Source organism: Pseudomonas sp. 50_B (assembly GCF_017491625.1).
GTDB lineage: Bacteria > Pseudomonadota > Gammaproteobacteria > Pseudomonadales > Pseudomonadaceae > Aquipseudomonas > Aquipseudomonas danubii.
Window position 1 is genome coordinate 4,983 of sequence record NZ_JAFGYX010000019.1, and the last position, 57,671, is coordinate 62,653.

The following is a 57,671-nucleotide window of genomic DNA, read 5'->3' on the forward strand; positions in this document are numbered from 1 at the left end:
TGACGGTATAGGCGAAGGTTTCTGTGCCGTTGCCATTGCCGCGCAGGGCTTTGAAGTCGGCATCCGCAGTGTTCAGCGTGTAGGTGTAGGAACCGTTGGCATTGAGCACCAGGGTGCCGTAGGTGCCCGTAAAGGTTCCGGCTGTCACCGGCCCGCTGGGCACTCGGTCTGCCCCTTGAGTGTCGTTGGTTAGCACGTTGCCCGTCAGGGTCAGCTGGCTTTCCGAGGCAGTAGTCGGATTGCTGTCGTTGACCGCAGTCGGCAGGTCGTCCACCACATTCACATCCAGAGTTCCGGTGGCACTGCTGCCATCCACATCCGTAGCCACCACATTGAACTGTTCGCTGAGGCCGTTGGCACCGTTGGCGCTCGGGTGGGCATCATTGTCCAGCAGGGTGTAGCTGTAGCTGATGACTCCGGTTCCGGCGTTGTAGCCGGTGATAGTCAGGGTGTTGCCCAAGGCGGTGGTGACGCTTTGCGGGAACCCCGCCGCAACGCCGCCGCTGACCACATTGATGCCGCCCACGGTCAGGGTTTGCAGGCCGTCCAGCGCGGTCACGGTAAACGTGCCGCTCTGGGTTAACGCAGGGGTATCCGGGCTGCTGCCGTCGCTGAGGTTTTTCTCATAGACCGTCAACTCGCCACCGTTGACGTTAAGACCGTTCAAGGTCACCGGGTCATCGTTGTTATGGATCTGCAGCACCAGGTTCGCTGTGCTCGGGTCGCCATCGGAGTCAGTGACGGTATAGGCGAAGGTTTCTGTGCCGTTGCCATTGCCGCGCAGGGCTTTGAAGTCGGCATCCGCAGTATTCAGCGTGTAGGTGTAGGAACCGTTGGCATTGAGCACCAGGGTGCCGTAGGTGCCAGTAAAGGTTCCGGCTGTCACCGGCCCGCTGGGCACTCGGTCTGCCCCTTGAGTGTCGTTGGTTAGCACGTTGCCGGTCAGGGTCAGCTGGCTTTCCGAAGCGGTCCCGGGATTGCTGTCGTTGACCGCCGTGGGCAGGTCGTCCACCACGTTGACGTCCAGAGAGCCGCTGGCGGTGCTGCCGTCCACATCAGTGGCCAGCACACTGAAATGTTCGCTGAGGCTATTGACGCCATTGGCCGTCGGATGGGCATCGTTGCCATTGAGGGTATAGCTGTAGCTGACTACCCCGGTGCCTGCGTCATAACCGGTAACGGTCAAGGTGTTGCCCAGGCCGGTGGCGATGGATTGCGGAAAACCCGCCACCACCCCGCCGCTGATCACGCTGATGCCGCCCACGTTCAGGCTCTGCAGACCATCAAGGGCCGTTACAGTAAACGTGCCGCTCTGGGTCAACGCAGGGGTATCCGGGCCGCTGCCAGTGGTCAGGTTCTTCTCGTAAACGGTGAGTTCGCCACCATTGACCTCCAGGCCGTTCAAGGTCACCGAATCGTCATTGTTGTGCACCTGCAGCACCAGATTGGCCGTACTGGGGTCGCCATCGGCGTCGGTCAGGGTGTAGGTGAAGGTGTCGGTAGCATTGCCGCCCCCGCCCAGCGCGAGGAACGCAGGGTCGGTGGGATGCAAGGTATAGGTGTACGAACCATCCGCTGCCAGCACCAGGGTGCCATAGGTTCCGGTGAAGGTGCCGGCCGTGATCGGCCCGGAAGCGACCCGGTCGGCGCCCTGCACGTCGTTGCCCAGCACATTGCCAGTCAGGCTCAACAGGCTTTCCGAGGCGGTCCCGGGATTGCTGTCGTTGACCGCCGTGGGCAGGTCGTCCACCACGTTCACATCCAGTGAGGCGCTGGCACTGCTGCCATCCACGTCAGTGGCCACTACATCGAACTGCTCGCCAAGGCTATTGGCACCATTGGCGTTCGGATGGGCATCGTTGCCATTGAGGGTGTAGCTGTAGCTGACCACCCCGGTGGCCGCGTTGAAACCGGTGATGGTCAGGGTATTGCCCAGGCCAGTGGTGACGCTTTGCGGAAAGCCCGCCGGTACGCCGCCGCTGACCACGGTGATACCGCCGACAGTCAAGGTTTGCAGGCCGTCCAGGGCGGTCACCGTGAAGGTGCCGCTCTGGGTCAGGGCCGGGGTATCCGGGCCGCTGCCGGTGGTCAGGTTCTTCTCATAGACAGTGAGCTCGCCTCCCTCGACCTCCAAGCCCCGCAGCAGCACCGGGTCGTCATTGTTGTTCACCTGCAGCACCAGGTTGGCGGTGCTGGCGTCGCCATCGGCATCAGTCAGGGTATAGGCGAAGGTTTCAGTGCCGCTGCCGCCGCCCTTGAGCGCCAGGAAGGCCGGATCGCTGGTGTTCACGCTATAGGTGTAACTACCGTCCGCCGCCAGCACCAGGGTGCCGAAGGTGCCATTGAAGGTGCCGGCAGTAACAGGTCCGGCCGCCACCCGATCAGCGCCCTGCACATCATTGGTCAGCACATTGCCGCTCAGGGTCAGTTGGCTTTCCGAGGCGGTGCCTGCGTTGTTGTCATTGACTGCCGTCGGCACATCGTCGGTGATATTGACGTCAAGGGTGTTGCTGGCCGAGTCGCCATTGCTGTCGATGGCAACCACGCTGAACTGCTCGCTCAGGCTGTTGGTGCCATCCGCCGCAGAGTGCAGATCATTGCCATTGAGGGTGTAGCTGTAGCTGACCACCCCGGTGGCCGCGTTGAAGCCGGTGATGGTCAGGGTATTGCCCAGGCCGGTGGCAATGGATTGTGGAAAAGCCGCCGCCACGCCGCCGCTGACCACATTGATGCCACCGACATTCAGACTGAACAGCCCATCCGGGGCCGAGACTGTGAAAGTGCCACTCTGGGTCAGGGCCGCCGGATTGCTTGCCGAGCCCTGCTCCAGGTTGGCTTCATTGACCGTGAGTTCACCGCCCTCCACCGCAAGCCCACTCAGGCTCACCGGGTTGTTGGGGGTTGCACCATTGATCGGCAGCAGGCCATCGATGCGCTCAGGGACAAATTCGGGGATGCCATTGAAGCCCGCTGTCGGAAAGCCGATCACCGGCTCGACCCGGCCCCCGACTTCCTCCAGCAGAACAAAGCTGTGACCGCCGCCCTCGGCACCCGGCGCGCCACCGGTACCGGTGGGGCCCGCCGCAGTGGCTTCGGCGGTTTGGGTTGGGTCATCACCGGCGGCAATGGCTTGTTGCAGTTGTTCGACATCGCTCAGTTGCGCATCGCTGGGTGCCAGCACTTGCGGGGTATCGACCTGAGTGGCCTGCTGGTCAAGCAACTGCGCCGTCAGTTGCTGGCTGCTGTCACGGCCCAGGGTCAGATCCTGGCCATTTTGCAGATGCACTGCCACCGCACCTTCGGCTCCAGTGACCAACTGCTCACCGACAAACAGCCGGTCCCCCTCCACCAGGAGACGACGGGCGCCATCCGCGCCTACCGCGTAAACCTGCCCGATCACCTTGGTCACAATGCCGATTAACGTTGCCATGTGCACTCCTCCGATGCCGAGAACAATCGGCATCCGCTTGCTAGCGGCAGCGCAGACAGCGTTAACCCGTGGTTGAACAGACCCTGTGCCTGGCCGCTCCGCCCCCATGGCGAAGCGCGCCAGTCTTGATGTCCCGCCCTCCCTTGCTACCAGTCGGACGGCTGATACCGCAGGGCGCCGGACAAAACAGCCTCATCCGTGCCTTCGGATCGCTCACCAACTACATTGTGCGAAACAGGTCAAAAGGCGAAATCGCCAAAAAAATGCCGCCATATCCTGTTCCGTACCTTCTTCCTTGTAACCACTTCCCCGCCCTGAACTACCTGAAATTTGAACGTCCCCAGAAACTTCAGGAAATGCCTCAACGCCTGAAAATTCCGGGCTTGCGATTGGAACAATGTCTTGCTTTGACAAACATGCATAAGTTTTTTTTGGCATAAAACTTATGATTTTTTTTTCTTAGCTATCCTTCTGGATGTTCTTAGCTCTGTTGTAAACAAGATGAGACGGTTAAGTCTCAATTTTTTAGTCATATTTTTGACGAAAACACTGTTTCACTGGATCAGGGAGAGACACCCATGCGCGTTTTCACCCCCCTCAGCGGTGCAATTCTTTTGGCCTCAATCTGCGTCAGCCCGGCTCAGGCCATGTCTTTGACTGAAGCCATCCAGAGCACTCTGGACAATCACCCTGAACTTCGCGCCAGCCAGAACAACCGGCTGTCTGCCGATGAGGATGTGAAGGTGGCCAAGGGTGGCTTCTATCCCAGCCTGGACCTCAATGCCGGCTACGGCCGTGGCTACAGCGACAACAGCACCACCCGCGGCTATGGGGTGGCACGCGGTACCGGCAACCACAACACCGAGACCCTGAATTACACCCAGTCGGAATTGCGCCTGCGGCAGATGCTCTTCGACGGCTTCAACGCGGCCAATGAAGTGGGCCGCACCCAGTCGGTGGTCAACTCCCGGGCCTACTTCACCCGCGGCACCGCCGAAAGCCTCGCCCTGCGCACCATCGAGGTGTACCTGGAAGTGCTCAAGCGCCGTGAACTCTTGACCCTGGCCAAGAACAACCTGCAGGCCCACCTGCGGGTCAACGACCAGATCGGCCTGCGCAGCCAGCAAGGCGTGGGCAGTACCGCCGACCTCGACCAGTCCAAGGCCCGGCGTGCCCTGGCGGAGAACAACTACGACACCGCTCAGGTCGACCTGGCCGATGCCGAGGCCAACTTCTACAGCGCAGTCGGACGCTTGCCCGACGAGCTGGAAAGCCTGCCGTCGATCCGCGGCGAAATCCCGCAGAACCTCAACGACGCCAAGCAGAGCATGCTGCTGAACAACCCCTACCTGAAGTCCGCCCAGGCTGACATCCAGGCGGCAGAGAGTCAGTACGAAGTGGCCAAGTCGCCCTTCTATCCACGCTTCGACGCCGAGGCCGCAGTCAACGCCAACGACAATGTGCAGGGCGACCTGGGCCACGACAACGAATGGCGGGTCGGGGTGATCATGAACTACAACCTGTTCCGCGGCGGCAGTGACAAGGCCCGCCTGCAGTCCAACGCGCACAAGATCAACCAGGCCATGGACATCCGCAACAACGCCCTGCGCATGCTCAACGAAAACATCACCCTGGCCTGGAACGCCATGCTCAACGCCAAGAAACAGACCCCCACCGCCCGGGAATATGCGGAAACCACCACCCGGGTGCGGGCCGCTTATCAGGACCAGTTCGGCCTCGGCCAACGCACCCTGCTCGACGTTCTGGACAGTGAAAACGAGCTGTACAACGCCAACCGCCGCTACACCGAAGTGCGCTACACCGAAGAGTTCTCCATGTACCGGGTACTGGCCAACATGGGCGAACTGCTGAGCAAGGAAAAAGTCGTGGTACCGGCCGAAGCCATCGCCCAAAGCGAAGTGAAAAGCGAGGCGCGCCTGCCGGAAATGAAGTAGTCCCGTGGAGGACTCGATTTGACCAGCCTCGAACCCGGGAGCCCGCACGCCGATCCGCGTGCCAGCTTCGACGACCCGCTGTTGGACGGATTACTGATCCTGTGCCGACTCCACGGCTGCAACGTCAGCCGGGGCAGCCTCAGCGCAGGCCTGCCCCTGGACAAGCAACGCCTGAGCCTCGACCTGCTGCCCCGGGCCGCGGCCCGGGCCAGCCTTCAGGCTCGTCTGCTGCGCCGGGAACTGGGGGCGATATCCGCTCTCAACCTGCCGGTGCTGCTGATTCTCCAGGGCGGTCGTTGCGCGGTGCTCAGGCGCTGGGGCGAGGATGGCCAGGCCCTGATCCTGCCCAGCGAGGCCGAAGGTGGCGAGCAGTGGGTGAGCCGCGAGGAACTGGCCCGGGAATACAGCGGCCAGGCCCTGTTCGCCCGCCCCCGCCATGAACTTGAAGACCTGCGCAGCCCCCTGGTGCCCAGGGTCGACGCCTGGTTTCGCGACACCCTGAAGCTCTCGCGCTGGCTCTACAGCGACGCCATTCTCGCCAGCCTCCTGATCAACCTGCTGGGCCTGATGGTGCCGCTGTTCGTGATGCAGACCTACGATCGGGTGGTGCCCAACCAGGCCACCTCGACCCTCTGGGTGCTGACCCTGGGCCTGCTGCTGGGCACCGGGTTCGAGCTGGTGTTGCGGGTGGTACGGGCCCACCTGCTGGACCAGGCCGGGAAAAAGACCGACGTGATCCTCTCCGCCACCCTGTTCGAACGCATCACCGGCATGAACATGAAGGCCCGACCAGCCACCATCGGCGGCTTTGCCCAAAGCATCCACGACTTCCAGGGCCTGCGGGAGTTTCTGACGGCCGTGACCCTGACCAGCCTGATCGACCTGCCCTTCGCCCTGCTGATGCTGGTGGTGATCGGCCTGCTCGGGGGCTGGCTGGTGGTGATCCCGATACTCGCGTTCCCCATCACCATCGTCTTCGCCATGCTGATCCAGGTGCGCCTGCGGGACACCGTGCAAAAAAGCCTGGCCCTGGGTGCCGAACGTCAGGCGCTGTTGATCGAGACCCTCGGCGGCCTGGAAACCCTCAAGGCCTGCAGTGCCGAAAGCGAACGCCAGCACAAGTGGGAAAGCACCCACGGCGCCCTGACCCGCCTCGACAGCCACGCCCGCAACCTCTCGGCCTTGGCCACCAACGGCACCCTGTTCATTCAGCAGTTGTCCGGCATGGCCACCATCGTCGCCGGGGTCTACAGCATCATCGCCGGCAACCTCAGCGTCGGCGCCCTGGTGGCCACCTATATGCTCGGAAGTCGGGTCCTGGCGCCATTGGGACAGATCGCCGGGCTGATCACCCGCTACCAACAGGCGCAGTTGACCATGCGCAGCACCGACGCCTTGATGGCCCTGCCCCAGGAACGCGATGCCCGTCAGCGGCCTCTGGAGCGCACCCAGTTGCACGGCGCCCTGGAAGTCAGCCGAGTGAGCTTTCGCTACCCCGGGCAAAGCACCCCGGCGCTGAACACCATCAGTTTCAGCCTCAAGCCCGGAGAGCGGGTCGGCATCATCGGCCGCAGCGGCTCGGGGAAAAGTACCCTGGCCCGGTTGCTGATGGGTTTTCTCACCCCGGAAGAAGGCCAACTGCTGCTGGACGGCCTGGACCTGCGGCAACTGGACGTGGCCGACCTGCGTCAGCAGATCGGCTACGTCGCCCATGACCTGCCGCTGCTGGCCGGCAGCCTGCGGGACAACCTGACCCTGGGCGCGCGCTACATCAGCGATGCCCGAATGCTCGAAGTCGCCGAGCTCACCGGGGTCACCGAACTGGCCCGCGCCCACCCCCAAGGCTTCGACCGACCGGTGGGTGAACGTGGGCAACTGCTGTCCGGCGGCCAGCGCCAAGCGGTGCTGCTGGCCCGGGCCCTGCTGCTGGACCCGCCGATCCTGCTGCTGGACGAACCCACCAGTGCCATGGACAACAGCAGCGAAGACGCACTGCGTCAGCGCCTGCATGCCAAGGTCCAGGGCAAGACTCTGCTGCTGGTGACCCACCGCACTTCGATGCTCAGCCTGGTGGACCGCCTGGTGGTTCTGGACGAAGGACGGATCGTCGCCGACGGACCGAAAGACGCGGTTATCGATGCACTGCGCAAGGGCCGTGTTGGCTCTGCAGCCGTCTAGGAGTGCCGAGCATGTCTACACCATCGTCACCCCGCAGTTACCTGGGCAGTTTTCGCCGAAGCGCGGAAAGCGAATTCATGCCGGAAACCGCAGAAGCCTCGTTGCAAGACTCGCCCCGCAGATCACGGTTGACGGTCTGGATCGCCGCCGCGCTGATCCTCTGCGCACTGGTATGGGCCAGGTTCGCGGTGCTCCAGGAAGTCACCACGGGCGAAGGCAAGGCCATTCCTTCGAGCAAGATCCAGGTGATCCAGAACCTGGAAGGTGGCATTGTCACCGAGATTTTCGTCCGCGAGGGGCAGATGGTGGACAAGGGCCAGACCCTGCTGCGCCTGGATGACACGCGCTTTCGCTCGAACAAGGGCGAGAGCGAGGCGGATCGCTTCGCCTTGATGGCCCAGGTCGAGCGTCTGTCCGCCGAAGCCGAAGGCAAGCCCTTCACCCCATCCGCCGAAGTGCTGAGCAAGGCGCCGCAAGTGGCGGAAGACGAACGCTCGCTTTACGACCAGCGCCAACGGCGCCTGGCCAGCGAGCAGCGCACCCTCAGCGAACAGTTGCGGCAGAAGACCCAGGAACTGGCGGAATTTCGCTCCAAGCAGGGGCAATACAGCTCCAGCCTGGCCCTGCTCAATCAAGAGATGAACATGTCGGCCCCCCTGGTGGGCACTGGCGCCGTGTCACCGGTGGAAATCCTGCGGCTCAAGCGCAGCGCGGTAGAGATTCGCGGCTCCCTGGACGCCACCACCCTGGCCATTCCACGGGCCGAATCGGCCATCAACGAGATCAAGAGCAAGATCGATGAATCGGTGCAGACCTTCCGCTCCGATGCCGCCAAGGAACTCAACGAGAAACGCACTGACCTGTCGAAGATCACCGCGTCGGGGATCGCCATCGATGACCGGGTCAACCGCACCACGGTGGTATCGCCCGTGCACGGCGTGATCAAGCTGCTCAAGGTCAACACCATCGGCGGCGTAGTCCAGCCCGGCAGCGACCTGGTGGAAATCGTACCCATGGAAGACAACCTGCTGATTGAGGCCAAGGTCCGGCCTCAGGACGTGGCGTTCCTGCACCCCGGACAGAAAGCCATGGTCAAGTTCAGCGCCTATGACTACACCATCTACGGCGGTCTGAGCGCCAAGCTGGAGTTGATCGGCGCCGACACCGTCACCGACGACAAGGGCAACAGCTTCTATCTGATCCAGGTACGCACCGACAAGAACCACCTGGGGGGCGACACCAATCCACTGCTGATCATCCCCGGCATGGTGGCCACGGTGGACATCATCACCGGCGAGAAAAGCGTGCTGGACTACCTGCTCAAGCCCGTGCTCAAGGCCCGCACCGAAGCCATGCGCGAACGCTGACTGCCGGCTACGTAGGAGCCGGCTGGCCGGCGAAGAGGCCCTCTGACTTTGCCGCAGACTTGAGAGTGCTTTCACGGGCAAGCCCGCACCTGAAGGCAAGACGTCAGGGTTTGGCGCCGTGGTTGCGTTGGTAGGTGTCTTCGCCCATCGCCGCGATCTGCCCTTCGATCAGGGCCTCGAAGGGGCGCAGCAAGGGCTCGAAGGAGGCCGGCGCCTCCAGTACCTGCAACGCCTGGACAATGGCTTCCAGGGTCGACAGCGCACCCGGTCCCGGGGCTTTGCGCAGGCGATAGCGCGAGGGCGTCGCGGCGGCCAGGGTCACTCGCGGCAAGGCCGCCAGCAGCGGATTGAGGTGCAACAGCTTGCGGGCCTTGCGCCAGGTACCGTCGGGCACCACCAGCAGCAGCGGTTCATCGGTCTCGGCATAGGCCTGCAGCGGCTGGGCATCGTCCGCCGGGAACAGCAGGCAGGCCCGGTATCCGGGTTGAGCGAGCAGCGTCGGCAGATCCTCGAACACCTCACCCACCCGCAACTGCGCATTGTGCAGCCCCAGGGCCGCCAGCCGCGCCGTGTTCAAGGCGTGGTTGACCTCACTGGGATGCTGCAGCAGCAACACCCGGGTGCGGCTGGGCAAATCCGGGATCAGCGGGCACAGACAATGGCCTGTGGGACGCAGGCAACGCTCGCAGCGTGCTCGGGACATGGGAATTCCTTATGACTGGTTGAGCTGGGCCTTGAGCAGATCGCGAAAGGTCTGGATCAGGGGTTCACGGCCCCGGCCACGACGCATGATCAGGGAGAACGGCGCCTGGTAGCCGAACGTTGCCGGCAGCAGCACCCGCAGGTCGCCCTTGTCGGCCCAGGCCTGGGCATAGTGTTCCGGCAGGTAGCCGATGTAGGCGCCGGACAGCACCAGGATCAACTGCGCCTCCATGCTTTCGACAGTCGCCGCGCTGTGCTTGAAGCCGTGCCGGGCCAGTTCCGCCTGGCTCCAGTAGCCACGGCCGACCATGCGCTGCTGGGTGATGACCTGCTCGGGGATGCGCCGCTCGCTGTACAGCGGATGCCGGTTGCTGCAGTACAGCCAGTGCTGCTCGCGGTACAGCGGCATGTACACCAGGCCGCTCATGCGCGTGGAAAAGGCGCCGATGGCCAGGTCCAGGCGGTTGTCCTGGACCCCCAGTTGCAGTTCGTGGGGGCTCATCACCGACAGGTGCAAATGCACCGCCGGATGCTCCTGGCTATAGGCGCCGATGGCCTCGGCGAACGGCAGGGCCTTGTCGCTGACGGTGGAATCGATCACCCCCAGGTTCAGGGTGCCGCGCAACTCGCCCTTGAGGGCCGCGGCGTACTGTTCGAAGCCCTCCAGCTCCCCCAGCAGACGCAAGGTCTCCTGGTGGAACAGCTCACCCTTGCTGGTCAGGCTGAACCCGCCACGGCCACGGTGGCAGAGCACCAGCCCGAGAGCGCCTTCGAGCTGGCTCATGTAGGTGCTGATGGCCGACGTCGAGAGATTGAGTTCGTGCTGGGCATTGGCGAACCCCTGATGGCGCACCACGCTGACGAAGATGCGCAATAGTTTCAGATCAGGTAAAGCGTTGGCCATGACAGGCTCCGATAACAGGCAAAACAACCACTTCCCTGTAACAAGTGCGCGTGCTCGTGCCGCGCGATGAAGCAGACCCGATGCCATCCATGCCCACGTTCAATCGCCCCCGTCACCCGGATAACGCTGCTTGCACCGCCGGACGGGGGCAGGCTGCAACGCTTCGCAGGGCGTTGGCAGCAGCGCGAGAGTCTAGCGCGGCCCTGGCCATTAGTTTAGAAAAATCTGAACTAAGTATTTGTCCGTAGCGATTCTTTCCCCGAACTACATTTCGCAGAATCGGCCCACTCGGTTGATCGGGCGGCACCTGCTGCGCCCTCAGCCCCATAAATATAAAACAACGATGAGGCCTATCCCGTGGACAAGATTCTCCACCAACCACTGGGCGGCAACGAAATGCCGCGCTTCGGCGGCATCGCCACCATGATGCGTCTTCCCCATCTGCAATCCGCCGCCGGCCTGGACGCTGCGTTCGTCGGCGTGCCTCTGGACATCGGCACCTCGCTGCGCGCCGGCACCCGTTTCGGCCCGCGGGAAATCCGCGCCGAGTCGGTGATGATCCGCCCTTACAACATGGCCACCGGTGCCGCCCCGTTCGACTCGCTGTCGGTGGCCGACATCGGCGACGTGGCGATCAACACCTTCAATCTGCTGGACGCGGTGCGCATCATCGAAGAAGCCTATGACGGCATCCTCGAACACAACGTGATTCCCCTGACCCTGGGCGGCGACCACACCATCACCCTGCCGATCCTGCGGGCCATCCACAAGAAACACGGCAAGGTCGGGCTGGTGCACATCGATGCCCACGCGGACGTCAACGACCACATGTTCGGCGAGAAGATCGCCCACGGCACCACCTTCCGCCGCGCCGTGGAAGAAGGCCTGCTGGACTGCGACCGCGTGGTGCAGATCGGCCTGCGCGCCCAGGGCTATACCGCCGAAGACTTCAACTGGAGCCGCAAGCAGGGCTTCCGTGTGGTCCAGGCCGAAGAGTGCTGGCACAAATCCCTGGAACCGCTGATGGCCGAAGTCCGTGAAAAGGTCGGCAACGGTCCGGTGTACCTGAGCTTCGACATCGACGGCATCGACCCGGCCTGGGCTCCAGGCACCGGCACCCCGGAAATCGGCGGTTTGACCACCATCCAGGCCATCGAGATCGTCCGTGGCTGCCAGGGCCTGGACCTGGTGGGCTGCGACCTGGTGGAGGTTTCGCCGCCTTACGACACCACCGGCAACACCTCGCTGCTGGGTGCCAACCTGCTGTACGAAATGCTCTGCGTACTGCCCGGCGTGGCCCACCGCTGAGTCTCGGCCCTGGGAGGGCTGGTGCCGCGCTCAAGCACGAGCGCGGCCATGGAACCGTCATGCAAAGGAGCGCAACACCTTAGCCAACGTGGTCGGAGCAGATCATGAATAACAATAAAGAAAACAGCCTTAACGACATGAACAACGGGGACGCCCAGATTCCCGCCCCTCGACGCAGCACCCTGTACGACCTCTCTCGAAACAGGCCCCCCTTGGCCTGAACTGCCCCAGCAACCGCAGCTCTTCCGGAAGACCGGCCTCCACTGGTCAACGGGGTGACCGTCCGCATCGGCGGGTGGCAACAACAATAACAACTTGCTTGTGAGGACCCGAACATGGGCTTGGATATTCTCGTAGTACTGATTTATGCCGCCGGCATGATCACCCTGGGCTGGTACGGCATGCGCCGGGCCAAGACCCGTGATGACTATCTGGTAGCCGGCCGCAACCTCGGGCCGGGCTTCTACCTGGGTACCATGGCGGCCACCGTACTGGGCGGCGCCTCGACCATCGGCACCGTACGCCTGGGCTACGTCCACGGCATTTCCGGCTTCTGGCTTTGCGGCGCCATTGGCCTGGGCATCGTCGGACTCAGCCTGTTTCTGGCCAAACCCTTGCTGAAACTGAAGATCTACACCGTCACCCAAGTGCTGGAGCGCCGCTACAACCCCGCGGCACGCCACGCCAGCGGACTGATCATGCTGGTCTACGCACTGATGATCGGCGCCACCTCCACCATTGCCATTGGGACAGTGATGCAGGTGCTGTTCGGCTTGCCATTCTGGGTATCGATCCTGGTGGGCGGCGGTGTGGTGGTGCTCTACTCGACCATCGGCGGCATGTGGTCGCTGACCCTGACCGACATCGTGCAGTTCCTGATCATGACCATCGGCCTGGTGTTCCTGCTGATGCCGCTGTCCATCGTCGACGCCGGCGGCTGGGACAGCCTGGTGGCCAAGTTGCCGGCCAGCTACTTCGACTTCACCGCCATCGGCTGGGACACCATCCTCACCTACTTCCTGATCTACTTCTTCGGCATCTTCATCGGCCAGGACATCTGGCAACGAGTGTTCACCGCCCGCAGCGAAGGAGTAGCCAAGATTGCAGGGACCGCGGCCGGCATCTATTGCGTGCTGTACGGCCTGGCCGGCGCGCTGATCGGCATGGCCGCCAAGGTGCTGCTGCCGGATCTGGACAACGTCAACAATGCCTTCGCCAGCATCGTCCAGACCAGCCTGCCCAACGGCGTTCGCGGCCTGGTGATTGCCGCGGCTCTGGCAGCCCTGATGTCCACCGCCAGCGCCGGCCTGCTGGCGGCCTCCACCACCGTGACCCAGGACCTGTTGCCGCGGCTGCGCGGTGGCCGTGAAAGCGGCAATGGCGACGTGCATGAAAACCGCATCGCGACGTTGCTGTTGGGCGTTGTGGTGCTGGGTATCGCCCTGGTAGTGAGCGACGTGATCAGTGCCCTGACCCTGGCCTACAACCTTTTGGTGGGCGGCATGCTGATTCCGCTGATCGGCGCCATCTACTGGAAACGCGCCACCACGGCCGGGGCCATCACCAGCATGTCTCTGGGCTTCATGACCGCGCTGTTCTTCATGTTCAAGGACGGCCTGGACGCCAACACACCGATTTACTACAGCCTGGCCGTGGGCCTGGTGAGTTTCGTGGTGGTGAGCCTGGTCTCCCGGCGCTCGGTGCCTCTGGCCAATGCGATCTGACCTGAAGTCAGACGCCTGAAGTTTTCTTCGACGGGTGCGGCGTCGGTGGCCGCACCCGTTTTTTTCGTCCACGAGAAAGTGCCACAACGCCGGATGACACTCGCTTCAGCCCGATCCAGGAAGCCGCCCACTGGACGAGCGGTCACCACCGCCGGAAAAAACCTCTGCTGTAATCTGATTCAGCGACGACTGTTACTGAACAGTACAAGGATCGCTGGCAGCCTCAGGGCACGCTATCGCTTCACCCTTGGACGGGGTCATAAAACAATCAGAACCTCTCCCCTGCCCCGAGGTGTTTATGGACCGTTTCGACATCCAACCAAGCATCCGCGTTGATCCAGACCTTGATCTCTACCGGATCAACTCCATCAGCGAACTCAGCCAGGTGATCCTGGAAAAGACCCGCGCCGACGCTGCCCGTCCCGCCTGACCTGCTCGCTCCTCGGGAGTAACTCGATGAAACGGGCCGAAGCACGCGTGGCCGTACACCTGCTCATCCGTCGGGGGCTGGATGAACGCACCGACTTCGATGACCAAAGCGCTCTGCAAGCACTGGGACTCGACCGGGAGGATATCGAAGCGCTGCTCTGGCGCCTGGAGGACAGGTTCGATCTCTGCATCTCCCCACGGGAAGAACAGCGAGCGCTCTGGCGCCTGGAAAAGGTCGACGACCTGGTGCAATGGTTGCTGGAAAAGTCCCGACAAAAACAGGATTGACCCGATTGCCTCGGGTGGATGGCCGAGCGACTGCCGGCCAGAAAACCCTGGCGAGAGCCGAAGTCTGCACTCCGCTCTCGCCCTGAGCTCAACGACGACGTTGCTGACGGCGCCGCAGTTCTTCGTCGGTAGGAATCGGCACCGGTTGCAGCGGTGGCTCGATCAGGCCCAGTGCGACACCAAGGTCGTGCAGCCAGCTTTGCAGTTTGTCTTTCATAGTGCCCCCTCAGGGTCGTGCTGAGCGGCGATACTGCGCCGCCTCAAGCAGATAATAGTCCTAACTTTTCCCGCGCGCTGCCTCGCAATAGCAATGAACTGTTACTGGATTGAAGCGAATCGGCCAAGGCTATTCAGCCATTGGCCCGCAGCGCCTGTGGCGCCTGCCCGGCAGTCTCCTGGGCAGCGGCTTATAGAAAGCGCTTGATCCGCCGACGCAGCCATTGCTCGGCGCTGACAAAGGTGATGCCCAGCAGCACCAGCAGCGCCCCCAGCACAAAGTTGAGGCTCAAGGGTTCACCCAGCAACAGCACGCCGAAGGTCACGCCAAACATCGGTGTCATGAACGAAAACACCGCCAGGTTCGCCGCCAGATAGCGACGCAGCAGCCAGAACCAGGTCAGGTAGCTGAAGAACGACACCACCAGCCCCTGGAACAACACACTGGCCACGGCCACCGGGGTCAGGCTGACCTGGGTCACCTGGCCGCTGAGCACCGCAATCAGTAGCAGGCCGACGAACCCGACGACCAACTGATAGAACAGGGTCAGTGTGGCTGGCGCTTCCGACAATCGCGAGGCGCGTACCACCACCGTGGTCGCGCCCCAGGCCAGGCCCGCCAGTAATCCCAATACATCCCCCAGGAGCATGCGCCGATCCAGATTGTCCAGGGAGATTCCACCGGCAAAGGCGATGCTGATGCCAATGAAAGCAAGGATGATCCCCAACCATTGCAACGGCCGCAGCCGCTCACTGGGCAGCAACCAATTGACCCCAAGGGCAGTGAAGATCGGGGCGGTGTAGAGGAACACCGACATATGCGCGGCGCTCGTCAGCTTCAGCCCCTCGGCAATGAACAGAAACTCCAGGCCGAACAGGGCGCCGGCCAGTAAACCGCCTCGCCAGGTACTGGAGACCTGGGACCAGCCCCCTTTCCAGCACATCAGCAGGGCCACCAGCAGCGCCGAAATCCCGGAACGAGCAGCCGCCTGCATCACCGGGGCAATATCCGCCGCCGCCCATTTGATCATCACCTGCTGCACGCCCCAGATCAGGCACAACCCCAGCATCACCTGCAGGGCAAAACCATCGGCGTTGCGCCGCTCGATGCTCACCGCAGTCCCTCAGATTGATTCATCGACATGACAGCTACCCGCTGTGGAAAAGACAACGCCCCCAGGCGCGCGCCCAGCCGTCGTGCTGCAAGGCCGGCCGCACCAGGAAAGACAAGCAACACGAGACATAGAAGAGGTGGGGCTTTAAGCACATCCACCCCAGAGCGAAACAAGTATCAGCTTAGCTCGATACGATCTGCGTGAATGACAATCTGGCCCTGTTTATAGAGCGCGCCGATGGCCTTCTTGAAGTTGCCTTTGCTGACCCCGAACAAACTGCTGATCAAGGCCGGATCGCTCTTGTCGCTGACCGCCAGAGAGCCATTGTTTTCGCGCAACTTGGCGAGGATCTTCGAGTTCAGGCTGGTGGCCGCTTCTTCACCCACCGGTTGCAGGCTCAGGCTGATCTTGCCATCGGCCCGCACTTCCTTGATGAACCCCTTCTCTTGCATGCCGGAGCGCAGGAACTTGAACACTTCGTTCTTGTGAATCAGGCCCCAGTGCTTGTTGTTGATGATCGCCTTGAAGCCCATGTCGGTGGATTCAGCCACCAACAGGTCGACTTCCTGACCAACCTTGTAGTTAGCCGGAGTCTTGTCCAGGTAGCGGTCCAGGCGAGCCGTGGCCGTGATACGACGGGTGTGCTTGTCCAGATAGACATGCACCACGCAGTATTCGCCGGCATTCATCTGGCGCTTCTCTTCCGAATAGGGCAGCAGCAGGTCCTTGGGCAATCCCCAATCCAGGAATACCCCGATACTGTTAACTTCGACGACTTTAAGGCTGGCAAACTCGCCAACTTGAACTTTCGGCTTTTCGGTAGTTGCGATTAACTTGTCGGCACTGTCCAGATAAACAAAAACATTCAACCAGTCTTCATCTTCACTGGGAATATCCTTGGGAATATAACGATTGGGCAGCAATATTTCGCCGTCCGCCCCTCCGTCCAGATACAAACCAAAGTTAGTGTGTTTAACCACTTGCAAACTGTTGTAGCGCCCGACTAAAGCCATTTCCAATACCCTCATTGCGTGGGCGGCATTCTACCTGTTTTCCACGCCCAGGTTGGCGCTCCTGAGTCCCGGACCGGAAAAATCCGTGAAGAGCCTTGGTTTTTCTAGCATCACTGGCGCTCAAGCGGCCATTCGTCAGGCCAACAGCGACCTGCCGGGTAGGGGCAAACAGCCACCAGGCCGCATTTTCAGTAACAGGTCTTTATTTAAAACAGCCACTTAGGAAGATGTCAGCAAGATCAACTTAAGGAAAAAGCCCAAAAAACGACCCTCTGTTTCAGAGGATATTTACCAAGCAATTGTCAAGTATTTCTGATAAGATGCCTGGCCAAATTAATTTTCCCAAAAGGTTAAATGGCCGCCATGCGAGTAAAAGCCTCCAACAGCAAAGCAAAACCAGCTCCCGCCGTTGAAACCAGCGAATCGATCAACGAACAAATCGCGGCCTTCCTGAAATCGGGCGGCGAAATCCAGCAAATTGCCAAAGGCGTCAGCGGCCAGACTTTCGGCCCATCCAAGCAGATCAGCCTCGGCAAGAAGTAATTCCCCCGCATTATCCTGGTCCCTTAGCGCTTTGCCCTCAAAGCGCTAGGACTGGCACCCTTCTCTCCTCCCCCCAGTACTAAAAGTCGACCAACGGCCCTTATCCGCTGTTCCTGGCCGCTATCCTTGCAGCTCTCTGGATCAATAGTTTCAGCCAACTCCCAGTTCATCACTGTCGGCCTTCCGCCCTGCGACTGAACGGCCGGCAGCCTTCCGGGTTCAGATGCAGGAACCCGAACTCGCAAGGACTCGAACATGGCGCGCCAGTGGCCCCTGCTTATCTCGTTGCTGATCCTCAGCCTGCTGCTCGGCGCCTGCAGCCGAGTCGGCCTGGCCTATCGCAACCTGGATGTAATCATCCCCTGGACCCTCAACGACTACCTGGACATGAACAGCGAGCAGAAAAGCTGGTTCAACCAGCGTCTGCAGCAGCACCTGAGTTGGCATTGCAGCACCCAGTTGCCCGGCTATCTGGACTGGCTCGATCGCCTGCAATTGATGGTGCAGAGCAATCAGGTCAGTGATCAGGACCTGCAAGCACGAACCCGGGAAGCCAAGCAGGCCATCGCCGAGACTGTAAGACAGATCACCCCTTCCGCTGTAGAACTGCTCCAGGACCTGGACGACGGGCAAGTCAACGAGATGAACAACGCCTTCGCCAAGGACCAGCAAGAACACCGCAAGAAGTACCTCACGCCATCACTGGCGCAACAGATCCAGCAGCGCAGTCAGCGCATGAGCAAGCGCCTGAATGCCTGGCTTGGCCCCCTGACCCCCAGCCAGCAACAACGAATCGAGCAATGGTCTGCCTCCCTGGGAGAGCAGAACCAGCAGTGGATCGCCAATCGCGTCCATTGGCAGACGCAATTCAGCGCCGCGGTGGCGCAACGCCGAGACAGCGATTTCCCACAGCGCATCGAGCAATTGCTGATCAACCGCGAGAGTTTATGGACGGACGACTACCGCCAGGCCTACGCCCACACCGAACAGGCCGCACGCAGCCTGTTGGTTGACTTGATGGCCGCCAGCAGCGTGGACCAACGCCAGCACCTGCTGAAGAAAATCGACGGTGTACGCAAGGACTTCGCCGCCCTGAAATGCCTGCAGAACGCGAGCCAGGGCTAGCATCGCGAAACTAGGCGATCTGCGCCTTGGAGGCCACCTCATCAAAGGTATCCGCAGCCAGGGCATCAGCCTGTTCATCCAGCACCTGACGCGGGTGATCGTTGCCCGGAATACTGCTGTCGATCAGACACAGCAGGCTTGAGCCACGAGGCGTCAGTACAAAGTTCTCGCCGTTGCCGCCCTCTTCCTCGGGCCTGGTTTCAATAAAGCCCCGGTCCAGCAGCAACTTTTCGTACTGGGTGGCGGTGACTTTCAGCTCATCCAGATTGCCGGTGGGCTCACCCTCCGCCTCCTTGGCCGCCGCATGCTGCTCGGCGTAGGGGCGAGGCGTGAAACTGTGGCCGGCGCCGTTCTGCACTTCGTGCAGCAGTCGTTCAATCAGATCCCAGTTATATGTGGTCATTGCGGTTCAACCTCCAGACATGAGAATGAAATGCCGTTCATAGGTTGTGACCGACCGGGTTTTCAGCCGTTCAGGAAATACGCCGCGCCAGCCTGACCCCTGATCGGAAAACCGCTGGGCAGCTTGTCGATCCAGCCCTGCGCCAAACGACTAGCGTGTGTAAGACCCATGCCCCCTGCCTTGAGGAGAAGCGCCATGAGCACTACCGATCACCCCGTGGTCTCCCGGGAACAATGGCTGCTCGCACGCAAGCAGCACCTGATCCATGAAAAGGCCTTGACCCGCCAGCGCGACCAGCTCAGTGCCGAGCGACGGGCGCTGCCCTGGGTCAAGATCGACAAGCCCTACCGCTTTCAAGGCCCCGACGGAGCACTGAGCCTGGCGCAACTGTTCGGCGAGCGTAGCCAGTTGCTGGTCTACCACTTCATGTTCGGCGCCGGCTGGGAAGAAGGCTGCAAGGGCTGCTCCTTTCTTGCAGACCACTTCGACGGCGCCAACCTGCACCTGGCCCATCACGACGTAACGCTGGTGGCTGTCTCCCACGCGCCCTATGCCCAATTCCAGGACTTCCGTCGACGCATGGGCTGGCGCTTCGACTGGTATTCCAGCGCCGGTGACGACTTCAACCAGGACTTCGGTGTCAGCCTCAGCGCCCAGCAGCTAGCCGCGGGCACCGCGACCTACAACTATGAACAGGCCAGTGGCGATGAAGCCGAGTTACCCGGCCTGAGCCTGTTCTATCGCAATGACCAGGGTGAGATTTTTCACACCTACTCCACCTATGCCCGCGGACTGGACCTGCTGGTGGGGGCCTATAACTTCCTCGATCTGACGCCCAAAGGGCGCAATGAAGAGCAGATCATGGACTGGGTCCGCCTCCATGACCGCTACGAACAGACACCCGAAGGCAAGGGAAGCCGCCCTTGCTGTGGTGACGCTTGAACCGGCAAGCCGGCTACGGGGCGTTTGTAGGAGCCGGCTGCCGGCGAATCGTACCGACAGGCGATTGGCTCTCACAAACGGCACAAATCTGCGGCAGACTGCAACGTCCGCCCCACAGCGAACTAATCTGCAAACATGAGCGCCGCCTACCACAGCCTCCACGAATACACCCTGCGCATGAGCCGGGTGCTGGAGCATATCGACCAACACCTGGACCAGCCCCTGGAGCTGGCGGATCTGGCGCGGGTGGCGCATTTCTCGCCCTACCACTTCCACCGCCTGTTCAGCGCCTGGGTCGGAGAGCCCCTCGGGGCCTACCTGCGGCGTCGGCGCCTGGCCTGTGGGGCTTATCTGATGGCCAGCCGCCCAGAAGCCTCAATCCTGGAAATCGCCATGGATGTCGGCTTCGGCTCCGGCGAAGCCTTCTCCCGGGCCTTCAAGCAACACTTCTCGGTCTCACCCAGCACCTGGCGCGACACCGAACCCAAACGCTGGCACCGCCGCCTCGACGACATCCGCGAACGCCGCCTGCGTGAATTGAGCAATCCTGATCAGACCCACATCCCGGCCTTCGACGATCCTGACGCCTTCATTCATCTGAAGGAAACCAGCATGAACGTCACCCTGCAGCAACTGCCCGCCACCCGCGTGGCCTACCTGCGCTACATCGGCGCCTACGGGCCCGGCATCGGCCTGTTCTGGCGCGAAACCGCCATGCCCTGGATGCTCGAACACCAGCTGTTCAACCACGTGCGCTACGGCATCGGCCACGACGACCCGGACCTCACCCCCGCCGACAAATGCCGCTACGACGCCTGCGTCGAAGTGCCCAAGGACTTCAAGGCCAGCGCCCCCGCCGTCGTCACCACCCTGCCCGGCGGCCTTTACGCCGTGGCCCACTTCCGCGGCCTGGGCCCGGCTATCGCCGACGCCTGGATCGAACTGTGCCGCGACTGGCTACCCAAGAGCGGCCTGCAGTTCGACCCACGCCCGGCCTTCGAGCGCTACCCGGCGGATGCGTACTACGACCTCAAGACGGGAGAGCTGGAGTGTGAGATCTGCATTCCGGTCAAAAAGCTGTAACCCAAAAAACACGCTGATCCCCATGTAGGAGCGAGCTAGCTCGCGAAGAACGCCAACGATCACGCGCTGTTACTGACAGAGCGCGGCGCCATCGGGTTCATCGCGAGCAAGCTCGCTCCTACAATCCCGCTACATACCCACTCAACGAGAAGGAATGGCCGTGATATCACGAACGATGAACTTCGGCAGAGCACGAATGTAGAAGTTCTCCACATCCGAATTACCGCTGTTGGTAATCGCCCCCAACATGGTCTTCATATTGCGCAACTGGCCCATGGCCCCGGCAGGCTGCAACCCATTGCGTTCCTGGGCGAAATGCAACACCTCGGCGCCGTCGCGCTTGACCTGGACCTTGTAGCCGAAATCGACACTGGCCAGGATCGTATTGTCATCGACGACCATCGACACCAGCCCCCCCTTGGAATCACTGAGCCGACGCTTGTACACCGCATTCACATCCAGCAGATAGTCGGCGCTGTCCTTGGTGGCGGCGTAGCGATTGGCATTACCCAATTGCCGGATCAACTCCATGCCCAGTTGCTGACGCAGCTTGTCCTCGGGCAGAAAGCGCTCGCTCTCGCCAACCAGTTGCAGGTTGAAAGTGTCGATCCAATAAGTGGCGGTGGCGGGAATCTGCACCGGTTTGGGCGAGATGTAATAGTCCGGGGTGGAGGCACAACCAGCGAGCAGAGCTAGGGTGAAGAGCAGAGACAACAGACGCATGACGGATCTTCCTTGAGAAGGTTTTCAACAACGCACCGCCACCTGAAAACCACCTGTGGCATGGCGATAAGCGGCGGCATTGTAAGCCAGGAAAATCGTGGCGGACCGGCTTGAAAAGATACTCTCGGCAAATTAGGAATTGCCTTACGGCAGAAGCAGACAGTCCAGTAGGAATGGGGCTTTAAGGACAGGGGGAGCGCTGGATATAGTCGAGGGGTCGTTGAAAGGACGACCGGGTTTGGCGACCTGATCTACAGAGTCCTCAGTCAAACTAAAGAGGCTCAATAAATGACGCGTTATCAAGCTATAACCGGTCACGACTGCAACATTCCATCCCTGCTGATCGATACCCAAGCTCCCATAGACGTCCTGCACGATGCAGCGGCGTATCGCATTCGCGCTGTGACTCAACTACTGGAAAACTTCGCGGTTTCTGATGAAGCGCCCAAAGGTGCAGTGGTGCTGCAGGAACTGTCGCTGGTGTGCAGCATTTTGCTGCGCGATGGGTGTGATTTGATGGATGTGACGACAAGGCGGATGCAGGAGCAGGTGCTCCAGTAAGCAAAAAAGGGCGGCTTGAAAGTCGCCCTTTTTTATCGCAATTGATCGGATACCGATCAAAGGCTTACTTGCTCTCTTTGACGATAACGCCCAAGCCTGCATCCTGGACCAGATAACAGCCCTCAACCGAACGACTATCACACCAACTTCGACTTCCGACTTGAGAGAGATAGCCCCCGCCCTCACCGTCACAAGCATATCTGTCCGCTTTTAGACTTTGGACTGTTCACCTGCTAACCGGGAGCAATGTGAAACAGATATATTGATTGCCACGACTACAGCCCATCCACCTCTATCGCATTAGTTACCTTCGACTTTTCCCGCCACATAGATTCTCATATAAATTTCCCTCAGATCCTCAACAAGCTCCAGAGCACTTTCAGCATCACGAACCTTATAGCCACTTCTATTTACACACTCAACTGGATAGTTATCACCAGCTTGCAAAGCTTTTATAGAAAAATCAAAAGTTCTCAAATAATCTTCGTGAAGGCCGGGATAACAAAAACTCAAAGACGCCATATCCTCAGCAGCCTCTTCAAGTGTCTGTTGATTCACAGTAGCAGCAAAAATATCAAGCAAATTTTCTTTCCACTCAAGACTAGCCACATGTCTCTCCATTAGAATTCAGGATGTGCCGTATGAATCATATAACCACCTTTCCCATCAGACTTACGAGCTAAGTTAACATTAGGTATAGGACTAACTATTTTAGAATATCTGACCAGCTGTAGTAAGAACTTAAAATCCTCGCCCCCCTAACCCTGGATCAGCCAAGAAGGCCTTAGTCATACCCGCAGGAGGTGAGGATGCCAACCATGAATTCAAATCTTGCGCCTTAATTAAAAATGTTATGACTATAGCATCCTCCATTTGCGCACGATCATTGAACGCTGTTCGTGAGCCTGTACGCTTACTATTAATCAACTCATTTTGAACCCTATCTTCAAGGTATCCATCACTAGCATCGGACCCATGCTTTTCTAACGGGTGAGTCGGGCTGGACAATTTCCCATTTGGCGTAACCACTTGACTACCCTCAGTAGATGCCGGCCCTCTTGGTTGAGACAACTCTGAGTGCGGAGAGTTACTAAAACACTACAGGCACTACAGGCACTTGGTGCAACATGCTGGGTTGGGTGTCAATCAGAAGATCAGAATTGAAGCCAGTAAGAATAGACTCGTGATTACAGCAGAGTAACAACAAACATTCCCTGGCAATGCCGGGAAATATTAATTTTCGATAACAAAAATATAATCCAGATAACTTGTAACATCGACGATAGTGCCCTGACGCAGAGAGAGGCCTTTTTCCTACAAATAGACGTAGATGATCGCAAAGATCGCAGGTACCAGTTGATGCTTTTCCAGCAGGTGCCGGAAATTCATGACTGTGGTGTCTTTGGGGATCGTCGCGCTCAGCGTCAGGCCTGCGAACTGGCGCATGGGTTTGATTTCGTAGGGCGCTTCTTCCATGGCCAGATCGCTCAAAGAGAACCAATTCTGCAACAGATGGATACACAGCATGGTTTCCAGCGGATAAGGTTTTCGCCGCCGCCAGCCTTCAGGTAGTAAAGCTCGATGAGCCCTAGCAAACCAATCTAGGGCGCGACCTGATCCATCTCGACCAAGAAGCGTTCGCGGCGCGTCTACTTGCGCCTGCCGGCTTACTCGAAGTAGGAAAAGCTCATCTGGCTCATGGGTGGCTCGTATCAGGAAGTCAGGTGTATTTCAGCACATTTGCGAACTTGATCGAAGAACTCCTAAAAACATCTAGTACATAGCAACACGAGAGTAGATAAAGCACCAAGAAACACAACAATAAAATTTATAATAGAGACAAACAACCAAACCTAGCCGATAAAAATATCAGCCAATCACGCCACATATCGACTACATCAACCACATCAACTTCTATTTCGCCTCAAGCGATGAACCAAGCTTAGCTCATCACAATACTCATACTCCCGCACATCAATTCCTCGTCTTTCAATAGCCAACTCATCGATCAAGCACGAACAAATCACTCTTAAATCTTGCGGAAAATCAAAAGGCACCGGCAACGACTCTAAAGATACTCCACCAGGAAGACAACCAACATGAAAAAAGTAAAGTATAGAACTTGAGATCACACCCTTACTCCAAGTATCAAATGAGTCATAATAGGGCCTAACATACTCAGAAATAACCTCTCTTAATTGCCGTTCATCTTCACCATCAACACAAGCAAGCTTTGAATACAGAGGTTCCTGAGGCTCGATTATTGGAGCCAATACAGCTTCCAGAACAACAAAACCAACCTTAATCATAAATCACCTCAACTTTGGATAAGCCGTATATGGTTTACCGTTGATATCGAACCGCACAACGGCCTTTGTAGTCTGCACATAACTACCCCCACCCTTTAAGTATCCCTCCCCAATAACTCGCCCCAAATCAACTGTGACAGAGGATTGTCCGGTTTTTCTATAGATCGCCTGAGCCTTCTGAAATGCTTCAGACATATCCTGATATGAGGCCCATCTAGGGATGGTCTGAAGTAGTCCGATATTTTTAACCGACTTCCGCACCTGCCATTTTTGAAAGCAGGGAGTCGATCTAAAACGACCAAATCACCCGCTCACTTCTTTGTTTTTAGCCGCCGCGAGCACCTCGCGACGGCTACTACCTGCATCACAGGCACACCTCTCCCGTATTCGTCAGCAAGTGCCGGCGCGCCATCCACAGATTTGAAAGAGCGAATAGCGTGACCAACTGCGCGGTGTTTTTTGCCAGCCCACGGAAGCGAACCTTGGTGTAGCCAAACTGGCGCTTGATCACACGAAACGGATGCTCGACCTTGGCGCGTGTCTGCGCCTTGGCTCTCTCGATCTTGCGCTTCATTCGGTACAACAGGCTGCGTTTTCCGTGCTTCTTGTAGGTGCTGCGGCGCGCCGCAATCTGTCAGATGACTTGGCTTCCTTCGTGCTCGGGCCGCCTCTCCACCCCGGTGTAGCCAGCATCGGCATGCACCGCCTTGTCTTTGCCATGCAGTAGTCGGTCGACTTGAGTGACGTCCGCCACGTTGGCCGCTGTGCCTACCACGCTATGCACCAAGCCGGACTCGGCATCCACGCCGATATGGGTCTTCATGCCAAAGTAATACTGGTTTCCTTTCTTCGTCTGGTGCATTTCCGGGTCGCGTTTACCGTCCTGATTCTTGGTCGAACTCGGCGCATGGATCAGCGTGGCATCGACGATAGTACCTTGGCGCAGCGACAAACCTCGGTCGCCGAGATAGCCATTGATGACGGCCAGGATGCCGGCTGCCAGCTCATGTTTTTCCAGCAGGCGACGGAAGTTGAGAATGGTTGTTTCGTCGGGAATGCGCTCCAGGCTAAGGCCGGCGAACTGGCGCAGGATGGTGGTCTCGTACAGTGCCTCTTCCATCGCCGGATCGCTGTAGCCGAACCAGTTCTGCATCAGATGGACGCGCAGCATCGCCATCAACGGATAGGCCGGACGGCCGCCTTCACCCTTGGGGTAGTGCGGCTCGATCAGGGCAATCAAACCTTTCCATGGCACCACCTGATCCATCTCGATCAGGAACAGCTCCTTGCGGGTTTGCTTACGCTTGCCGGCGTACTCGGCATCGGCGAAAGTCATCTGCTTCATCGGGAAACTCGGGCAACGGGATCGGCGTATTTCACCAGAAACGGGAAGTCTTCTTCAGGATTTCCTTAGTAGCGGAACGTACGCGACGATTCAGTTCAGCAAACTCTTCGGGGAAAAGCATAATATCCAGAGCACTCATCAGGAACTTTCCAAGATAGGAATGGCATCTGAAGTGCAGCGCAAACTTTGATTGACATTCTCAAATACAGTACCGTTCACAGCTCCCTTTACCGTCACCTTAGGTTTTCCCCTTTTTTGGACCTATGTCACAAAGTTTTTAGCTGCTTAGCTATTTTTCTGGCCGAGTGACGTATTTGTTGAGTCTCTCCAGCTTTACTCAACACCTCTAACTCCGCATCCAAACTATTAGATCTCGGAACGAATAAAGCCCATTTCAATGCCAAGCCAGACCAGTACTCACTCTGACTTCTAAGACCTGCCAAAACAATTTGTTCAAATGGAAATAAGTCTATGAAGCCCTCGGAAAGCCCATAACCTTTAAGCCCATCGATCATCTCGCAACGAACCACTTCTGGAAGCTCCTCTAATACTGGCAAAAAAAATACACACGCAGCTTCGTCGCTGACTGTCTGAACAAAAAACTCTGTCGATCTAGCCCAAAGGCCCTTGGAAGTAAGCCCCAAAAGAAAACGCCCCCCACACAACTTTGCTACAGGAAGCCAACTCAAATCGTCCCCTTCAGAGTTGTACTCATTTTTTTTTATCCATGGAGCATCTAGCTTACCGAGCTCCATCAATAACTTTTTTTTCAGTTCATCTATCATCTAGATATCCCGGGAGTATGGGTAACATCCACGCCATGGCTGCTCATAAAGGACTTGAACTGCTCACGAAGCTCGGGAGTCCAGTTCATCCCGTAATGTCCGCTCCATTCATAGGTTCGAAGAACTCCATTTTCCTTCCAGATCCCGCCGCCGACGATAGCGTCAGATGAAGGGATTTTTCCAGCATCCAATATCCCATCATGCCCAAATTGGTTCCGCCCCATGATGAATCGTTGACTAGCCGGATCGTAAATAAAGTCAATAGGTTTTGAATTACTCAACCCTTGTACAGCTTTAGAGGATGAATATGCATCACTGACTTCTAAGAAGCCCTTAGCTGGCCCACTGCCATTTGCCGCAGCTTTTGCCGCATTAGATACCTCAGATAATGCTTCATGAATCGAACACGATCCATTATTACAGCTATAGCAAGGCCCAACGTTATGCACCCACGTACCAAGCTTACCAACATAGAACGTATGGCCAATATCCACCGTCAGGTTGTAGGTTCGCCCCTGAGGTTGCAGCAGCTCGACAGACGCCACCGTAATCGAACTGCCTTCACCAGCCCCATCCCCCAACGACTGTAGGCGATCACCGGATTTGAGCTCAATAAGAGGGACAAAACCCTTGCGTGCCGGAACATAGAATGGATGCCCTGGAGTCACCTCCAGCGTCTCCGACGCTGTAACGCCACCTAAACCGTCCTTTCTCAAACCCAAGCGATAGATAGGCTGATCAGTTCGAACATGAGTTGCGGTGATAGCTGCAGCGAAGGGTTCGCCACCCTGTTCAGGCTTGCTCCAAACAACATCACCGATCTTGAGCGTTTCAATAGCCCGCTCCCCTTTGGGAGTCGCGACCATAGTGCCGGCGGCAAAACAGCAGGGTTTATAGCCTGCCAGCTTGGCCTCGGACTGAGAGATCAACTTACTTCCTGTAGCGCCAGCAGCAGCTCCTTGCGTCGCCAACTCTTGGTCACGCAACGAGTTGGCAACCTTGCCAAGTTTGCCAGCCCGGTTGATAACCGCAAAATTCAGTGCAAACTCAGTCGCCCACTTCATCCTGACTTCAAGAGCGGCGCCAGGATTTCCCTGTAATTCGTACAAAAACGCCAAGTTCTCTGCATCCTGCTTGGCGCTATTAAAGGCAGCAATTACCTCTTGCGGGTTACTCGCAGCTCGTATCAAGCCATGGGTGACCCCATTGGCAGTGTTAGCCGTGTCTACTAACAACCCCTTGCCAAAGCCATAGAGATCCTCAGCACTGCCCTTAAGGGCACCGCCTATACCCTTTGCAGCCCCTGAGCCCTCTGCAAGAATGTCGAACTGGCGGTAATCGAGATTATTTTTATAGTAATCCCGCTGCTCTTTATCAGTGATGTACTCAAGATTAACCATCGGGCTGAAGAAGTCAGCATGGGTAAACTCATAGTTTTTCAACATCGCCAAGGTTTCAGATGGCGTATAGATTTTCCCCGGGCCAGGAGCGACAGGAATATCCCCTACAACCTCGGTCGGTGTGTCATAGAAAGCCCCCAGCGGTGCCAAGGCCTGTCCCAGATGCGCCAGAGTACTGTCCGCAAACACCACGCCTGATCTGCTCAGCTTTGTTTGCCAAGCCTTGTCCGTATAAAAAGCGAAGGCTTCAGCCAAACGTCGCTCTGCCTCGGCAACGCTGATTTTTTGTTCATCGGCCAACACCTTGGCCTGTTGCTGAATACGCTTACGCTCTTCGGGGTGCAGTTGACGGTTGTAAGCGGTAGCGTTCTTGGCAATCTCTGCGCCTTTAGCCACATCACCATTGACCGCAGCTGCAGCACTGATACCTATGAGCTGAGAAACCATCAGCTCAAGGTTCTTGTCGTTACCAATCACTCCAGAAAGCCGGGTAATAAGCGCTTCACTGGCCCCCGCTGCTGCGGCACCAGTAGCGAAGTCCCCCCCTGTCGCCTTGCTGAGGGCACCGCCAACAAGCGCATGGAAGGCAGTCTTTTCTACGCTACCTTCTTTCCAGTCGTACTCATCCGAAACGTCCCCGACCCAATTGAAAACACCGGCCTGCAGCAAGTGCTGCCCTTGTGCAGTGAGGGATTTGCTGAGGTTTTCACTGAAACTGCCGCCCTGAATGACGCTTTGCGCCCCTGCCTGAACAACTCCCTGAGCGCCGAGGTAGGCGCCGAACTTGCCAAGATCCTTCACGCTGCCCAGATCAAAGCCTTTGGTCACTTTGTTGACGTTGTCGCCAGTGACCCCGAAGGCGTTATCCAGAACTCCGGCGGTGAAGCCTGCGGTCACCGCACCTGTGGCATAACCTTTGAGCGCGTCCTTGGAAGTGATGTCCTTGAACACCGCCCCCAGGTTGCCTTTGTTGTTGACGGTACTGACTGCAGCGCTACCGGCCATCGAGCTCAGAATGCTGCTGGCCATGACGTTGCCCCAACCGGCTGCAACGGTGGTGGTGGTCGTCACACCTCCGACCGTAGCAGTTGTCGTCGTTGCAGCAGCCATTGCCGAGCCCTGAGCCGCCCCGGTCGCGACAAGACCACTGGCTAAACCTGCCGTGAGGTAGCTCACCAGAATCATGATGACCAACTGGGCTCCAACCCCCAGCCCGGAGTGACTGTAGTCCCAGCTGTCGTGCAACTCCTTGACCCGGCGCCAATCCACATCGCCGCGCTTCTCGGCCTCCTTGAGCCATGCCAGTTGCGGATCGGCTTGCACCATGGCGTCGATGGTTTGGCTGATGGATTTCTGGTCGATTTGCTTGATGTCGATCTTCAGGCCATCAGCTGCCTTGATGATCAACTCGCCTTTGGCCATCAACTGGCTCTGACGCAAGGTTTCATCCGTGTTGCCCTTGCCCTTGGAGCTGGTCCAAGCCAGATCCCCCTTACTTTGTTCGTGGCTTTCTTGAAGAAGATCCTTCACCCCTTCAAAGGTGATAGCGCCACCACTCTCCAGGGTCAGGTCCTTGCCGCTCTCCAGCTTGGCGACCTGATACCTCTGGTCACCATCGCTCTTGAGCGTCAGGTTGCCACCAGCGCTGATCTCACTGCCAACATGGGTAACCCGGGTGACTTCATCGCGCTTGGTTTCCTTGCTACCCCAGCCCCCCTTCTTCTTCATGTCATACAGCGAGTACTCACTGTCCTGCTCCGCCAGCAGGTTCAACTGACCACCGGCCACCAGATAAGCTTCATCCCCAGCCTTGACCTTGCTGGAAATCAGGGTCATGTCCTGGCCAGCCTTGAGCGTCACATCCCCGCCCGCCGTCACCGTGGTGGCTTGTTGGTGGACGCTATCCTCTTCGCTCTTGGTGGTGCCGGTCTTGCTGGCCCAGTGTTGTTCATTGGCGGCCGAGGCCAGGGTCAGGTGGTCCTTGGCCGTTATCGAGACGTCGCCCTTGGCGTCGATCTGGCTGGCGACGGCGGTGACGTTGCCTCCGGCCTCAATGCTCAGGTCGCCTCCGCTCTCCAGGGTGGCGCCGTGCTGGGTTTTGCTCTGGTCGAGGTTGCCGATGCCGCGGTCGTTGCTGACCACTTGTTCGACGGCGTTGAGGCTGACGTTGCGACCGGCCTTGATGCGGGTGTCGCCACCGCTGTGCAGGGCGCTGCCGTTGCTATCGAAGTCCCGTTCGGCATCGATGCTCAGGCTGTTGCCGGCTTCGATACGGGCGGCGCTGTCGAGGAAGTCGCGACGCTGCTCGCGGACGTAGTCTTCGCTGCTGCTCTGGTGGGTGGTCAGGGTGCGGTCGTTGATCACATCGCCCTGAGTGGTGGTCAGGCTCACGTCGCGCCCGGCGATGATGCCGCCAGCACGGTTGACCAGATGGTTGCCCGCCAGCAGATCCTGGCGGTCGCCCGCCTCCACCAACCCACTATTGACCAGGTTCTCCCCCGCCACCGCCGACAGATCATTGGCCGCGCGCAGGGTGCCGACGTTGTTCAAGTCCTTGCCGGCAATCAGGCTCACGTCCTTGCCGGCGATCAGGGAGCCGTTGGGCGCCAGGCGGTTGTTGGCCTGGGCCAGGTACAGCACTGGCACCAGCACTTGTTCGCCGTTCACTTCATGGCTTTCCAGCCAGACGATGTCGTGGGTCAGGGCGGCGATTTGTTCGGAGGTCAGGGTCACGCCCACCGACAGGTCAAGCTGTTGCTTGCTCTGGATGGCGTTGTCCATCAGGTGCTTGAAGAGCTTTTCGTTGCTGTCCTGGCCGTCGATAAAGCGCTGGCCGGTGCGGGCCACCATGGCTTGCTGGATGAGTTTCTGTTCGTAGAAACCGTCCCCCAGGCGTTTGGCGCTTTCGTCCGGGTTGTAGCCGAGGTTGGACAGCAGGTAGTCCGAGCTCATGAACTGCTTGAGGTTGGTCAGCGCCGGGTTGGTTTCGATCAGGTACTTGTGCGGCCGGGACAGGCTCGCGGCGTCCGGCAGGCCGGCGATCTGCGCAGGCGTCGGGGCCTGGGCCAAGGTGCTGCCCTGGCCGCTGAGGCGGAACAGGCCGTTGCCGCTGGTGGGCAGGGTGAAGCCCGGCAGTACCAGGGGGTTGACCTGTTGCTGGGCCAGTTCCGGGGGCAGTTGCGGGTTGATCCGGATCGGCGTCGAGTAGCCGTTGCCAACGCCGGTGTCGGTCAGGGTCTTGCCGGCGCCGACGTACTCGTAGAAGGAGCGGATCACGCTGTTGTCGAGGGTTTTGTCAGCCTTGAGGTTGACCTTGCCGCCAGCCTGGATGGTGGCGGCGAAGGATTGGTCGCCATCCACCACTTTGCTGCTGGAAGACCGCAATACCCCGGTCCAGGCGATAAAGGCGCTGAGGTCGGAAGCAAAGCTGGCAGACGGAGTCGGGTTGTTGCGGGCGTTGAACGCGGCGGCATGGGCAGCGGCGTTACCAGTCTCGTTGACGAAGCTCTGATACCGCCGCAGGGTGGTGATTTCCTGGGGTTGCAGGCCCTGGTTGTGGACGGTCTCGGCCTTGACGTTGATGTCGCCGGCCGCGGTGATCAGGCTGCTGGTGTTGGTCAATACCTGGGTGTCGATCTGCAAGTCGGCGCCGCTGTTGAGGCTGGCGGCGGCGCTGCTGTTGGTCACTCGCAGGCGATCGGTTTCGGCCACTTCCCAGAAGCCGTTGATGCGGCCGCCTCCGCGGTCGTCGCAACCAATCCACTCACACGGCAAGCGAGTGATACTGGCCGCGCTCTTTTCGTGCTCGGTGTACTCCAGCACGTCCATGACGTTGTTGACGGTGCTGGCGGCGATGCTCAGCTTGCCGAGGCTTTCGATATCCCCGGAACGGTTGTCCAGCAGGTCGGCGCGGGTTTGCTGGTCGTCCTTGGCGATCAGCGCGGTGCCCAGGCTGTACACCTGGGCGTAGCGGTTGGTGAAGCTGGTGGTCAGCAGCTGCATATTGCCGCCGCTGGAGATCAGGCCGTGGTCGTTGACCAGGGTGGCGGCCGTGAGGTTCAGGTCTTCGCCGCTGCCCAGGGTGCCGTGGTTGTTGATGCTGGCGGCCGTGAAGTGCAGGTTCTGCTTAGCGGTGATGCGCCCGGCGCTGTTCAACGCGCCATCGATCTTCAGGGTGCTGTTGGCGCCGCCGGCGATGCTGGCGCTGTCCGCCAGATCCAGTTGGGCGGCGTGCAGGTCCAGTTGCCCGAGGCTGCTCAGGCGGCCCTTGCCGCTGTAGTTACCGCTCAGGTCGAGGTTGAGCGCGGCGTCGCTGCCGATCAGGCCGTCATTGCTCCAGTGGCTGCCGCTGCCGGTCAGGCCGTTGCCCGCCAGGAGCTGGCCATCGGCGGTCTGGGTCAGGTGGTCGACCTTGACCAGCAACTGGTCGGCCTGGATTGCACTGCTGTTGGTCCAGCGCTCGGCCTCCAGGGTCAGTTGGCCGGCGGTCTTCAGGCGACCGCCGACGTCTTCGAGGTTGGCCATGGAGATGCCGAACACCCCGCTGCCGCTGTGCAGCAGGCTGCCGCCGCGGTTGTTGAAGCCGCCGGCGTCGAAGTCCAGGTCGTGGTTGGCGGTTTCCAGGAGGCCGTCGCGGTTGTCGAAGGTGCCGCCGATATCGAAGCGGGTTTTGCTCACCAGGCCCAGGGACCGCAGTTGCCCGCGCTGGTTGTCCAGGCTGGCGGCAGCAGTGGCCAGGGTGCTGCGGCTTTCGATCAGGCCCTGGCGGTTGTCCAGGGCGCCAGCCAGCTCCAGCTCAATCTGCCGGGCGCTGATCTGGCCGGCGCTGTTGTCCAGGTCCTTGGCGCTGATATGCAGGCCCTGCTGGGCGAAGAGCGCGCCGTCGCGGTTGTCGAGGCGGCCATCGGCAGCGGTTTCCAGGGTGGCGCCGCCGTTGAGGGCGGACACCTTGCCGGCCCTGTTGTCGAGGTGGCCCGCCTTGAGCGTCAGGTCGCCCTGCTGGGCAATGATCTGCCCGCCCTGGTTGCCGGTAGCGGCGGCAACCTCAAGGCCCAGGGTGGTCTTGGCCTGCAGCAGGCCCTTGGCGTTATCCAAGTGATCGGCATTGAGTTGCAGGTCGGCTTCGCGGCTGAGGATCTCGCCGCCATCACTGTTCTGCACTTCGCCACTGGCGCTGATCAACACCGAGTCATTGGCCGCGACACGGCCTTTCTGACGGTTGTCCAAGTGTTCGGTGAACAGCCGCAGCCACTGCTGGCTGGAGAGTTCGCCGCCCTGGTTCTCAACCTTAGTGCTGCGCTTGAGCAGCAAAGGGCCGGCGGCAGACAGCGTGCCCTGGTTGTTGATCAAGTGTCCCAGCAGATCGAGGGTGACACCCTGCTTGCCGGTGAAGGTGCCGTGGCTGTTGTCCAGGTCACTGCCGATGAATTCCAGGTCGCTGGTGGCGTTGACTGTGCCGCCCTGGTTGCCCAGGGCCATGGCCTGCAGGGTCAGGGTGGCGGCGCTGTCGATGGAACCGCCCTGGCTGTTGTCCAGCCGCTCGCTGAGTTTGAGGCTCTGTGCACCCGCGCTGGAGATCACGCCCTTGAGGCTGTTGTCGAGGCTCGCGGCCTTGACGTCCAGGGCCTGCTGGCTGACCAGGGCGCCGCCCTGGCTGTTGTTCAAGGCGTCGCTGAGGGTGATGTCGACACCGCCCTTGAGGCTGGAAACGGTGCCTTTGTTGCTGTTGTTCAGGCCGGTGCCCTTGAGGGTCAGGCCCTGCCAGCCCGACAGCAGCCCGCCCTGGTTGTCCAGTTCCGCAGTACCGGTCATCTCCAGGGTCTGTTGCGCCAGCACCACGCCGGTGAGGTTGTCCATGCTGGCCAGCACCAGGGTGCTGCTGCCCTGGCTCGACAGCTCGCCACCGCTGTTGCCCAGGTGGCCCAGGGTGGCGTTGAGGGACTGCTGGCTCTTGATCAGGCCGCCCTGGCCGTTGCGCACCTGATCGGCATCGAGTTGCAGGCGCTCGGCGCTCAGCAGCTTGCCCTGATGGCTGTTATCCAGAGTTGCGGCGCTGACCGTTACCTGGCGCTGCCCACTCAGGGTGCCGCCCTGGTTGTTCAGGGTCTGCTTGGTCGTGACCGTCAGATCACGGCTGGCCACCACGCTCTTGCCGCTGTTGTTCAGGTTTTGCGCCGTCAGGGTGACATCGCCGTTCGGGTTGCGGCTGTTGTCGAGGTTGACCCCGGCTTCGATGATGCCGTGGTTGTTCAGTTGCCCGCCGCTGCCCAGATTGATGCTGTTGGCCGCCGCCAGGGTGCTGTGGTTGTTCAGGTCGTCTTGGGTTTGCACCTTGAGCTCGGTGCCGGCGTAGACCGCGCCCTGGGCATCGAGGCTGCCGGCCTTGATCGACACCGCGCCCTTTTCGGCGGTGGCGTCAGCCATGCGCAACTGGCCGTTGGCATCCAGTTGGATATCACCGCCACTGGCGATCAGTTTGCCGTCGAGTTTCACCCCCACCCCGGCTTCAGTGCCCACCAGCTTGATCGCCCCGGCATACATGCCGCCCAGGGCACTGCTGTCGATGGCCAGTTGCGGCGCATCCGCCGGGTTGGCGGTCCGCGCCGTGGCGTTCAAGGTCTTGGCGTCGACATCGTTGGCCCCGGCGATCACCGCCAGGTGCTTGGCCTGGATCTCGGCGTTGATCTTGGCGCTGCGGGTGATGATTTCGAACTGGTCGATATTGCTCGCGTTGAGCCCCGCACCTTCAATGGCGACGCTGCCTTGGTCCACCTGGTAACGCTGGATCTGGCCGTTCTCGATCACCGGCTTGCCGGTGGTCAGGGTGGCTTTCGGGGTGTTGATGAAGCCGCAGCCGTTGCAGCTGACGCCGTAGGGGTTGGCAACGATGACATGGGCCGATTGCCCGGCCACTTCGGTGTAGCCCTTGAGCTGGCTGGGGCTGCCGCCGTTGACCTCGTTGAGGATGACATTGGCCGCGCGGCCACCCAGGTTGGGGTTGCCGAGGATGATCCCGCCGAGTTGGGTTTCCTGGGTGCGGTTGATGGCGTTGTTGAGGATCACGCCCTGCTGGCCGACGTTGTAGTCGCTGAACTTGTTATGGGACAAGCCACCGCCATTGGGGGCGGCGATGTTGACGATGGGCACGCCATTGCCGGCCTGACCCAGTGTGGTGCCGCTGCCGTTGACCACGATGCCGTCGGCCATCGCCACCACGGGCTGCCAGAACATCATGTTGGCCAGGATGAACGCCAGTCCGCGCTTGGACAGCCCCCAGAACGTATCCCGCGCTTGCAGGGTGGCGGAAGGCTGGCGGGCCAGAAAGGCAAACTGACGAACGTCCATGTCATGTATCTCGGGTAAAGAGCGGAATTAAAGGAACAGGTCCAAACGGAAATAGATCGGCGCTTCGCGTTCACTCAGGGCTTCGGGCCGTTCGAGGGAGTGAGCAAAGGTCACGCTGGCGGCGAGGTTCTTGCCACGGGCAAAGAACTCGATGGAGTCGCTGGAGACCCGGCCATGCTGCTCGGCGTTATAGCGGTCGTTGCGGATCGCGCCGAGGTCATAGCCCAGCCCCGTGCCGTACTCGGCGAACACCGGGCGCAGCCAGTCCCAGGTCACCGGGCGACTCCAGCGCAGGTCGTTGCGCCAGTAGTAGCCGCTGTCGCCATTGAGGCTTTGGTCCTTGTAGCCACGGATCGAGGACTGGCTGCCCAGGCTCATGCGTTGCGAGCTGAACAGCACATCCTCGCTGCGCTGGCCGGTGACCAGGCTGCTGAACACCAGGGACTCGTCCCACAGCTTGAACGGCTGCAGGTAGCTGGCGGTGGCGGTGTACTTGCGGTAGCGGGCGTTGGCCTGGCGATTGCCGTATTTGTCGCGCTGGTTTTCGCGCTGGGCATCGAAGGCGCCAATACCGTCCTGCAGCCCCAGATCGAGGTTGAGGAAGGCACTGCCGATGCGCCGGCCGTGGTTGATGCCGAACTGGGCTTCGCTGAGGCGGTTGCTGCTGTTACTCAGCTTGCTGTCTTCGATGTAGTTGTTGGTGCGCAGGTAGCTCAGGCCGCTGTTCAGCGAGGTCTTGCTCACGGCATCGCGGTGGATCACCCGCTCCAGGCGCAGTTGATGGTTCTGGCTGTCGCCGGTCTGTTTGAAGTTGAAGCCCACGGCCTGGGCCAGGGAGCGGTATTCGCTCTGGCTGTAGCTGTAGCTGAGGTTCCACCAGCCAAACGGCAGGTTGTAGTAGAGCATGGCGTTGCGCGAGGTTTTCTGGTGGTCGCTGACGGCGTCGTGGCCGCCGCGCAGCACCAGTTGGTCGGCCAATCCCAGGGGGCTGTCCCATTCCAAAGAGCTGCCCCACTGCTGCTCGCCGGTGCTCTTCTGGCCCTCGTTGCTGCGCGACAGGCCGACGCGCCAGGGCTTTTGCGGGTTGTTCTTGACCAGCACTTCACTGCCGCCCACGGCCTGCCCCGGGGCCAGTTCCATCTGCGCCTGGTTCGACGGCAGGCGGTTGAGCTGGTCCACCATTTGTTCGATCTGCCGCAAGTTGAGCAGCTCACCGCTGCTGCCGGGAAAGGCCATGTTCAGTTCGCGGGCTGTGAGCTTGCTGCCCTCGGCGGCCTTGAGCCCTTCGAGCTTGCCCTCTACCACCAGCACCTGCAGGTGGCCGCTGGACAGGTCCTGTTGCGGCAAGTAGGCGCGGCTGGTGACCAGGCCCTTCTCGATGTAGCGGTTGGTAATGACCTTGAGCAGCTCGTTGAGCTGGGCTACCCCCAGGCACTGGCCGATATAGGGCTTGAGCAGGCTCTCGCGTTCGCTGGCGGACAGCGAATCGGCGCCTTTGAGCTGGATATCCTGAATCGGGAAGCAGCGGCTATCGCTGGGTGCGCTGGGCGCTACAGGCGCGGCGCTCTTGCCGGGCAAGTCCTTGAGTTCTTCGAGACGCCGCTGCTGTTCTTCCAGCAGGCGGTTCTGCCGGTCGCGGATCAGGTCCTGGTCACCAGGGTTGAAGGTCGGTGCGGGCAAGGGCGCGGCAATCGCCATGGACAGCGGGACCGTCAGCAGCAGGCAGGACAAGGCACGGCACAACCTCATCCCGAGGGTGGGGATAGACATATTCGGTCCTTCGAAAGGGCAGCAAGGGTCAGACAGGGCGAGCGATGTTAATGTGCCATCATCTTGGCGTCAAATAAGCGCTGAACGCCCCGAAAAACTGCGTACACTCCCCGGAATCCGGGCCTTGCAGTGGGTACCGATACTGGATTAACCCCAATAACCGACACATCAGACACTTCTGAATTTTCAGGAAAGGTTTCTTGGCAGCGGGCTGTTGATCCGCCAGAAGCGTCTCTTCGAGCTTTGGCCACTTAGCCAAAACTCGGGGGCATGGCCCAGATTGCCCAGATTGCCCGGGATGCCGGAATGGGCCGGGAAACCCAAGGCCAGTTGAGCCATCGAGGCCCGGAGTAGCTCTGAAAGCCAGTCAAAAAAAACCCGGACCAGGTCCGGGTTTTTCGTTTACCGCTGGCCGCTGGCTTATTCGGCTGCCGGCGCCTGAGGCTTGCGGCGCTTGAGCGGCGCCAGACCGTCCTGGCTGACCAGGCTGTCGCTTTTCGGCCGGTTGGCGTTCTTGCGCTTGGTCGGGGCCTTGGCCACGGACTTTTTCTTGTCGCCCTTGGCGTCGGTCTTTTTCTTCTTCACGCCAACGGCCTTGCCGGACGCCTTGACCTTTTTCGGGCCGCTGTAGGTGCCTTTGACTTCCTTGATGGTGCGGCGCTCGAAGCTCTGCTTGAGATAGCGCTCGATGCTCGACATCAGGTTCCAGTCGCCGTGGCAGATCAGCGAGATGGCCAGGCCATCGTTGCCAGCACGGCCAGTACGACCGATGCGGTGCACGTATTCGTCGCCGCTGCGCGGCATGTCGAAGTTGATCACCAGGTCCAGGCCGTCCACGTCCAGGCCACGGGCGGCGACGTCGGTGGCCACCAGGATCTTGACCCCGCCCTGCTTCAGGCGGTCGATGGCCAGCTTGCGGTCCTTCTGGTCCTTTTCGCCGTGCAGGACGAACGCCTTGTAATCCTGGGCCACCAGACGGCCGTAGATGCGGTCGGCCATGGCCCGGGTGTTGGTGAAGACGATGGCCTTCTGGTAGGTCTCGTTGGCCAGCAGCCAGTTGACGATCTGTTCTTTGTGCTGGTTATGGTCGGCGGTGATGATCTGCTGACGGGTGGTTTCGTTCAGCTGGCTGACGCTGTTGAGTTGCAGGTGCTCAGGGTTGTTGAGGACCTTGGCGACCATTTCCCGCAGGCCGGAGCCGCCGGTGGTGGCGGAGAACAACATGGTCTGCTGGCGGTTCGGGCACTCGTCCACCAGGCGCTGCACGTCTTCGGCAAAGCCCATGTCGAGCATGCGGTCGGCTTCGTCGAGCACCAGCACTTCGACTTCTTTGAGGTCCAGGTTGCCGGCGTTGAGTTGCTCCAGCATGCGCCCCGGGGTGCCGATGAGGATGTCCGGAACCTTGCGCAGCATGGCGGCCTGGACCTTGAAGTCTTCACCGCCGGTGATCAGGCCGGACTTGATGAAGGTGAACTGGGAGAAACGCTCGACTTCCTTGAGGGTCTGCTGGGCCAGTTCCCGGGTCGGCAACAGGATCAGGGTCTTGATGCTGACGCGGATCTTCGCCGGGCCGATCAGACGATTAAGGATCGGCAGGACAAAGGCCGCGGTCTTGCCGCTGCCGGTCTGTGCCGTCACCCGCAGGTCACGCCCTTGCAGCGCGAGCGGAATAGCCGCTGCTTGCACCGGCGTCGGCTCGACAAATTTAAGCTCGGCCACGGCTTTGAGCAGGCGTTCGTGCAGGGCGAATTGGGAAAACACGGGTGCTACCTCGAAGATATGCAAAAAAACAGCTGCATAGGGTAACGGTTTCGAGCGCGCAGGCCGAGTTTCTTTGTGCAAACGGTGGCAAAGAGTTGGTTTTTTGTTAGCCGATTTGTCCTTAACCGTAACTTTGTCAGGGTTAAATGCTCTAATCCTGCCCTTGTGCCTCATAGAAGAATCGTTTTAGCCCATGGATTTCAAACAGCTCTGGCTCAATACCCAGGATCTCTGGGGAGCCCTCGATCAACACCCTCTCCTGCACGCCGGCATCGGCCTGGCCCTGTTACTGGTGATCGCCCTGGTGCTCGGACGAGTGGCCCGCTACCTGGTCCTGCACGCCGTCAGGCTGCTGGGCCGCCAGCCGTCCCTGCACTGGCTCAATGACCTGCGCCACAACAAGGTGTTCCACCGCCTGGCGCAAATGACCCCGTCCCTGGTGATCCAGTTCGGCCTGCACCTGGTGCCGGAGCTGAGCAAGACCAGCCTGCTGTTCCTCGGCAACCTGGCCATGGCCTTCACCATCCTGTTCCAGCTCCTGGCCCTGAGCGCCCTGCTCAATGCCCTGCTGGACATCTACGCACGCACCGAACACGCCCGCACCCGCTCGATCAAGGGCTACGTGCAACTGGCGAAGATGGTGCTGTATGTGTTTGGCGCGATCATCATCGTCGCCACCCTGATCGACCGCTCGCCGCTCTTGCTGCTGTCCGGTCTGGGCGCCATGTCGGCGGTGATCCTGTTGGTCTACAAGGACACCCTGTTGTCCTTCGTCGCCAGCGTGCAGTTGACCAGCAACGACATGCTGCGGGTCGGCGACTGGATCGAGATGCCCCAGGTGGGTGCCGACGGCGACGTGGTGGACATCACCCTGCACACGGTCAAGGTGCAGAACTTCGACAAGACCATCGTCTCCATCCCGACCTGGCGCCTGATGAGCGAGTCGTTCAAGAACTGGCGCGGCATGCAGCAGTCCGGCGGCCGGCGGATCAAGCGCAGCCTGTACATCGATGCCAGCGGCGTGCGCTTTCTGCATGACGACGAAGAACAGCGACTGAGCAAGGTGCGCCTGCTTACCGACTACATCGGGCGCAAGCAGGCCGAGCTCAAGAGTTGGAACGAAGCCCAGGGCAACGTCGCCGCGCTATCGGCCAACCGCCGGCGCATGACCAATATCGGCACCTTCCGCGCCTATGCCCTGGCGTACCTCAAGAGCCACCCGGAGATCCAGCCGAACATGACCTGCATGGTGCGCCAGATGCAGACCACGGCCCAGGGCATTCCGCTGGAGATCTACTGCTTCACCCGCACCACGGCCTGGGTGGATTACGAGCGCATCCAGGGGGATATCTTCGATTACTTGCTGGCGGTAATGCCGGAATTTGGCCTGAACCTCTACCAGCAGCCCAGCGGCACCGATCTGCGGGCCGGTTTGCTGCCGGCGATAGCGGGCGCCAGCCATGTTCCACAACCAGAAAAGCACGCGCTTTAACCTGTAGCCGCTGCCGAAGATTCGGGCCGCGTTCGGACGATCGGCCCCGCAGGGGCCGTGAAACCTGTGTTGGCGGTTCGCCTGGTCATACGCGGCGGCCGCCTTGCGAGTCCTGCGGACTCGGTCGCAGCCTACGGCAGCGGCTACAACCAGCCCGGCAGCGCCGCCAGCATCCAGCCCCTGGATCGCTGCCTCAGCGAGTCGCCAGCACCGTAGAGCCGCGGCGGCTGATCCACACCGCCCCAAGGATCACCAACCCGCCCAGCAACAAGCGCCCCAGGTCTTCATGCTGGTTCCAGATCAGCAGATTGACCAGCAGCCCCACCGGCACATGCAAGTTGTTCATCACCGCCAGGGTGGCGCCGGTCACCAGGCACGCGCCCTTGTTCCACCAGTACATCCCCAATGCCGTGGACACCAGGCCGAGAAACAGCAGCACCGCCCATTGCAGCGGCGCATCAGGCAGGTAATGGGCCTTGCCGAACAGCAGGAACGCCGGCAGTACCACCAGCAACGCCCCCAGGTAGAAGTAGCCGAAGCGCCGGTAATGCGGCAGGTCGCTGGGGTAGCGCGCCACCAGGTGCTTGTACAGCACTTGCCCGGCGGCATAGGTGAAGTTGGCCAGTTGCAGCAGCAAGAAGCCGATGAAGAAGTCCGGGTTGACGCTGTCGTAGCGGATCACCACCGCGCCCGCCACCGCCACCAGCGCCGCCAGCAGCCCCCAGGGGTTGAAGCGCCGGTTCAGGGCGTCTTCGATCAGGGTCACGTGCAAAGGCGTGAGGATGGTGAACAGCAGCACCTCCGGCACCGTCAACACCCGAAAGCTCAGGTACAGGCACACGTAGGTGATGCCGAACTGCAGGGCCCCGATCAGCAGCATGCCGCGCATGAAGGCCGGTTCCACCCGGCGCCAGCGGGTCAGCGGGAGAAACACCAGCCCCGCTAGCAGCACCCGCACCAGCACCGCAAAGTAACTGTCGACATGCCCGGCCAGGTATTCGCCGATCAGGCTGAAGGAAAACGCCTGGATCAGAGTGACAAAAAGTAGATAGCCCATGTTCGCCTCGTCTTGAATGGCGGCGACGATAGCGGTTTTGCCCGCGCAGATGAAATCCCGGGCAAAAAAAAGCCCGATCTCGCTAAGCGTGCAATCGGGCGTCGGCACTGAAGGAGCAACCAGTGCAAAGGGAGGTTCGATGCGCGAACCGGCTTGAAGGGGATCCGCAGGCGCTACTTGAACACCGGCGGATTATCTGCGGATTAACGGCGCCCATCTTGCAGCGCCGCTTCGCCCGACGGGGCTCAGGCCACCTGGGCCAGCTTGGCGTTGGCCTGGTTCAAGCCCTTTTCGTGGAAGTCGCCGCCCAGGTTCAGACCTTCGGCGTGGATGAATTCGACGTCGTGGATACCGATAAAGCCCATGACCTGACGCAGGTAGGGTTCCTGGTGATCGGCGCTGCTGCCGGCGTAGATGCCGCCCCGAGCCGTGAGCACGTAGGCACGCTTGCCGGTCAGCAGGCCCTGGGGCCCGGTGTCGGTGTACTTGAAGGTCACCCCGGCACGCAGCACATGGTCGAGCCAGGCTTTCAGGGTGCTGGGAATGGCAAAGTTGTACATCGGCGCGGCCATCACCAGCACGTCGGCGGCCAGCAGCTCCTCGGTCAGCTCATTGGAGCGCTGCAGCGACTCCTGCTCGGCGGCGCTGCGCTGCTCGGCAGGTTTCATCCAGCCTCCCAACAGGTTGGCGTCCAAATGCGGCACCGGGTTGCGGGCCAGGTCACGCACCGTGATCGAGTCGCCGGGGTGAGCGGCCTGCCATTGCTGGATAAAGGTCTGGGTCAATTGCCGGGATACGGAATCCTGCTGGCGGGCACTGCTTTCAATGATCAGGACGCGGGACATGGCTGAAGCCTCCATCGGGGTATGCGTAAGTCGATGGAGCGCAGATTAAACAGAGTGATATCGATGAAAAAGCGCAAATAACTGCTATAACCAATCAACAAATTCGTTTATAAGCGGAGCCAGCCCTAACGCAGTACGCCGGGCCGGCCCAGAGTCCATCATTTGGCCTGGCAGTTCAGGTCCAGGCGCAGCTTGATGATCTTGCGATTGAACTTGGCGGTCACGTTCTTGCTCTTGCCGGCCGCCACTTCCACCTTGCGGGTGCGGGGCGCCTCGGGGCCATTGCGAAACACCACCGAACACACGGCGTCGTTCTTGCCGTAGTTGTTCAACTGGATGGAGCCGATGTCTTCATCGGTATCGAAGGTGGTGTAGTCGATGCTCTGGCCGTTCAACTGCTTCTCGACATCGATGGGATAGGCCCAGGCGCAGAGGGGCAACAGCGCCAGCAACACACAACAGAATTTTCTCATTCGGCAGTCTCCAATAAGGAGCGCCAGCTTAGGACAAGAGGAGTCCCTCATGAAAGCGCCCCGCGTGACCCTGGATCAATGGCGCACCCTGCAGGCGGTGGTCGATCACGGCGGCTTCGCCCAGGCCGCCGAAGCCCTGCACCGCTCGCAGTCCTCGGTCAGCTACACCGTGGCGCGCATGCAGGACCAGCTCGGCGTGCCGCTGCTGCGCATCGATGGCCGCAAGGCGGTGCTCACCGAAGCCGGCGGCGTGTTGCTGCGCCGCTCCCGGCAACTGGTCAAGCAGGCCAGCCAGCTGGAAGACCTGGCCCACCATATGGAACAGGGCTGGGAAGCCGAAGTGCGACTGGTGGTGGACGCCGCCTACCCCAATGCGCGCCTGGTGCGCGCCCTGACCGCCTTCATGCCGCAAAGCCGTGGCTGCCGCGTACGCTTGCGCGAAGAAGTGCTGTCCGGGGTCGAGGAAGTGCTGCTCGAAGGCGTGGCCGACCTGGCCATCAGTGGCTTCAACATTCCCGGTTACCTGGGCACCGAGATGAGTTCGGTGGAGTTCGTCGCCGTGGCCCATCCGGAACACGCCCTGCACCGCCTGCAACGGGAACTGCATTTCCAGGACCTGGAAAGCCAGTTGCAAGTGGTGATCCGCGACTCCGGTCGCCAGCAGCCGCGGGATGTGGGCTGGCTCGGCGCCGAACAACGCTGGACCGTGGGCAGCCTGGCCACCGCCGCGACCTTCGTCAGCAGCGGCCTGGGGTTTGCCTGGCTGCCCCGGCACCTGATCGAACGGGAGCTGCGCGAAGGCCTGCTCAAGGTCCTGCCCCTGGACCAGGGCGGCAGCCGCCATCCGACCTTCTTCCTCTATTCCAACAAGGACAAACCCCTGGGGCCGGCCACGCAGATCCTCGTGGAACTGCTGCGCACCTTCGACACCGCGCCCCTGGATGCGCCCTTTGCCGCCCCCGAGCAAGCCTGACGTCCCACCCACCAGAACAGGAGTTCTGCCATGGCGTATTTCGAGCATGAAGGTTGCACCCTGCACTACGAGGAATACGGCCGGGGCGACCCCCTGCTGCTGGTTCACGGCCTGGGCTCCAGCGCCCTGGACTGGGAAAAACAGATCCCCGAGCTCGCGGCCCGCTACCGGCTGATCATCCCGGACATTCGCGGTCACGGACGCTCCGACAAACCTCGGGAGCGCTACAGCATCCCGGGCTTCAGCGCCGACATCGTGGCGCTGATCGAGCACCTGAACCTGGGCCCCGCGCACTACGCCGGGCTGTCCATGGGCGGCATGATCGGCTTCCAACTGGCGGTGGATCAGCCGCAACTGCTCAAGAGCCTGTGCATCGTCAACAGCGCCCCCGAGGTCAAGCTACGCAGCGCCAATGACTACTGGCAGTGGTTCAAGCGCTGGAGCCTGGCCCGGGTGTTGAGCCCGGCCGCCATCGGCAAGGCCCTGGGGCCACGCCTGTTTCCCAAGCCGGAGCAGGGTGAGCTGCGGCAAAAGATGGCCGAGCGCTGGGCAAAAAACGACAAACGTGCTTATCTCGCCAGCTTCGACGCCATCGTCGGCTGGGGAGTGCAGGAACGTCTGGGGCGGATCACCTGTCCAACCCTGGTCGTCAGCGCCGACCGCGACTACACCCCGGTGGCGGTCAAAGAGGCTTATGTCAAACTGCTGCCGGATGCACGGCTGGTGGTGATCGAGGACTCCCGACACGCCACGCCGCTGGACCAGCCGCAGCGCTTCAACCACACCCTGCTGGACTTCATAACCACAGTCGACACCACCACTCAGGATCACTGAACCATGCTGAAAAAAATCGCCCTCGTCGCCGGCTCCGTGCTGTTCGCTGCCAACCTGATGGCCGCCCAACCGGCCAAGGCGCCTCACGTCCTGCTGGACACCAGCTTCGGCAAGATCGAAGTCGAACTGGACCCGGTCAAGGCACCGATCTCCAGCAAGAACTTCCTCGACTACGTCGACAGCGGCTTCTACAACAACACCATCTTCCACCGGGTGATCCCGGGGTTCATGGCCCAAGGCGGTGGTTTCACCGCGCAGATGGTGCAGAAAGACACCCGCGACCCGATCAAGAACGAAGCCTCCAACGGCCTGCATAACGTTCGCGGCACCCTGTCCATGGCCCGCACCTCCAACCCCAACTCGGCCACCAGCCAGTTCTTCATCAACGTCGCCGACAACGCCTTCCTCGACCCGGGCCGCGATGCCGGCTACGCGGTGTTCGCCAAGGTGGTGAGCGGCATGGACGTGGTGGACCAGATCGTCAATTCCCAAACCACCACCAAGCAAGGCATGCAGAACGTGCCTGTGGACCCGGTGCTGATCAAGTCGGCCAAGCGCATCGACTGAATCCGCCAGCCTGTCCCGACGGCGGCGCCCTACCCGGCGCCCCGTCCGCTTTCAGAACAGGAGAGCCCGCACCCCGGGCTTCAAGACCCCCATGCTCTTTCGTCGTTTTGAACAACTGATCGATATCTTCCGCGACGCCCCCAGCGCCACCCCGCCCAATCGGGTCCTGCCGTTCTACTTCCACTACATCAAGCAAGTCTGGCCCAGCTTCGTCGCCCTGCTGGTGGTGGGCCTGTTCGTGGCCCTGATCGAGGTGTCGCTGTTCAGCTACCTGAGCACCATCATCGACCTGGCCCAGGGCACGCCCAGCGTCCAGGTATTCACCGACCACGGCCTGGAGCTGGCCTGGATGGCGGTGGTGGCCCTGCTGTTCCGGCCGCTGATGGTGGGCCTGCACGACCTGTTGATGCACCAGACCATCAACCCCGGCATGACCAGCCTGATCCGCTGGCAGAACCACAGCTACGTGCTGCGCCAGAGCCTGAACTTCTTCCAGAACGACTTCGCCGGGCGCATCGCCCAGCGCATCATGCAGACCGGCTATTCGCTGCAGGACTCCTCGGTGCAGGTGATCGACGCCCTGTGGCACGTGACCATCTACGCCATAGGTTCGCTGGTGCTGTTCGCCGACGCCGACTGGCGCCTGATGATCCCCCTGCTGCTGTGGATCGCCGGTTTCATCGGTGCCATGCGCTACTTCGTGCCACGCATCCAGAAGCGCTCGGTGGACGCCTCCGACGCCCGCTCCAAACTCATGGGGCGGATCGTCGACGGCTACACCAACATCACCACCCTCAAGCTCTTTGCCCACACCCATTTCGAACAGAGCTACGCCCGCGAAGCCATCGCCGAGCAGACCGAGAAAAGCCAATTGGCCGGCCGCGTGGTCACCGCCATGGACGTGACCATCACCAGCCTCAACGGCCTGCTGATCGTCAGCACCACGGGCCTGGCCCTGTGGCTGTGGAGCCAGTCGCTGATCAGCGCCGGGGCCATCGCCCTGGCCACCGGTCTGGTGATCCGCATCGTCAACATGTCCGGCTGGATCATGTGGGTGATCAACGGCATCTTCGAGAACATCGGCATGGTCGAGGACGGCCTCAAGACCATCGCCCAGCCGCTGCAACTCACCGACCGCGAACAGGCGCCCAAGCTGGCCGTGGCCAAGGGCGGCGTGCGCTTCGAGCATGTGGAGTTCCATTACGGCAAGGCCAACAAGGTGATCAGCGACCTCAACCTGGACATCCGTCCCGGGGAGAAGATCGGCCTGATCGGCCCGTCCGGGGCCGGCAAGTCGACCCTGGTCAACCTGCTGCTGCGCCTCTACGACCTGCAGGGCGGACAGATCCTCATCGACGGCCAGAACATCGCCGAGGTGACCCAGGAAAGCCTGCGCGAGCGCATCGGCATGATCACCCAGGACACCTCGCTGCTGCACCGCTCGATCCGTGACAACCTGCTTTACGGCCGCCCCGATGCCACCGACGAGGAGCTCTGGGAAGCGGTGCGCAAGGCCCGGGCCGACGAGTTCATCCCGCAACTGTCCGATGCCCAGGGCCGCACCGGCTTCGATGCCCACGTTGGCGAACGCGGGGTCAAGCTGTCCGGCGGTCAGCGCCAGCGCATCGCTATTGCCCGGGTGCTGCTCAAGGACGCGCCGATCCTGATCATGGACGAAGCCACCTCGGCCCTGGACTCGGAAGTGGAAGCGGCGATCCAGGAAAGCCTGGAGACCCTGATGCAGGGCAAGACCGTAATCGCCATCGCCCACCGTCTCTCCACCATCGCCCGCATGGACCGCCTGATCGTCCTGGAACAGGGGCGCATTGCCGAAGCCGGCACCCACGCCGAACTGCTGGCCCATGGTGGTTTGTACGCGCGCCTGTGGCAGCACCAGACTGGAGGATTCGTCGGCATCGACTGACCGGCGGCCGCGACTGATCTGTAGCCGCTGCCGCAGGCTGCGATCGGCACCGCAGGGGCCGCAGAACCTGCATCCGCGGTTTGCCTGGTCAATCGTGGTAATCGCCTTGCGAGTCCTGCGGACTCGGTCGCAGCCTGCGGCAGCGGCTACAGGTTGCAATCAGGTGCAGAAGGTTGTGCCTCGCGACGCCAGGGCCCTGTTTCCAGGGGCCCTGGCGTTTTTTTGCGGGCTGGAATTGCGCCAAAAGCCTGCTGTACTGAGCCTAGGTTCCGGGACAGAACCTGCAGTTAACCCGCGGGATGCATAACAGTTGTATCGCGTTGATAGGTTGACCTATCAAGGAATCACTCATGTCTTTGTTCAAACGTTCCATGACTGAATTGCTCGGGACCTTCTGGCTGGTTCTCGGCGGGTGCGGCAGCGCCGTGCTGGCGGCGGCGTTTCCCAATGTCGGCATCGGTCTGCTGGGCGTCGCCCTGGCCTTTGGCCTGACGGTGCTGACCATGGCCTTCGCCATCGGCCATATTTCCGGCTGCCACCTCAATCCCGCCGTGTCCGTGGGCCTGGTGGTGGGCGGACGCTTTCCGGCCAGGGAGCTGCCGGCCTATATCGTGGCGCAGGTCATCGGCGGGGCCATCGCCGCAGCGCTGCTGTATTTCATTGCCAGCGGCAAGCCCGGCTTCGAGCTGGCCTCGGGGCTGGCCTCCAATGGCTATGGCGAGCACTCCCCCGGCGGCTATTCAATGGCTGCGGGGTTTGTCTGTGAACTGGTGATGACCGGGATGTTCGTGGTGATCATTCTGGGCGCCACAGACAAACGCGCCCCGGCGGGGCTGGCGCCCATCGCCATCGGCCTGGCCCTGACCCTGATCCACCTGATCTCGATCCCGGTCACCAACACCTCGGTCAACCCGGCCCGCAGCACCGGCCCGGCGCTGATCGTCGGCGGCTGGGCCCTGCAGCAACTGTGGCTGTTCTGGCTGGCACCGATCCTCGGCGCAGTGATCGGCGCCGTGCTCTACCGCTGGCTGGGCAAGGAAGACGGCTGAGCAACGGCGGCGAGGATCACGCCTGCCGATAGGGCAAGGCGTCCCTCGCCTCCTCGGCATAAGCGCGAATCCCGACCCGCTCCCGATGCAGAAAATCCTGCACCGCGGCATTCAGCCCGGGGTGACGCAGGTAGTGCCAGGAGCGGGTGATCACCGGCTCGAAGCCCCGAATCAGTTTGTGCTCGCCCTGGGCCCCGGCGTCGAAGCGCTGCAGCCCCTGGGCGATGGCGTAGTCCATGCCCTGATAGAAACAGGTCTCGAAATGCAGGCGGTCAAACTCCGCCAGGCAGCCCCAATAGCGGCCGTAGAAACTGTCGCCCCCCACCAGGCTGAAGGCCATGGCCACCGGGCGCCCGCCCTGCTTGGCCAGGACCACGCGAATCGCCTCGGGCATGCGCTCGGCCAGCAGGCTGAAGAAGGTCCGGGTCAGGTAGGGCGACTGGCGCCGCACCGCATAGGTGTTGGCGTAGCAGGCATAGACGAAATCCCACAGTGCCTCGTCCAGTTCATGGCCTTCGAACCACTGGAAATCAAAGCCCTGCCCCGCCACCTGTTCGCGCTCCTTGCGCATCTGCTTGCGCTTGCGCGAGCTCAAGGCGTCGAGAAAATCCTGAAAATCCCGGTAGCCGCGATTCTGCCAGTGGAACTGACAGCCCAGGCGCTGCAACCAGCCCGGTTGCTGTTCCAGGGCCTGATCGCTGAAGTCGTCGGTGAAGTTGATGTGAGCGCTGGAAAGCCCTTCGATCTCCAGGTAACCGGGCAGGCTTTTCAGCAGCTCGAAGGCGTCCGCCTGGGTCGCCGCCAACACCCGCGCGCCGCTCACCGGGCTGAACGGCACCGCGGTCAGCAGCTTGGGGTAGTAGTCGATCCCGGCCCGCGCACAGGCATCCGCCCAACCATGATCGAACACGTATTCACCGTAGGAGTGCCATTTGCGATAGCTGGGCAGGGCCGCCAGCAGCCGGCCGTCTTCTACATGCAGCAGGTGCTCGGCCTGCCAACCGGAGCGCGGGCCCAGGCTGCCACTGTCTTCCAGGGCACTGAGAAAGGCGTGACGGACAAAGGGTTGCCCATCCTTGAGCAGGCCATCCCATTGCACAGGATCGACGGCAGACAGACTGTTCAAGGATTGCAGCGGCATGGGGGTCCCCGGAATTCAGATCGAACGACCCGGCGAGTATCCTCCATCCCCGGACTCACCGAAACCGCCAGCACCCTGCCCCCCCTCAATGCCCCAGGTGTTCGGCGAGAAAATCGATGAACACCCGGGATTTGCGCGGCAAGTGGGCGCTGTTGGGAAACAGCACATGCACCGGCTGCGGCGCCAGGCTGTACGGCGGCAGCACCCGCACCAGGCGCCCGTTGGCCAGGTCGTCGAGCACCAGCCATTCGGGCAGCACCGCCAGCCCCAGGCCGGCCAGGGCCAGGGCGCGAATCGCCGTCGCCGAATTGGACTCATGCCCGGGGTTGACCCGCACCTCCACCTCGCCCCGACGCGGATGATTGAAAGTCCAGCAAGGCGGCCCCGCCAGATTGCTGTTGCCGATCCACGGCAAGCGGCAGAGATCCTCGGCCTGCGCCAGTTCCTGGCCCTGGAGCAGATCCGGGCTGGCCACCAGGGCGATGCCGTAGTCCCCCAGCTTGCGCCCCTTGAACCCCGAGTCCGCCAGGTGGCCGAGGCGAATCACCAGATCGAGCTTTTCCGCCACCAGGTCATTCAACGACGAATTGAAGTGATAACTCAGGCGCACCTCGGGGTAGCGCGCGGTGAACAACGGCAGGATCGGCAGCACGAAGGTCTCTGCATACTCCGCCGTGGAGCTGATGCGCAACTTGCCGCTGACCCGGTTGCGTCCGTGCAGCACGTTGTCAAAGGCGGTATCGATATTGGCGACAATCCCCTTGAATTCGTCATACAGGTCCTGCCCGCTTTCCGTCAGGGCGATATGCCGCGTGGTGCGGATCAGCAAGGTACTGGCCAGGGCCTGCTCCAGCGCCTTGATGTGCAGGCTGGCCATGGCCTTGCTGATGCCCAGGTACTGCGCGGCGCGGGTGTAGGAGCCAAAGTCCACCACCGCGAGAAAGGTCTGCACCCGGTGCAGTTGGCCGTGAAAGGTCTCGCTCACTGTCAAATCCTGTTAAACAATGCGTCAAGTATAGGTACCTCGACAGTCTCCGCCCAGCCTCCCTAAGCTGCGGGCAAAACGGAGGCGGCATGACCTACAGATACAAAGTGGCGGTGGTATTTCTTCTCGGGTTCTTTATCGACTGCGTGAACATCTTCATGTCGGCGGTGGCCCTGCCGAGCATCGCCGCGCACTGGCAGGTCTCCAGCGCCAGCGTGGCCTGGGTGGCCAACGCCTACATTCTCGGCCTGACCCTGGTGATTCCCATCAGCACCTGGCTGGCAGGACGCTTCGGCAGCCGGGAGATCCTCAGCGCCTCGATGCTGCTGTTCAGTGGCGCGGCCCTGCTCTGCGGGCTGGCCGACGACTTCAGGTGGCTGGTGTTCTGGCGACTGGTGCAGGGCATGGCCGGCGGCCTGCTGATTCCCCTGGGGCAAGCCCTGACCTTCAACCTGTTCCAGGGCCCGCAACGGGCGCGCATCTCGACCCTGATCATGGCCGTGGCACTGCTGGCCCCGGCACTCTCGCCGACCCTGGGTGGTGCAATTGTCGACCACAGTTCCTGGCGCTGGGTGTTCTTCGCCAGCCTGCCGCTGTCCTTGCTGGCGGCGCTGCTGTCCTGGCGCTGGGTCCGCAGCGAACGCACAGCGCATCCGGCCCGACCGGACCTGCGCGGCCTGCTGCTGGTGAGCGCCAGCCTGGGCAGCCTGCTGCTGGGCATGTCGCTGTACGGCAGCGGCTACCCGGCCCATCAGGCCCTGCTGTGCCTCGCGGCCGGCCTGCTGTTGGCCGCGCTGTACCGCAGGCACTGCCAGGCTTGCCCACAGCCCATCGTCGATCTGCACCTGCTGAAAAATCCCCGCCTCGGCCTGTCGGTGGGCATCTACCACGCGATTCCCGGGGTCTTCACCGGCGTCAACCTGCTGAGCCTGTTCTTTCTGCAGGACAGCCTGCACCTGAGCGCGCAACACAGCGGCATGTTCATGCTGCTGTATGCCGCCGGCGCCCTGCTGGCGATGCTGGCCTGCGGGCGTTACTACCACCGCATCGGCGCCCCGCGGCTGTTCGCCATCGCCCTGGTGCTGCACAGCGCCGGCATCGCCACCTTGTGTTGGGTCAACGCGACATCCGACCTGCCGCTGATCATGCTGGCCTACCTGCTGATGGGCCTTGGCGGCGGCGCCGGCGCCAACACCGCCCAGACCACCGCCCTGCTGGACTTCAGCGGCAGCGACACGCACAAGGCCAGCGTGATCTGGAACATCAACCGGCAGCTGGCCTTCAGCCTTGGCGCGGCCTTGTTGCTGATGCTCTACAACCTCCTGCTCAGGTACCTGGACGCTGTCGCGGCCTATCACCTGACCCTGCTGCTGGCCGCCCTGGCCGGCCTGCTTCCCTTGCCGGCCCTCGGCAGACTCACTCCACAAAAGGCCTCCCATGCCCAACTCGATCGTTAAACAGGCACAGCACAGCGTGCACTGGATTCATCAACTGATTCACCGTGTCTTCACCGATCAACGGGGGGATGGCGCGGCCTGCATCGAGCAACTGCTGCCGTTGTTCGCCGAGGATTTCCAGATGGTGACCACCAGCGGCGCCCTGGTTGGCCGGGCACAGGTGGAGCAGCTGTTTCGCGGTGCCCTGGGCACCCGCGCCGGGCTGGAGATCATCGTCAGCGATCTGCACTGCCTGTGGCAGGAAGGCCACAGCGCGGCGATCCGCTACAAGGAAACCCATTGCCTGGACCAGAGCCAGACCTCGCGCCTGTCACTGGCGATCATCCGGGTCCAGGACGATGCGGTGCAGTGGCTGTACCTGCACGAAACCGCCTGCCCCTGAGCCCTTTGCCCGAGGCGCGGCACGCGCCCCGCCTCGGCCATGCTCAGGGCATCACATGGTGTCGACCACCTCGATCCCCAGCAGCCCCAGGCCCTCCTTCAGGGTGCGGGCAGTCAGTTCACAGAGTTTCAGCCGCGAACCATCGACACGCTCGTCAGCAATCACCGGGCAAGACTCGTAGAAACGCGAAAATGCCGTGGCCAGCCCGTACAGATAGGCACACAGCACGTGGGGCAGGCTTTCGCGCAGCACTTGCAACATCACATCCTCGAAACGCAGCAGCTCGATGGCCAGGCTGTGTTCATGGGGCTCGATGATCTGCAGGCCTTGCTCCTTGACGCTCCCGGCCCGGGTCAGCACGCGGTTGGCCCGGGTGTAGGCGTATTGCAGGTAAGGCGCGGTATTGCCCTCGAAGGACAGCATCGCGTCCCAGTCGAACACATAGTCGGTGTTGCGATGACGGGACAGGTCGGCGTACTTCAGCGCGCCGATGCCCACCACCCGGGCCACGTGTCGACGGGCCTCGGGGTCCAGCCCGTTGTTCTTCGCGGCGATCAGCACCTCGGCCCGCTCCACCGCCTCGGTCAGCAACGCATCGAGCTTGACCGACTCGCCGGACTTGGTCTTCAACGGCTTGCCATCGGCGCCCTTGATCGTGCCATGGCTGACATGCTCGAAATCCGCCTGGGGCGGCAGGAAGCCGGCCTTGCGCGCCACCAGGAACAACTGCTGGAAATGCAGGGACTGACGCACATCCACCACATACAGGCAGCGGTCGAGCTTGAGCTGGCGAATGCGAAAACGGATCGCCGCCAGGTCCGTGGTGGCATAGAGAAAGCCACCGCCCTGCTTCTGCACGATAAAGGCCGCCTCCTGGCCCTCCTTGTTGGCGTACTCCGCCAGCATCACCACCCTGGCTCCCTGGCTTTCGGTCAGCAGGCCCTTGTCCTGCAGGGCCTGGACCAGGGGCTGCAGGTCATCGTTGTAGAAACTCTCGCCACGGATGTCCGACTGTTTGAGCAACAGGCCCAGGCGCTGGAAGATATCCAGGGAGTGGGACAGCGACACCTCGACAAAGGTGTGCCACATGCGCAGCACCTCGGCGTCTCCCTGTTGCAGCCGGACCACATAATCCCGGGCACGGCGGGCAAAATCCTCCGATTCATCGAAGCGCCGCTTGGCCTGTTGGTAGAAGCGGTTCAGGTCCCGCAGTTCGTAGTCCTGCCGGCGGGTATCGGTGGCCTCTTTCATATAGGCCAGGAGCATGCCGAACTGAGTGCCCCAGTCGCCGACATGACTCTGCAGGATCACGTCCTGGCCCATGAACAGATTGATCCGCGCCAGGGCGTCGCCAATGATGCTGCCGCGCAGGTGCCCGACGTGCATTTCCTTGGCCAGGTTGACCGAAGCGTACTCCACCATCACCCGCTTGGCCGGCTGCGGCTCGACCCCCAGGTTGCGGGTCAGCAGCGCATGCTCCAGGCGTTCACGCAGGAAGTCCTTGCTGAGGGAAATATTGATAAAGCCCGGCCCGGCGATCTGCAGGTGCTCGGCGATGCCCCGCAGATCCACCCGTTCCACCAGTTGCAGGGCCAGCTCGCGCGGCGCCAGGCCCAGTTTCTTGGCCGCGGCCATCACTCCACTCATCTGGAAGTCGCCAAACTCGGGACGGCTGGCCAGTTGAATCACCGGCGGACTGTCAGTGGCGCCCAGGCCGTTGAGGGCGGCCGCGAAACGTTGGTCCAGAATGCGCATTACAGACATGTCGGATACACCTCATCCTTGAAGATTTCGAACCTCAGGCGGCAACCCTGCCCTTTACCTGACGGCGTAGTTTTGTACCACCATGACCAGCCCGCACAGCGCGGCCAGTCCTATGAACATCCATTGCCCCCCCACCAGGTCGAGCATGGCGCCGCCGTAGATCGGCGACAGCGCAATGCCCACTCGATAAAGGCTGGAGACCCCGAAATAGGTGCCGCGCAGACTCTCCTGAGCCAGCCGGTCAACCTCGATGCTGAAGATCGGGAACACGATCAACTCGCCCACGCTCAACAGCAGTGTGGCCAGCGCCAGCCCCCAGAACAGCGTCACCGGCGAGCCGGCGAACACCAGCTGCGAGGCTAGCATCAGGGCCATGCCCCAGAACAGCCGGCAGCGAGTGGAATAAACCTCCAGCAAGCGCAACAGAGGAAACTGAGTAAAGACCACAATCAGCGAGTTGAGGGTGATCAGGATCACCAGCAGGGTCACCGGGTCCTGCACTTCGCTACGCGCCAGGTACTGCGGCAGGGTCGAGTCGAACGAGGCATAGACAAAGGCCGCCACGGTGTTGCACAGCATCAGCAGGGTAAATCGCCGATGCTTGAGCACCGCACCGAAGGCCACCAGGAAGTTGGGGGTCGGAGCGCTGGCATGTCGCTGCACTCGGGCCTCCTTGTCCCGCAGCAGACGCCACAGCAGCAGGCCGAACACCGTGTACACCAGGGCGCAGGCGGCGAACACCAGGGAGCGCACGCTGGACAGCAGCAACATGCCGATCAACGGCCCGATGGAGCCGCCGACGTTCACCAGAAAATAGTTGGCATACAGTGCCAGCTCCCGGGACTGCAGGTCCTCCACGTAATCGCCGATCAGCACTTTGCAGGTCGACTCCAGCAGCGAGCAGCCGATGCTCACCCCCGCCACTGCCACGCCGAACCAGAACACCGAGCCGGCCTCGATGAACAGCAAGAACGACAGCGCGCTCAACAAGGCGCCCGCCAGAATCAGGCGCCGGCGTCCGAAGCGGTCCGAGAGCCAGCCGGTGTAGATACTGCTCAGTGCGCCGCCGACCATGGCCACCGCCAGCAGGGTACCGATCAAGGTCGCTCCCAGGTGATAGTCCTGGTACAGGAAGATCGCCAGGAACGGCCAGATCATGAAGAACGCGCTACGGGTCAACAGGGTGCCGAACAGCACCACATGGATCTCCCTGGGCAGGGTGGCGTAGCGCGCCCAGCTGAAGGTTCTTTCAATCATGGGCCGGCCCACTTCTCCCGCCAGGGGGAGCCTGTCCTCCCCGGCCCTGGTTCATTGCGCTAGAGGGCACGGTTCAGGCTCCTGGGTCTTGAGTTGCGCCAGCAGCAGTCGCTGCTCCTGGTCGGTGATCGGCAGCGCCCAGCCCGGCATGCCGCCGGACAGCACATTGACCGCCCTGGAGCGACCGTTGCAGCGCAAATACAGGCCCGACATCTGCTGATTGATGTAGTACAGGCCAAACACCACGAACTGCTCCACCGGCTGGTTCCAGAAGGCCTGGGGCAAAGCATAGGAGCGCTGGCGGATGGTGGCCTGGGCAATCCATTCACCGGGTCTTGGACCGACGCAGGCGCGGATCAGTTCGTCAGTGGCTTCCTCACCGAGGATCACCCCCTTGCCACCGGTGGAGTTGCAGGGTTTGAACACCAGTTCTTGGCGCCGCTGCAGCAAACCCTCAAGGTTTTGCGCACTGACCCGCACCGTCATGGGTATCCGGCGATCGATGGCGGCGCGCTGTTCAGCGTCCAGCACCGCCCGCAGCGCCGGCTCATGAAACAGCGAGAACCATGACTTGCAGCCGCTCACGTAGTTTTCAAAGGTGTTGAGCAGCAAGGCGCCCGAACCGCAGATACGCCGCACCAGATCGCCGCCATCGACGATCTCCTCCTCCAGGAACAGGCGATAGACCAGGGTTCGCGCGCCCTCTTCGGCGCTCAACCACTGCGCCTGGTACTGATGCTCCTTGATCAGCACCACTTCCAGATCCGCACAGGCCTGACGCACATGGCGCAACAACGGCTGGTAGGCCGAAGCGCCTGCCCAGTGGTCATAGGCTTGAAGATCCAGGAGCACCACCCGACTGCGCCGCTGCTCCTTGCACAGGCGCTGGATCAGCCGCGCCAGATCGACATAGGGCGATTGCCCGTGTTCGAAGCCACTGAGCTGCACCCCTCGCGACTCCAGAAAACGCGAGCAGAATTCGTGCAACTGCGGGCCTTCGATGGCCGGGCCGATATTCAGTTCGCACAGTTGGTACTGGCCATCCTCGCTCAGCAGAACGTCCGCACGGCCAATCAGCCGCCCGCCCTTTTCCAGCAGCGACCAATCCACCAGGTCGCGGACCTGAACCGGCACATTGAACAATTCGAGGATGTGCTCGCGGCTGTGCAGGGTCAGCAAATGGGCCAGCATCCGCGACTGCGCCGCCAGGATCAGGCGCAGGTCGGCGGCCACCGCCTGAAAGGCAGCGGCGGGAAACAGGGCCAGGGGAAAGGGGGTCGCCTTGTATCCCTGGGGCTTGATCAACTGCGGATTGCGCTGGCCAAACACATCGAACAACGGGCGATTGAGCTCTTCAAAATTCATGGATCGCGCTTCCTGATGCAAATGAGGGGCAAGCCCTCGGTGGGAATGATCAGAGGGTCGCTTCGCCGCCATCGATCACGATGTCGGCACCGGTCACCCAGGCGGCTTCGTCACTGGCCAGAAACACCGCAGCGCCGGCGTGATCCTGGGGCGTGCCGGCACGGCCCATGGGAATGTCCTTGCCCCGTTCGCGCCACAACTGCGGATCGTTGTGCCACTGGTTGCGGTTGCCCTGGGTGGCGGTCAGTCCGGGTGACAGGGTATTGACCCGGATGCCCTGGGCAGCGAACTCGTAGGCCAGGCTCTTGGACAGCATCGACAGCCCGGCCTTGGATGACTGGTAGTGGGCCATCTGGCTGATGGCCTTGAAGGCACTGATGGAAGACACGTTGATCACACTGCCGGCGATCCGCCGTTCGAGCATGTGGGCGATCACCGCCTGGGTCAGAAAGAACGGAAACCGCAGGTTGGCATTCATCACCTTGTGGTAGTCCTCGACGCTGGTTTCGAGAAACCCCGTGCGTGTGGTGATGCCGACATTGTTGACCAGCACATGCAGCTCATCGAACCCGGCAAGGACTCGACCGGCCAGTTGCGGCGCGGCACTGGCCTCCCCTGCATCCACCTGGAAGGCCTGGCACTTCACCCCCAACTCTTGCAGTTGACCCAGCACCTGGGCCGCGGCGGCCTCATCGCGCTGATAGGTAAACGCCACATTGGCCCCTTCTCGCGCCATGGCCAGGGCGATGGCCTGGCCAATGCCATGACTGGCGCCGGTGATCAGCGCGTTCTTGCCGGACAATCGTTGTTCTGCCATGTATTCATCCTTGTCATGCCTGGGCCCCAGGCACTGTGGTTTCAGAGGCTGACGCGTGTGCCCAGCCCCTTGGTCCGTGCCGAGCGCAGCAGGGCTGCCGCCACCGCCACATCCTGAATCGCCGTGCCCACTGACTTGAACAGGCTGCTGGCGGTGCCTCGCGGGACGACGGAGCCGCCCAGCAGGCTGGCGATTTCCTGCACATCCCCGGGCATCAGCACCCCCAGGCGCAGGCTTTGAATCAGCTCGCCGGCCTCACGCAGAGCGGCATCGCGCTCCTCGACGTACACCGCCGCCTGTCCCAGCAGCAGCGGATCGATCTCGCAGGCCATTTCATCGACCCCGCCGATGGCATTGATGTGGGTCCCGGGGCGCACATCCGCCGCCCGCACCAGCGGCTCGGCGCTGGCAGTGGAAGTGGCCGTGCAGATCACGTCCGCCATGCACACCGCCCGGGCCACGCTGTCGGTCACCATGACCTGGGGGCACAACCCACGATCGCTGACCCAGGCCGCCAGGGCCCGGGCCTTGTCCAGGCTCCTGGAATGCAGCAACAGCTGTTCGAT

Annotated in this window: 44 protein-coding genes and 2 pseudogenes (1 of these 46 only partly in view); 20 read left to right on the top strand and 26 right to left on the bottom strand. The window is 61.3% G+C overall.

Features of this window, described 5'->3' with window-relative positions; genetic code table 11:
* The coding region (locus J5M73_RS31910; protein WP_243433908.1) for a retention module-containing protein at window positions 1–3,430 on the bottom strand (3,430 nt) is incomplete at its 3' end.
* A 578-nt stretch (window positions 3,431–4,008) separates the two neighbouring features.
* On the opposite strand from J5M73_RS31910, the gene J5M73_RS23195 reads away from it, so the two are divergent.
* The 3 genes from J5M73_RS23195 to J5M73_RS23205 are packed head-to-tail and all read left to right on the top strand — an operon-like array spanning window position 4,009 to window position 8,930.
* Window positions 4,009–5,385, top strand: a complete 1,377-nt coding sequence (locus tag J5M73_RS23195; protein ID WP_207816231.1) for a TolC family outer membrane protein — start codon at window positions 4,009–4,011, stop codon at window positions 5,383–5,385.
* A gap of 18 nt (window positions 5,386–5,403) precedes the next feature.
* Window positions 5,404–7,563, top strand: a complete 2,160-nt coding sequence (locus J5M73_RS23200) for a type I secretion system permease/ATPase (RefSeq protein ID WP_102861703.1) — start codon at window positions 5,404–5,406, stop codon at window positions 7,561–7,563.
* An 11-nt stretch (window positions 7,564–7,574) separates the two neighbouring features.
* A complete protein-coding gene (locus tag J5M73_RS23205) occupies window positions 7,575–8,930 on the top strand; it encodes an HlyD family type I secretion periplasmic adaptor subunit (protein WP_102861702.1) in 1,356 nt (451 codons plus the stop codon).
* Between the two features lie 103 nt (window positions 8,931–9,033).
* Here the strand turns inward: J5M73_RS23205 and J5M73_RS23210 are convergent, their stop codons facing one another.
* Together J5M73_RS23210 and J5M73_RS23215 are read right to left on the bottom strand one after the other, a co-directional pair.
* Window positions 9,034–9,633 (bottom strand): DTW domain-containing protein, encoded by a 600-nt coding sequence (locus J5M73_RS23210; RefSeq protein ID WP_102861701.1) that lies wholly within the window; start codon window positions 9,631–9,633, stop codon window positions 9,034–9,036.
* A gap of 9 nt (window positions 9,634–9,642) precedes the next feature.
* Complete coding sequence (locus J5M73_RS23215; protein WP_102861700.1) at window positions 9,643–10,536, bottom strand: LysR family transcriptional regulator; 894 nt, start codon at window positions 10,534–10,536, stop codon at window positions 9,643–9,645.
* Window positions 10,537–10,893: 357 nt separating this feature from the next.
* On the opposite strand from J5M73_RS23215, the gene speB reads away from it, so the two are divergent.
* The 4 genes from speB (at window position 10,894) to J5M73_RS23235 (ending at window position 14,285) form a co-directional block, all read left to right on the top strand.
* Window positions 10,894–11,844: an agmatinase gene (gene speB, locus J5M73_RS23220; RefSeq protein WP_011059912.1), complete on the top strand. Its 951-nt coding sequence runs from the start codon at window positions 10,894–10,896 to the stop codon at window positions 11,842–11,844.
* Between the two features lie 335 nt (window positions 11,845–12,179).
* On the top strand, window positions 12,180–13,568 hold the full coding sequence (locus tag J5M73_RS23225; RefSeq protein WP_115581844.1) for a sodium:solute symporter: 1,389 nt from the start codon (window positions 12,180–12,182) through the stop codon (window positions 13,566–13,568).
* Window positions 13,569–13,866: 298 nt separating this feature from the next.
* Entirely contained in the window at window positions 13,867–13,998 is a 132-nt protein-coding gene (locus J5M73_RS32095; RefSeq protein ID WP_258009097.1) for a hypothetical protein, read from the top strand.
* Window positions 13,999–14,024: 26 nt separating this feature from the next.
* Window positions 14,025–14,285 (top strand): hypothetical protein, encoded by a 261-nt coding sequence (locus J5M73_RS23235; RefSeq protein WP_102861698.1) that lies wholly within the window; start codon window positions 14,025–14,027, stop codon window positions 14,283–14,285.
* Between the two features lie 88 nt (window positions 14,286–14,373).
* Here J5M73_RS23235 and J5M73_RS32100 read toward each other — a convergent pair whose 3' ends face one another.
* The 3 genes from J5M73_RS32100 to J5M73_RS23245 all read right to left on the bottom strand — a co-directional run bounded on the left by J5M73_RS32100 (window position 14,374) and on the right by J5M73_RS23245 (window position 16,629).
* Complete coding sequence (locus J5M73_RS32100) at window positions 14,374–14,502, bottom strand: PA1414 family protein (RefSeq protein ID WP_011059908.1); 129 nt, start codon at window positions 14,500–14,502, stop codon at window positions 14,374–14,376.
* Window positions 14,503–14,692: 190 nt separating this feature from the next.
* Complete coding sequence (locus J5M73_RS23240) at window positions 14,693–15,616, bottom strand: DMT family transporter (protein WP_102861697.1); 924 nt, start codon at window positions 15,614–15,616, stop codon at window positions 14,693–14,695.
* A 176-nt stretch (window positions 15,617–15,792) separates the two neighbouring features.
* Window positions 15,793–16,629, bottom strand: a complete 837-nt coding sequence (locus tag J5M73_RS23245; protein WP_060838083.1) for a S1-like domain-containing RNA-binding protein — start codon at window positions 16,627–16,629, stop codon at window positions 15,793–15,795.
* Window positions 16,630–16,983: 354 nt separating this feature from the next.
* Between J5M73_RS23245 and J5M73_RS23250 the strand changes: the two genes are divergently transcribed.
* Window positions 16,984–17,172 carry a hypothetical protein gene (locus J5M73_RS23250; protein WP_016962619.1) on the top strand — a complete coding sequence of 63 codons (189 nt, stop codon included), beginning with the start codon at window positions 16,984–16,986 and terminating at the stop codon, window positions 17,170–17,172.
* A gap of 255 nt (window positions 17,173–17,427) precedes the next feature.
* Window positions 17,428–18,297 carry a DUF6279 family lipoprotein gene (locus tag J5M73_RS23255; RefSeq protein ID WP_102861696.1) on the top strand — a complete coding sequence of 290 codons (870 nt, stop codon included), beginning with the start codon at window positions 17,428–17,430 and terminating at the stop codon, window positions 18,295–18,297.
* Between the two features lie 10 nt (window positions 18,298–18,307).
* Here the strand turns inward: J5M73_RS23255 and J5M73_RS23260 are convergent, their stop codons facing one another.
* Window positions 18,308–18,700, bottom strand: coding sequence for a transcriptional regulator (locus J5M73_RS23260; RefSeq protein ID WP_102861695.1), 393 nt, complete (start codon window positions 18,698–18,700; stop codon window positions 18,308–18,310).
* Window positions 18,701–18,895: 195 nt separating this feature from the next.
* On the opposite strand from J5M73_RS23260, the gene J5M73_RS23265 reads away from it, so the two are divergent.
* Together J5M73_RS23265 and J5M73_RS23270 are read left to right on the top strand one after the other, a co-directional pair.
* Window positions 18,896–19,642: a thioredoxin family protein gene (locus tag J5M73_RS23265; RefSeq protein ID WP_207816232.1), complete on the top strand. Its 747-nt coding sequence runs from the start codon at window positions 18,896–18,898 to the stop codon at window positions 19,640–19,642.
* A gap of 135 nt (window positions 19,643–19,777) precedes the next feature.
* A complete protein-coding gene (locus tag J5M73_RS23270; RefSeq protein WP_115581841.1) occupies window positions 19,778–20,725 on the top strand; it encodes an AraC family transcriptional regulator in 948 nt (315 codons plus the stop codon).
* 141 nt (window positions 20,726–20,866) lie between these two features.
* Here the strand turns inward: J5M73_RS23270 and J5M73_RS23275 are convergent, their stop codons facing one another.
* Complete coding sequence (locus tag J5M73_RS23275; protein WP_102861692.1) at window positions 20,867–21,448, bottom strand: hypothetical protein; 582 nt, start codon at window positions 21,446–21,448, stop codon at window positions 20,867–20,869.
* 288 nt (window positions 21,449–21,736) lie between these two features.
* On the opposite strand from J5M73_RS23275, the gene J5M73_RS23280 reads away from it, so the two are divergent.
* Window positions 21,737–22,009, top strand: a complete 273-nt coding sequence (locus J5M73_RS23280) for a hypothetical protein (protein ID WP_102861691.1) — start codon at window positions 21,737–21,739, stop codon at window positions 22,007–22,009.
* Window positions 22,010–22,309: 300 nt separating this feature from the next.
* Here the strand turns inward: J5M73_RS23280 and J5M73_RS23285 are convergent, their stop codons facing one another.
* The 8 genes and pseudogenes from J5M73_RS23285 to J5M73_RS23320 all read right to left on the bottom strand — a co-directional run bounded on the left by J5M73_RS23285 (window position 22,310) and on the right by J5M73_RS23320 (window position 38,723).
* Window positions 22,310–22,618 carry a hypothetical protein gene (locus tag J5M73_RS23285; protein WP_146036387.1) on the bottom strand — a complete coding sequence of 103 codons (309 nt, stop codon included), beginning with the start codon at window positions 22,616–22,618 and terminating at the stop codon, window positions 22,310–22,312.
* Between the two features lie 708 nt (window positions 22,619–23,326).
* Window positions 23,327–23,640: pseudogene (locus J5M73_RS23290) on the bottom strand (transposase); the annotation flags it as partial.
* Window positions 23,641–23,916: 276 nt separating this feature from the next.
* The gene (locus J5M73_RS23295; RefSeq protein WP_146036386.1) at window positions 23,917–24,318 is read right to left on the bottom strand and encodes a hypothetical protein; all 402 of its coding nucleotides are present in this window, start codon (window positions 24,316–24,318) and stop codon (window positions 23,917–23,919) included.
* Between the two features lie 364 nt (window positions 24,319–24,682).
* Window positions 24,683–25,663: pseudogene (locus tag J5M73_RS23300) on the bottom strand (IS5 family transposase).
* Window positions 25,664–25,929: 266 nt separating this feature from the next.
* Window positions 25,930–26,448: a hypothetical protein gene (locus J5M73_RS23305; protein ID WP_146036385.1), complete on the bottom strand. Its 519-nt coding sequence runs from the start codon at window positions 26,446–26,448 to the stop codon at window positions 25,930–25,932.
* Complete coding sequence (locus J5M73_RS23310) at window positions 26,445–35,192, bottom strand: DUF637 domain-containing protein (RefSeq protein WP_207816233.1); 8,748 nt, start codon at window positions 35,190–35,192, stop codon at window positions 26,445–26,447. The genes J5M73_RS23305 and J5M73_RS23310 overlap by 4 nt, the downstream gene beginning before the upstream one ends.
* 27 nt (window positions 35,193–35,219) lie before the next feature.
* Window positions 35,220–36,962, bottom strand: a complete 1,743-nt coding sequence (locus tag J5M73_RS23315; RefSeq protein ID WP_279381762.1) for a ShlB/FhaC/HecB family hemolysin secretion/activation protein — start codon at window positions 36,960–36,962, stop codon at window positions 35,220–35,222.
* A 420-nt stretch (window positions 36,963–37,382) separates the two neighbouring features.
* The gene (locus J5M73_RS23320; RefSeq protein WP_207816237.1) at window positions 37,383–38,723 is read right to left on the bottom strand and encodes a DEAD/DEAH box helicase; all 1,341 of its coding nucleotides are present in this window, start codon (window positions 38,721–38,723) and stop codon (window positions 37,383–37,385) included.
* Window positions 38,724–38,916: 193 nt separating this feature from the next.
* On the opposite strand from J5M73_RS23320, the gene J5M73_RS23325 reads away from it, so the two are divergent.
* Entirely contained in the window at window positions 38,917–40,215 is a 1,299-nt protein-coding gene (locus tag J5M73_RS23325; protein WP_115581831.1) for a mechanosensitive ion channel family protein, read from the top strand.
* Window positions 40,216–40,408: 193 nt separating this feature from the next.
* On the opposite strand, the gene J5M73_RS23330 is transcribed toward J5M73_RS23325, so the two are convergent.
* The 3 genes from J5M73_RS23330 to J5M73_RS23340 form a co-directional block, all read right to left on the bottom strand.
* Window positions 40,409–41,272 carry a carboxylate/amino acid/amine transporter gene (locus J5M73_RS23330; RefSeq protein ID WP_102861687.1) on the bottom strand — a complete coding sequence of 288 codons (864 nt, stop codon included), beginning with the start codon at window positions 41,270–41,272 and terminating at the stop codon, window positions 40,409–40,411.
* Between the two features lie 245 nt (window positions 41,273–41,517).
* On the bottom strand, window positions 41,518–42,117 hold the full coding sequence (locus tag J5M73_RS23335; protein WP_102861686.1) for an FMN-dependent NADH-azoreductase: 600 nt from the start codon (window positions 42,115–42,117) through the stop codon (window positions 41,518–41,520).
* A 158-nt stretch (window positions 42,118–42,275) separates the two neighbouring features.
* The gene (locus J5M73_RS23340; RefSeq protein WP_102861685.1) at window positions 42,276–42,590 is read right to left on the bottom strand and encodes a 3-phosphoglycerate kinase; all 315 of its coding nucleotides are present in this window, start codon (window positions 42,588–42,590) and stop codon (window positions 42,276–42,278) included.
* A 49-nt stretch (window positions 42,591–42,639) separates the two neighbouring features.
* Between J5M73_RS23340 and J5M73_RS23345 the strand changes: the two genes are divergently transcribed.
* The 5 genes from J5M73_RS23345 to aqpZ all read left to right on the top strand — a co-directional run bounded on the left by J5M73_RS23345 (window position 42,640) and on the right by aqpZ (window position 47,937).
* On the top strand, window positions 42,640–43,563 hold the full coding sequence (locus J5M73_RS23345) for a LysR family transcriptional regulator (RefSeq protein ID WP_102878799.1): 924 nt from the start codon (window positions 42,640–42,642) through the stop codon (window positions 43,561–43,563).
* Between the two features lie 30 nt (window positions 43,564–43,593).
* Window positions 43,594–44,397, top strand: coding sequence for an alpha/beta hydrolase (locus tag J5M73_RS23350; RefSeq protein WP_207816238.1), 804 nt, complete (start codon window positions 43,594–43,596; stop codon window positions 44,395–44,397).
* Between the two features lie 3 nt (window positions 44,398–44,400).
* Entirely contained in the window at window positions 44,401–44,964 is a 564-nt protein-coding gene (locus J5M73_RS23355) for a peptidylprolyl isomerase (protein WP_102861682.1), read from the top strand.
* 91 nt (window positions 44,965–45,055) lie between these two features.
* Entirely contained in the window at window positions 45,056–46,888 is a 1,833-nt protein-coding gene (locus J5M73_RS23360; protein WP_102861681.1) for an ABC transporter ATP-binding protein, read from the top strand.
* A gap of 350 nt (window positions 46,889–47,238) precedes the next feature.
* Window positions 47,239–47,937 (top strand): aquaporin Z, encoded by a 699-nt coding sequence (gene aqpZ, locus J5M73_RS23365; protein WP_102861680.1) that lies wholly within the window; start codon window positions 47,239–47,241, stop codon window positions 47,935–47,937.
* Between the two features lie 16 nt (window positions 47,938–47,953).
* Here aqpZ and J5M73_RS23370 read toward each other — a convergent pair whose 3' ends face one another.
* On the bottom strand, window positions 47,954–49,078 hold the full coding sequence (locus tag J5M73_RS23370; RefSeq protein ID WP_115581827.1) for a GNAT family N-acetyltransferase: 1,125 nt from the start codon (window positions 49,076–49,078) through the stop codon (window positions 47,954–47,956).
* Window positions 49,079–49,163: 85 nt separating this feature from the next.
* Window positions 49,164–50,069: a LysR family transcriptional regulator gene (locus J5M73_RS23375; RefSeq protein WP_207816239.1), complete on the bottom strand. Its 906-nt coding sequence runs from the start codon at window positions 50,067–50,069 to the stop codon at window positions 49,164–49,166.
* Window positions 50,070–50,152: 83 nt separating this feature from the next.
* Here J5M73_RS23375 and J5M73_RS23380 point away from each other — a divergent pair, with 83 nt between their 5' ends.
* Both J5M73_RS23380 and J5M73_RS23385 read left to right on the top strand, forming a co-directional pair.
* A complete protein-coding gene (locus J5M73_RS23380) occupies window positions 50,153–51,520 on the top strand; it encodes an MFS transporter (RefSeq protein WP_115581825.1) in 1,368 nt (455 codons plus the stop codon).
* Window positions 51,501–51,902: a DUF4440 domain-containing protein gene (locus tag J5M73_RS23385; RefSeq protein ID WP_207167243.1), complete on the top strand. Its 402-nt coding sequence runs from the start codon at window positions 51,501–51,503 to the stop codon at window positions 51,900–51,902. Before J5M73_RS23380 ends, J5M73_RS23385 begins: the two co-directional genes overlap by 20 nt.
* A 51-nt stretch (window positions 51,903–51,953) precedes the next feature.
* Here J5M73_RS23385 and argS read toward each other — a convergent pair whose 3' ends face one another.
* The 5 genes in view from argS to J5M73_RS23410 are tightly spaced (at most 54 nt apart) and all read right to left on the bottom strand, a layout consistent with a single transcriptional unit that may run on beyond the window.
* Complete coding sequence (argS, locus tag J5M73_RS23390; protein WP_102861675.1) at window positions 51,954–53,666, bottom strand: arginine--tRNA ligase; 1,713 nt, start codon at window positions 53,664–53,666, stop codon at window positions 51,954–51,956.
* A gap of 54 nt (window positions 53,667–53,720) precedes the next feature.
* Window positions 53,721–54,923, bottom strand: coding sequence for an MFS transporter (locus J5M73_RS23395; protein WP_102861674.1), 1,203 nt, complete (start codon window positions 54,921–54,923; stop codon window positions 53,721–53,723).
* Window positions 54,924–54,974: 51 nt separating this feature from the next.
* A complete protein-coding gene (locus J5M73_RS23400) occupies window positions 54,975–56,288 on the bottom strand; it encodes a hypothetical protein (protein WP_207816242.1) in 1,314 nt (437 codons plus the stop codon).
* 49 nt (window positions 56,289–56,337) lie between these two features.
* Entirely contained in the window at window positions 56,338–57,105 is a 768-nt protein-coding gene (locus J5M73_RS23405) for a glucose 1-dehydrogenase (protein WP_115581821.1), read from the bottom strand.
* 41 nt (window positions 57,106–57,146) lie between these two features.
* Window positions 57,147–57,671 carry the 3' portion of an ornithine cyclodeaminase family protein gene (locus J5M73_RS23410; protein ID WP_102861671.1) on the bottom strand. Its footprint extends 465 nt past the window's final position, so the window shows 525 of its 990 coding nt (coding positions 466–990); its start codon lies beyond the right edge, outside the window; it ends in the stop codon at window positions 57,147–57,149.

Bases quoted from the DNA above. Each gene is read 5' to 3' on its own strand.
- J5M73_RS23380 (WP_115581825.1), top strand. From the start codon at position 50,153: ATGACCTACAGATACAAAGTGGCGGTGGTATTTCTTCTCGGGTTCTTT.
- J5M73_RS23250 (WP_016962619.1), top strand. From the start codon at position 16,984: ATGGCCGCCATGCGAGTAAAAGCCTCCAACAGCAAAGCAAAACCAGCT.
- J5M73_RS23270 (WP_115581841.1), top strand. From the start codon at position 19,778: ATGAGCGCCGCCTACCACAGCCTCCACGAATACACCCTGCGCATGAGC.
- J5M73_RS23265 (WP_207816232.1), top strand. From the start codon at position 18,896: ATGAGCACTACCGATCACCCCGTGGTCTCCCGGGAACAATGGCTGCTC.
- J5M73_RS32100 (WP_011059908.1), bottom strand. From the start codon at position 14,502: ATGAAAGACAAACTGCAAAGCTGGCTGCACGACCTTGGTGTCGCACTG.
- J5M73_RS23305 (WP_146036385.1), bottom strand. From the start codon at position 26,448: ATGATAGATGAACTGAAAAAAAAGTTATTGATGGAGCTCGGTAAGCTA.
- J5M73_RS23395 (WP_102861674.1), bottom strand. From the start codon at position 54,923: ATGATTGAAAGAACCTTCAGCTGGGCGCGCTACGCCACCCTGCCCAGG.
- J5M73_RS23195 (WP_207816231.1), top strand. From the start codon at position 4,009: ATGCGCGTTTTCACCCCCCTCAGCGGTGCAATTCTTTTGGCCTCAATC.
- J5M73_RS23340 (WP_102861685.1), bottom strand. From the start codon at position 42,590: ATGAGAAAATTCTGTTGTGTGTTGCTGGCGCTGTTGCCCCTCTGCGCC.
- J5M73_RS23225 (WP_115581844.1), top strand. From the start codon at position 12,180: ATGGGCTTGGATATTCTCGTAGTACTGATTTATGCCGCCGGCATGATC.
- J5M73_RS23310 (WP_207816233.1), bottom strand. From the start codon at position 35,192: ATGGACGTTCGTCAGTTTGCCTTTCTGGCCCGCCAGCCTTCCGCCACC.
- J5M73_RS23205 (WP_102861702.1), top strand. From the start codon at position 7,575: ATGTCTACACCATCGTCACCCCGCAGTTACCTGGGCAGTTTTCGCCGA.
- J5M73_RS23280 (WP_102861691.1), top strand. From the start codon at position 21,737: ATGACGCGTTATCAAGCTATAACCGGTCACGACTGCAACATTCCATCC.
- J5M73_RS23315 (WP_279381762.1), bottom strand. From the start codon at position 36,962: ATGTCTATCCCCACCCTCGGGATGAGGTTGTGCCGTGCCTTGTCCTGC.
- J5M73_RS23245 (WP_060838083.1), bottom strand. From the start codon at position 16,629: ATGGCTTTAGTCGGGCGCTACAACAGTTTGCAAGTGGTTAAACACACT.
- J5M73_RS23275 (WP_102861692.1), bottom strand. From the start codon at position 21,448: ATGCGTCTGTTGTCTCTGCTCTTCACCCTAGCTCTGCTCGCTGGTTGT.
- J5M73_RS32095 (WP_258009097.1), top strand. From the start codon at position 13,867: ATGGACCGTTTCGACATCCAACCAAGCATCCGCGTTGATCCAGACCTT.
- J5M73_RS23370 (WP_115581827.1), bottom strand. From the start codon at position 49,078: ATGCCGCTGCAATCCTTGAACAGTCTGTCTGCCGTCGATCCTGTGCAA.
- argS (WP_102861675.1), bottom strand. From the start codon at position 53,666: ATGTCTGTAATGCGCATTCTGGACCAACGTTTCGCGGCCGCCCTCAAC.
- J5M73_RS23260 (WP_102861695.1), bottom strand. From the start codon at position 18,700: ATGACCACATATAACTGGGATCTGATTGAACGACTGCTGCACGAAGTG.
- J5M73_RS23405 (WP_115581821.1), bottom strand. From the start codon at position 57,105: ATGGCAGAACAACGATTGTCCGGCAAGAACGCGCTGATCACCGGCGCC.
- J5M73_RS23335 (WP_102861686.1), bottom strand. From the start codon at position 42,117: ATGTCCCGCGTCCTGATCATTGAAAGCAGTGCCCGCCAGCAGGATTCC.
- aqpZ (WP_102861680.1), top strand. From the start codon at position 47,239: ATGTCTTTGTTCAAACGTTCCATGACTGAATTGCTCGGGACCTTCTGG.
- J5M73_RS23345 (WP_102878799.1), top strand. From the start codon at position 42,640: ATGAAAGCGCCCCGCGTGACCCTGGATCAATGGCGCACCCTGCAGGCG.
- J5M73_RS23255 (WP_102861696.1), top strand. From the start codon at position 17,428: ATGGCGCGCCAGTGGCCCCTGCTTATCTCGTTGCTGATCCTCAGCCTG.
- J5M73_RS23385 (WP_207167243.1), top strand. From the start codon at position 51,501: ATGCCCAACTCGATCGTTAAACAGGCACAGCACAGCGTGCACTGGATT.
- J5M73_RS23215 (WP_102861700.1), bottom strand. From the start codon at position 10,536: ATGGCCAACGCTTTACCTGATCTGAAACTATTGCGCATCTTCGTCAGC.
- J5M73_RS23325 (WP_115581831.1), top strand. From the start codon at position 38,917: ATGGATTTCAAACAGCTCTGGCTCAATACCCAGGATCTCTGGGGAGCC.
- J5M73_RS23400 (WP_207816242.1), bottom strand. From the start codon at position 56,288: ATGAATTTTGAAGAGCTCAATCGCCCGTTGTTCGATGTGTTTGGCCAG.
- J5M73_RS23350 (WP_207816238.1), top strand. From the start codon at position 43,594: ATGGCGTATTTCGAGCATGAAGGTTGCACCCTGCACTACGAGGAATAC.
- J5M73_RS23330 (WP_102861687.1), bottom strand. From the start codon at position 41,272: ATGGGCTATCTACTTTTTGTCACTCTGATCCAGGCGTTTTCCTTCAGC.
- J5M73_RS23295 (WP_146036386.1), bottom strand. From the start codon at position 24,318: ATGATTAAGGTTGGTTTTGTTGTTCTGGAAGCTGTATTGGCTCCAATA.
- J5M73_RS23360 (WP_102861681.1), top strand. From the start codon at position 45,056: ATGCTCTTTCGTCGTTTTGAACAACTGATCGATATCTTCCGCGACGCC.
- J5M73_RS23210 (WP_102861701.1), bottom strand. From the start codon at position 9,633: ATGTCCCGAGCACGCTGCGAGCGTTGCCTGCGTCCCACAGGCCATTGT.
- J5M73_RS23355 (WP_102861682.1), top strand. From the start codon at position 44,401: ATGCTGAAAAAAATCGCCCTCGTCGCCGGCTCCGTGCTGTTCGCTGCC.
- J5M73_RS23235 (WP_102861698.1), top strand. From the start codon at position 14,025: ATGAAACGGGCCGAAGCACGCGTGGCCGTACACCTGCTCATCCGTCGG.